This window comes from Brachybacterium nesterenkovii (genome assembly GCF_900163655.1).
GTDB classification, from domain to species: Bacteria; Actinomycetota; Actinomycetes; order Actinomycetales; family Dermabacteraceae; genus Brachybacterium; species Brachybacterium nesterenkovii.
In genome coordinates this window covers 57,672-105,358 of sequence record NZ_FWFG01000081.1, presented here as the reverse complement: position 1 = coordinate 105,358, position 47,687 = coordinate 57,672, and the positions used below count along the sequence as shown (strand labels likewise).

48 protein-coding genes, 1 tRNA gene and 1 pseudogene (1 of these 50 only partly in view) are annotated in these 47,687 nt (G+C 72.9%); 31 read left to right on the top strand and 19 right to left on the bottom strand.

Annotation, left to right across the window (positions count from 1 at the left end; all coding sequences use genetic code 11):
• The coding region (locus FM110_RS09560) for a transposase (protein WP_143276353.1) at nt 1-337 on the top strand (337 nt) is incomplete at its 5' end.
• A gap of 180 nt (nt 338-517) precedes the next feature.
• On the opposite strand, the gene FM110_RS09555 is transcribed toward FM110_RS09560, so the two are convergent.
• A complete protein-coding gene (locus tag FM110_RS09555; RefSeq protein WP_087104529.1) occupies nt 518-796 on the bottom strand; it encodes a putative quinol monooxygenase in 279 nt (92 codons plus the stop codon).
• A gap of 114 nt (nt 797-910) precedes the next feature.
• Between FM110_RS09555 and FM110_RS09550 the strand changes: the two genes are divergently transcribed.
• Nucleotides 911-1,975, top strand: a complete 1,065-nt coding sequence (locus FM110_RS09550; protein ID WP_087104528.1) for an NAD(P)-dependent alcohol dehydrogenase — start codon at nt 911-913, stop codon at nt 1,973-1,975.
• A 164-nt stretch (nt 1,976-2,139) separates the two neighbouring features.
• Here the strand turns inward: FM110_RS09550 and FM110_RS09545 are convergent, their stop codons facing one another.
• Together FM110_RS09545 and rpmB are read right to left on the bottom strand one after the other, a co-directional pair.
• Entirely contained in the window at nt 2,140-2,820 is a 681-nt protein-coding gene (locus FM110_RS09545; RefSeq protein ID WP_234992153.1) for a L,D-transpeptidase family protein, read from the bottom strand.
• A gap of 271 nt (nt 2,821-3,091) precedes the next feature.
• Nucleotides 3,092-3,286, bottom strand: a complete 195-nt coding sequence (gene rpmB / locus FM110_RS14135; protein WP_159458030.1) for a 50S ribosomal protein L28 — start codon at nt 3,284-3,286, stop codon at nt 3,092-3,094.
• Between the two features lie 403 nt (nt 3,287-3,689).
• Between rpmB and FM110_RS09535 the strand changes: the two genes are divergently transcribed.
• From FM110_RS09535 to mutM, 7 genes are read left to right on the top strand one after another with little or no spacing between them, the layout of a single operon-like run.
• Nucleotides 3,690-5,957 carry an ATP-dependent DNA helicase RecG gene (locus tag FM110_RS09535; RefSeq protein WP_087104525.1) on the top strand — a complete coding sequence of 756 codons (2,268 nt, stop codon included), beginning with the start codon at nt 3,690-3,692 and terminating at the stop codon, nt 5,955-5,957.
• A gap of 1 nt (nt 5,958) precedes the next feature.
• A complete protein-coding gene (locus FM110_RS09530) occupies nt 5,959-6,600 on the top strand; it encodes an RsmD family RNA methyltransferase (RefSeq protein WP_087104524.1) in 642 nt (213 codons plus the stop codon).
• Nucleotides 6,584-6,973 carry a GNAT family N-acetyltransferase gene (locus FM110_RS14580; RefSeq protein WP_087104523.1) on the top strand — a complete coding sequence of 130 codons (390 nt, stop codon included), beginning with the start codon at nt 6,584-6,586 and terminating at the stop codon, nt 6,971-6,973. The genes FM110_RS09530 and FM110_RS14580 overlap by 17 nt, the downstream gene beginning before the upstream one ends.
• Before the next feature lie 5 nt (nt 6,974-6,978).
• A complete protein-coding gene (gene coaD, locus FM110_RS09520) occupies nt 6,979-7,482 on the top strand; it encodes a pantetheine-phosphate adenylyltransferase (RefSeq protein WP_087104544.1) in 504 nt (167 codons plus the stop codon).
• Nucleotides 7,483-7,521: 39 nt separating this feature from the next.
• Nucleotides 7,522-8,178: a YceD family protein gene (locus FM110_RS09515; protein ID WP_087104522.1), complete on the top strand. Its 657-nt coding sequence runs from the start codon at nt 7,522-7,524 to the stop codon at nt 8,176-8,178.
• A complete protein-coding gene (rnc, locus tag FM110_RS09510; RefSeq protein ID WP_087104521.1) occupies nt 8,178-8,930 on the top strand; it encodes a ribonuclease III in 753 nt (250 codons plus the stop codon). The genes FM110_RS09515 and rnc overlap by 1 nt, the downstream gene beginning before the upstream one ends.
• Nucleotides 8,931-8,935: 5 nt before the next feature.
• Nucleotides 8,936-9,946, top strand: a complete 1,011-nt coding sequence (gene mutM / locus FM110_RS09505; RefSeq protein ID WP_087104520.1) for a bifunctional DNA-formamidopyrimidine glycosylase/DNA-(apurinic or apyrimidinic site) lyase — start codon at nt 8,936-8,938, stop codon at nt 9,944-9,946.
• 11 nt (nt 9,947-9,957) lie between these two features.
• On the opposite strand, the gene FM110_RS09500 is transcribed toward mutM, so the two are convergent.
• From FM110_RS09500 to FM110_RS09490, 3 genes are read right to left on the bottom strand one after another with little or no spacing between them, the layout of a single operon-like run.
• The gene (locus tag FM110_RS09500) at nt 9,958-10,197 is read right to left on the bottom strand and encodes a toxin (RefSeq protein ID WP_087104519.1); all 240 of its coding nucleotides are present in this window, start codon (nt 10,195-10,197) and stop codon (nt 9,958-9,960) included.
• Nucleotides 10,194-10,442: a ribbon-helix-helix domain-containing protein gene (locus tag FM110_RS09495; RefSeq protein ID WP_087104518.1), complete on the bottom strand. Its 249-nt coding sequence runs from the start codon at nt 10,440-10,442 to the stop codon at nt 10,194-10,196. The genes FM110_RS09500 and FM110_RS09495 overlap by 4 nt, the downstream gene beginning before the upstream one ends.
• Nucleotides 10,443-10,468: 26 nt before the next feature.
• Nucleotides 10,469-10,996 carry a hypothetical protein gene (locus FM110_RS09490; protein WP_087104517.1) on the bottom strand — a complete coding sequence of 176 codons (528 nt, stop codon included), beginning with the start codon at nt 10,994-10,996 and terminating at the stop codon, nt 10,469-10,471.
• A 122-nt stretch (nt 10,997-11,118) separates the two neighbouring features.
• On the opposite strand from FM110_RS09490, the gene FM110_RS09485 reads away from it, so the two are divergent.
• The gene (locus FM110_RS09485; protein WP_087104516.1) at nt 11,119-11,742 is read left to right on the top strand and encodes a response regulator transcription factor; all 624 of its coding nucleotides are present in this window, start codon (nt 11,119-11,121) and stop codon (nt 11,740-11,742) included.
• 107 nt (nt 11,743-11,849) lie between these two features.
• Here FM110_RS09485 and FM110_RS09480 read toward each other — a convergent pair whose 3' ends face one another.
• The 5 genes from FM110_RS09480 to FM110_RS09460 all read right to left on the bottom strand — a co-directional run bounded on the left by FM110_RS09480 (nt 11,850) and on the right by FM110_RS09460 (nt 19,486).
• Nucleotides 11,850-12,995: a sensor histidine kinase gene (locus FM110_RS09480; protein WP_087104515.1), complete on the bottom strand. Its 1,146-nt coding sequence runs from the start codon at nt 12,993-12,995 to the stop codon at nt 11,850-11,852.
• Nucleotides 12,996-13,054: 59 nt separating this feature from the next.
• Complete coding sequence (gene cydC, locus FM110_RS09475) at nt 13,055-14,923, bottom strand: thiol reductant ABC exporter subunit CydC (protein WP_234992152.1); 1,869 nt, start codon at nt 14,921-14,923, stop codon at nt 13,055-13,057.
• Nucleotides 14,920-16,656 carry a thiol reductant ABC exporter subunit CydD gene (cydD, locus tag FM110_RS09470; protein ID WP_327230682.1) on the bottom strand — a complete coding sequence of 579 codons (1,737 nt, stop codon included), beginning with the start codon at nt 16,654-16,656 and terminating at the stop codon, nt 14,920-14,922. The genes cydC and cydD overlap by 4 nt, the downstream gene beginning before the upstream one ends.
• A 206-nt stretch (nt 16,657-16,862) precedes the next feature.
• A complete protein-coding gene (gene cydB, locus FM110_RS09465; protein WP_087104514.1) occupies nt 16,863-17,933 on the bottom strand; it encodes a cytochrome d ubiquinol oxidase subunit II in 1,071 nt (356 codons plus the stop codon).
• Between the two features lie 17 nt (nt 17,934-17,950).
• Entirely contained in the window at nt 17,951-19,486 is a 1,536-nt protein-coding gene (locus FM110_RS09460; protein ID WP_087104513.1) for a cytochrome ubiquinol oxidase subunit I, read from the bottom strand.
• Between the two features lie 176 nt (nt 19,487-19,662).
• Between FM110_RS09460 and FM110_RS09455 the strand changes: the two genes are divergently transcribed.
• The 13 genes from FM110_RS09455 to FM110_RS09395 all read left to right on the top strand — a co-directional run bounded on the left by FM110_RS09455 (nt 19,663) and on the right by FM110_RS09395 (nt 32,293).
• Nucleotides 19,663-20,505, top strand: coding sequence for a PspA/IM30 family protein (locus FM110_RS09455; protein ID WP_087104512.1), 843 nt, complete (start codon nt 19,663-19,665; stop codon nt 20,503-20,505).
• Between the two features lie 310 nt (nt 20,506-20,815).
• A complete protein-coding gene (locus tag FM110_RS09450; RefSeq protein WP_087104511.1) occupies nt 20,816-23,782 on the top strand; it encodes an Rne/Rng family ribonuclease in 2,967 nt (988 codons plus the stop codon).
• A 260-nt stretch (nt 23,783-24,042) separates the two neighbouring features.
• Nucleotides 24,043-24,351 (top strand): 50S ribosomal protein L21, encoded by a 309-nt coding sequence (gene rplU / locus FM110_RS09445; RefSeq protein WP_087104510.1) that lies wholly within the window; start codon nt 24,043-24,045, stop codon nt 24,349-24,351.
• A gap of 39 nt (nt 24,352-24,390) precedes the next feature.
• Nucleotides 24,391-24,645 carry a 50S ribosomal protein L27 gene (gene rpmA, locus FM110_RS09440; protein WP_087104509.1) on the top strand — a complete coding sequence of 85 codons (255 nt, stop codon included), beginning with the start codon at nt 24,391-24,393 and terminating at the stop codon, nt 24,643-24,645.
• 149 nt (nt 24,646-24,794) lie between these two features.
• Nucleotides 24,795-26,360, top strand: a complete 1,566-nt coding sequence (obgE, locus tag FM110_RS09435; protein ID WP_087104508.1) for a GTPase ObgE — start codon at nt 24,795-24,797, stop codon at nt 26,358-26,360.
• Nucleotides 26,361-26,363: 3 nt separating this feature from the next.
• On the top strand, nt 26,364-27,524 hold the full coding sequence (gene proB, locus FM110_RS09430; protein ID WP_087104507.1) for a glutamate 5-kinase: 1,161 nt from the start codon (nt 26,364-26,366) through the stop codon (nt 27,522-27,524).
• Between the two features lie 86 nt (nt 27,525-27,610).
• Complete coding sequence (locus tag FM110_RS09425; RefSeq protein ID WP_087104506.1) at nt 27,611-28,963, top strand: glutamate-5-semialdehyde dehydrogenase; 1,353 nt, start codon at nt 27,611-27,613, stop codon at nt 28,961-28,963.
• A 78-nt stretch (nt 28,964-29,041) separates the two neighbouring features.
• Nucleotides 29,042-29,272 (top strand): hypothetical protein, encoded by a 231-nt coding sequence (locus tag FM110_RS13855; RefSeq protein ID WP_143276352.1) that lies wholly within the window; start codon nt 29,042-29,044, stop codon nt 29,270-29,272.
• A gap of 4 nt (nt 29,273-29,276) precedes the next feature.
• Nucleotides 29,277-29,900, top strand: coding sequence for a nicotinate-nucleotide adenylyltransferase (gene nadD, locus FM110_RS09415; protein WP_087104505.1), 624 nt, complete (start codon nt 29,277-29,279; stop codon nt 29,898-29,900).
• Nucleotides 29,878-31,041 carry a hypothetical protein gene (locus FM110_RS09410; RefSeq protein ID WP_087104504.1) on the top strand — a complete coding sequence of 388 codons (1,164 nt, stop codon included), beginning with the start codon at nt 29,878-29,880 and terminating at the stop codon, nt 31,039-31,041. Before nadD ends, FM110_RS09410 begins: the two co-directional genes overlap by 23 nt.
• Nucleotides 31,038-31,439, top strand: coding sequence for a ribosome silencing factor (rsfS, locus tag FM110_RS09405; RefSeq protein ID WP_087104503.1), 402 nt, complete (start codon nt 31,038-31,040; stop codon nt 31,437-31,439). Before FM110_RS09410 ends, rsfS begins: the two co-directional genes overlap by 4 nt.
• Nucleotides 31,436-32,125, top strand: a complete 690-nt coding sequence (locus FM110_RS09400) for a histidine phosphatase family protein (RefSeq protein WP_234992150.1) — start codon at nt 31,436-31,438, stop codon at nt 32,123-32,125. Before rsfS ends, FM110_RS09400 begins: the two co-directional genes overlap by 4 nt.
• A 95-nt stretch (nt 32,126-32,220) precedes the next feature.
• Nucleotides 32,221-32,293, top strand: a tRNA-Ala gene (locus FM110_RS09395).
• 525 nt (nt 32,294-32,818) lie between these two features.
• Here FM110_RS09395 and FM110_RS09390 read toward each other — a convergent pair.
• Nucleotides 32,819-33,256, bottom strand: a complete 438-nt coding sequence (locus FM110_RS09390; protein WP_143276351.1) for a hypothetical protein — start codon at nt 33,254-33,256, stop codon at nt 32,819-32,821.
• 809 nt (nt 33,257-34,065) lie between these two features.
• Nucleotides 34,066-34,830, bottom strand: a pseudogene (gene erm / locus FM110_RS09380) (23S ribosomal RNA methyltransferase Erm); the annotation flags it as partial.
• A gap of 171 nt (nt 34,831-35,001) precedes the next feature.
• On the opposite strand from erm, the gene FM110_RS09375 reads away from it, so the two are divergent.
• Nucleotides 35,002-35,661 (top strand): Crp/Fnr family transcriptional regulator, encoded by a 660-nt coding sequence (locus FM110_RS09375; RefSeq protein WP_087104499.1) that lies wholly within the window; start codon nt 35,002-35,004, stop codon nt 35,659-35,661.
• A 38-nt stretch (nt 35,662-35,699) separates the two neighbouring features.
• Here FM110_RS09375 and FM110_RS09370 read toward each other — a convergent pair whose 3' ends face one another.
• Nucleotides 35,700-35,921 carry a heavy-metal-associated domain-containing protein gene (locus FM110_RS09370; protein ID WP_087104498.1) on the bottom strand — a complete coding sequence of 74 codons (222 nt, stop codon included), beginning with the start codon at nt 35,919-35,921 and terminating at the stop codon, nt 35,700-35,702.
• A 57-nt stretch (nt 35,922-35,978) separates the two neighbouring features.
• A complete protein-coding gene (locus tag FM110_RS09365) occupies nt 35,979-37,943 on the bottom strand; it encodes a heavy metal translocating P-type ATPase (protein WP_087104497.1) in 1,965 nt (654 codons plus the stop codon).
• A 206-nt stretch (nt 37,944-38,149) separates the two neighbouring features.
• On the opposite strand from FM110_RS09365, the gene FM110_RS09360 reads away from it, so the two are divergent.
• Together FM110_RS09360 and FM110_RS09355 are read left to right on the top strand one after the other, a co-directional pair.
• Nucleotides 38,150-38,683 carry a MarR family winged helix-turn-helix transcriptional regulator gene (locus tag FM110_RS09360; RefSeq protein ID WP_087104496.1) on the top strand — a complete coding sequence of 178 codons (534 nt, stop codon included), beginning with the start codon at nt 38,150-38,152 and terminating at the stop codon, nt 38,681-38,683.
• On the top strand, nt 38,680-39,480 hold the full coding sequence (locus tag FM110_RS09355) for an SDR family oxidoreductase (protein ID WP_087104495.1): 801 nt from the start codon (nt 38,680-38,682) through the stop codon (nt 39,478-39,480). The genes FM110_RS09360 and FM110_RS09355 overlap by 4 nt, the downstream gene beginning before the upstream one ends.
• 51 nt (nt 39,481-39,531) lie before the next feature.
• Here the strand turns inward: FM110_RS09355 and FM110_RS09350 are convergent, their stop codons facing one another.
• Complete coding sequence (locus tag FM110_RS09350) at nt 39,532-40,374, bottom strand: isoaspartyl peptidase/L-asparaginase family protein (protein ID WP_087104540.1); 843 nt, start codon at nt 40,372-40,374, stop codon at nt 39,532-39,534.
• A complete protein-coding gene (locus FM110_RS09345; RefSeq protein WP_087104494.1) occupies nt 40,326-40,982 on the bottom strand; it encodes a GNAT family N-acetyltransferase in 657 nt (218 codons plus the stop codon). The genes FM110_RS09350 and FM110_RS09345 overlap by 49 nt, the downstream gene beginning before the upstream one ends.
• Nucleotides 40,983-41,040: 58 nt before the next feature.
• Between FM110_RS09345 and FM110_RS09340 the strand changes: the two genes are divergently transcribed.
• Together FM110_RS09340 and FM110_RS09335 are read left to right on the top strand one after the other, a co-directional pair.
• The gene (locus FM110_RS09340; RefSeq protein WP_234992146.1) at nt 41,041-41,988 is read left to right on the top strand and encodes an alpha/beta hydrolase; all 948 of its coding nucleotides are present in this window, start codon (nt 41,041-41,043) and stop codon (nt 41,986-41,988) included.
• 92 nt (nt 41,989-42,080) lie between these two features.
• Entirely contained in the window at nt 42,081-42,950 is an 870-nt protein-coding gene (locus tag FM110_RS09335) for a methylenetetrahydrofolate reductase (RefSeq protein WP_087104493.1), read from the top strand.
• Nucleotides 42,951-42,973: 23 nt separating this feature from the next.
• Here the strand turns inward: FM110_RS09335 and FM110_RS09330 are convergent, their stop codons facing one another.
• Entirely contained in the window at nt 42,974-44,467 is a 1,494-nt protein-coding gene (locus FM110_RS09330) for a phytoene desaturase family protein (protein WP_087104492.1), read from the bottom strand.
• 85 nt (nt 44,468-44,552) lie between these two features.
• On the opposite strand from FM110_RS09330, the gene FM110_RS09325 reads away from it, so the two are divergent.
• The 3 genes from FM110_RS09325 (at nt 44,553) to FM110_RS09315 (ending at nt 47,577) form a co-directional block, all read left to right on the top strand.
• The gene (locus tag FM110_RS09325) at nt 44,553-45,479 is read left to right on the top strand and encodes a siderophore-interacting protein (RefSeq protein WP_234992144.1); all 927 of its coding nucleotides are present in this window, start codon (nt 44,553-44,555) and stop codon (nt 45,477-45,479) included.
• Entirely contained in the window at nt 45,476-46,138 is a 663-nt protein-coding gene (locus FM110_RS09320) for a DNA-3-methyladenine glycosylase I (RefSeq protein ID WP_087104491.1), read from the top strand. Before FM110_RS09325 ends, FM110_RS09320 begins: the two co-directional genes overlap by 4 nt.
• Before the next feature lie 146 nt (nt 46,139-46,284).
• Nucleotides 46,285-47,577 carry an O-acetylhomoserine aminocarboxypropyltransferase/cysteine synthase family protein gene (locus tag FM110_RS09315; RefSeq protein WP_087104490.1) on the top strand — a complete coding sequence of 431 codons (1,293 nt, stop codon included), beginning with the start codon at nt 46,285-46,287 and terminating at the stop codon, nt 47,575-47,577.
• Here FM110_RS09315 and FM110_RS09310 read toward each other — a convergent pair.
• Nucleotides 47,558-47,687, bottom strand: the 3' portion of a protein-coding gene (locus tag FM110_RS09310) for a hypothetical protein (RefSeq protein ID WP_087104489.1). The gene runs 80 nt beyond the window's last position; only the last 130 of its 210 coding nucleotides appear in the window; its start codon lies beyond the right edge, outside the window — the gene reads right to left on this strand; it ends in the stop codon at nt 47,558-47,560. The two genes, FM110_RS09315 and FM110_RS09310, sit on opposite strands and share 20 nt — an antisense overlap.

Below are 47,687 nucleotides of genomic sequence, written 5' to 3'. Positions count from 1 at the left end.
CGAGGTCGCCTACCACTGCGTCCAGGACCTCCGAGACGTGTTCCACCAGCCCACGCCCGCCCAGGGACGCCGCCTCGCCGAGCAGCTGATCGAGCAGCTGCCGTCCTGCCCGATCCCCGAGATCGCGAGGCTGGGGAAGACCCTGAGCCGCTGGAAGACCGCGTTCCTGGCCTACTTCGACACCGACGGCGCGAGCAACGGCGGGACAGAGGCCGTCAACGGGATCATCGAACTCGGCCGCCGCATCGCCAGAGCGTTCCGCAACTTCGAGCACTACCGACTCCGCATGCTCCTCATCACCGGCGGTCTCGACGCCTCACCCCACACTCAACTCTGAAGAGCCACGAATCCCCTGTTCCGCAAGGTCCGAAGCCGCTTTCTGGCACACCTGTCGGATCGGCTCATGAGCCATACGTCGGGAGTCGCCCAGAGCGACATCGCACTGACCGTCGGCGACTCGCAGCCCGCGATCGCGCAGATTCCCAGGACGTCCGCGGTTCTCGGAGAGGCTCCGGGGTCACAGCCCGTCGATCGTGTACGCGCGCTCGATGCGCTCCGTCGCCCGTCCCCAGTCGCTGTCGCGAACACGCTCCTGGTGCGCGCGGAACGATGCGGCATCCTCGAACTCCTCGTCGACCGTCCACACCAGCGGGTCCTCGGTCGCGTCGACGGCGAAGGAGATGCATCCGGGTTCGGCGCGCGTCAGCTCGATCTGCTGGGGGAGATGCGCCGCGACGATGGCGGCCTCCTGCGAGTCCCGGCAGATGAGGCGGCCCTGCAGGCGGACGGTATCCATCGGGCGAGTCTCCCATGTCGCTGTGCCAGCCGTGCCGTCCGTCCATCGGACCCTCAGATTCCCTCGGCACCGCGTCTACCCTGGGGGCATCCCCGAACCAGCCAGGAGGCTCCCATGCCGATCACCGTCAAGGCCCTGCAGAAGACCGGGCCGGACCAGCCGTTCCGCGTCGTCGAGATCGAGCGCCGCGACCCCCGCGAGCACGATGTCGTCATCGACATCAAGGCCGCGGGCATCTGCCACAGCGACATCCACACCATCCGCAACGAGTGGGGTGAGGCGCACTTCCCGCTGACCGTCGGCCACGAGATCGCCGGCGTCGTCGAGGCCGTGGGCGACGGCGTCACCCGCTACCAGGTGGGGGACCGCGTGGGCGTCGGCTGTCTCGTGAACTCCTGCGGCGAGTGCTCCGAGTGCGAGGCCGGCTTCGAGAACAACTGCCTGAACGGCAACGTCGGCACCTACAACTCCAAGGACGTCGACGGCACGATCACCCAGGGCGGCTACGCCCAGAAGGTCGTCGTCGACGAGCGCTTCGTGTGCTCCGTCCCCGACGCCCTCGACTTCGATGTCGCCGCCCCGCTGCTGTGCGCGGGCATCACCACCTACTCGCCGCTGGCGACGTGGGACGTGAAGGAGGGCCAGAAGGTCGCGGTGCTGGGCCTGGGCGGCCTCGGCCACATGGGCGTCCAGATCGCCGCGGCCAAGGGCGCGGACGTCACCGTGCTGTCCCGCAGCCTCGCCAAGGAGGAGCTCGCCCGCGAGCTCGGCGCCTCCCGGATGCTGTCGACCACCGAGGACGGGTTCTTCGAGGAGCACCGGGGCGAGTTCGACCTGATCCTCAACACGATCAGCGCCGACATCCCCGTCGACTCCTACCTCGGGCTGTTGAAGCCCCGCGGAGTCATGGTGCTCGTCGGCCTGCCGCCCGAGGCGCAGTCCCTGCACGTCGGGGCCCTGATCGGCGGCCGCAAGGTGCTGACCGGATCGAACATCGGCGGCATCCCCGAAACCCAGGACATGCTCGACTTCTGCGCCGAGCACGGCATCGGCGCCCGCATCGAGACGGTCTCGGTCGACGAGGTCGACGCGGCCTACGACCGCGTGGTCGACGGGAAGGTCCACTTCCGCGCCGTCATCGACACCTCGACCTTCGAGGACGCCCCCCTGGCCGACTGAGCACGACCGGGTGCCGTACTGCGGTGCGGTCCCGCGGCCTGACGCGCGGCCCTCGCGGCCCGCGCATGACGACGCCGCCCCGTCCAGATGGACGGGGCGGCGTCGTGCATACCGGCGAGAACCGGAGAGCGCGGGGATCGCGGGGATCGCGGGGATCGCGGTGCTCAGTACACCTTGACGCGCGTGCCCTTGCGGGTGAAGCCCTCGTCCCACAGCATGTTCATCGCGCCGACGGACACGCGCGCGCAACCGTGCGACGCGGGGCGCGGCGGGATCGAGGTGGCCCCGTGCACGGCGTAGCCGCCCGTGAAGTACGCGGGACGGTACAGGCGACCCAGCGGCGCTGTGCGCCACCCGCGCGAGACCGTGCGGTAGACCTTGAAGCTGCCGCGCGGCGTCGTCGCGATCTTCCCGCCGTCATAGCGCTCGCCGCTGCCCGTGGAGGTGTTCAGGATCCACCGGATCGACCCGCCGCGGGAGGCGATCAGCAGCTGGCGGTCGAGGTCGATCTCGATGCCGTCGGACACGCGGTTGGAGGGCCGGACCCCGGCGTCGAGCGCCTGACGGGTCTTGGGGCCCACGCGACCGTCGCGGGAGAGCCCGGCGGCCTTCTGCAGGGCGTACACGGCCTGCTGGACGGACGCGCCGAAGCGGCCGTCGGCGCGGCCGCACCAGTAGCCCAGGGAGTTCAGGCGGTTCTGGAGATCGGTGACCTGCTGGCCGCGGGAGCCGCGGCGCAGGGTGCCGCCGCCGGCGAAGGCGGAGGGCATGCCGAGGACCGTGACGGTGCCGGCGGTGACCGTGCCCAGCAGGACGGAGCGTCGGGAGGGGATCGGTGTGTTCATGGCGGACATCCTCGGTGCGTGTGAAGCGGAGGGCCTCGTCGGGATGGCGGGGCCTGCGGGGGCGGGGAAGTGCCTCCCCCGGAACACGAGGATCGTGCACCGGGCTGCTTCGATCATAGGTTGCGATTCCGACGAACCGGCACGCAGGGTGCGGATCTCCGGGGAGACTCCGTGCTGCAGGGGACATCGGAGAGCGTCCGGACGACGCGAAGGCCCCCTCCCGAGCGGGAGGAGGCCTTCGAGGTCGATCCGCGGCGGCAGCCGCCGGGGATCAGGCGCTGATCTGCTGGACCTTGCCGGCCTTGAGGCAGGAGGTGCACACGTTCACGCGCGTGGGCGTGCCCTTGATCACGGTACGCACGGACTGGATGTTCGGGTTCCAGCGGCGCGAGGTGCGGCGGTGCGAGTGGGACACGCTCTTGCCGAAGCTCGGGCCCTTGGCGCAGATTTCACACGTGGAAGCCACGACTGTCTCCTGGGGTTTCGATTCGCTGTGGGGTGCTCCGCGTCCGTGGTCCGCCGACGGATCCGGGCGGATCGCAGGACGAGCACTGGCGCACGGCAACTGAAGAATCATAGCCCATGGCCGGTGCCCGCCCCAGGCCCGCAGGCGGCGGATGCTGTGGGAACGGACACAGGGAAGGGCATGTGCGGGCCGTTCGCCCCGTCGGCGGACTCTCCGCAGGTCCTGCCGCGTCCTCTCGGGCGCCATCCCCACCCGGACGGCGCGGGGCGTCGTCCGTCGGACCACGATGGCACGATGGTCCCACGCCGCGCGACACCGTGTCCGCGAACGCGATCCGGATGGAACCAGACCAGATTGAGCAAGGCCGGATCGAACAAGGCCGGACGGGAACAGGGAGGCAGAGATGAGCGAGGGCCGCATCGATCTCGTCCTCCCCTCCGACGCCGATCCGCTCGTCGTCCAGGACCGCCCCGCCGCCCCCGCCCCGCCGCCCCTCGACGTGATCCTCTCCGGCAAGGAGCTCACCGCCGTGCGCGCCCTCGGCGCCGTGGACCTCGACGGCCTGCTGCGCATCGCGCCGCGCCGCTACGTCGTCCCCGGCCCGCTCGCCCGGATCGCCGACATCACCGCCGGCGAGGAGATCTCCGCCGTCGTCACCGTGCGGGACGTGCGCGACCGGCCCATGCGCGCCCGGCGCGGCTCCCTCCTGCTCGTCACGGTGGAGGACTCGAGCGGCCCCCTCACGCTCACCTTCTTCCTCGCGCGAGGCCACCTCGTGGAGTACCACCGCCGCTTCCTGCGCCCGGGCGTGCGCATCCTCGTCTCCGGCACGGCGGGGGAGCACCGCGGCGAGCCGCAGATCGTCCACCCCGACTACGTGGTCCTCGACGACGGCCCCACCATCGACGAGGCCATGCGGCCCGTCCCCGTCTACCCGCTGCGGGGCAAGACGACCCAGAAGACGATGCGCGCCGCCTTCGCCACCGCCCTCGAGCACGCCGACGTCCTCACCCCCGTGGTCCCCGAGACCGTCCTGCGCTCCCAGGGCCTGCCCCCGCTCGCCGAGGCCCTGCGCCTCCTGCACGCCCCGCGCGAAGAGGCCGATGCCCAGCGGGGCCTGGCGCATCTGCGCTTCGAGGAGGCGTTCGTGCTGCAGGCGATCTTCGCCCAGCGCCGCGCCGCCGACGACCTCACGCCCGCCCCCGCCCTGACCGCCGCCGGGCCGCTGCAGATCCGCCTGCGCGAGCGGCTGCCCTTCACCCTCACCGCCGGGCAGGAGCAGGTCACCGAGCAGATCGCCGAGCGCATCGCCCGCGACCGCCCCACCTCCGTGCTCCTGGAGGGGGACGTCGGCTCCGGCAAGACGGTCCTCGCGCTGCTGGCCATGCTGCGGGCCGTCGACTCCGGTCACCAAGCCGCCCTGCTGGCCCCCACCGAGGTCCTCGCCGAGCAGCACCACCGCACCATCACCGAGCTGCTCGGGGAGCTCGGTCGCGCCGGCCGCCTCGACGGCGTGCCCGAGGCCACCTCGGTGCGCCTGCTCACCGGATCCCAGCGCACCGCGGACCGCCGCCGCACGCTCCTGGACGTCGTCAGCGGCGAAGCGGGCCTCGTCATCGGCACCCATGCGCTGCTGACCGAGGGCGTGGAGTTCTCCTCCCTCGGGCTCGTCGTCATCGACGAGCAGCACCGCTTCGGCGTCGACCACCGCCGCGCCCTGCGCCGCCGCGGCGCCGACGGCTCCAGCCCCCACGTCATCGTCATGACCGCGACCCCGATCCCGCGCTCGGCCGCCCTCGCGATCGTCGGAGACCTCGACGTGCTCACCCTCACCGAGATGCCCGCACGCCGCGCCGGGACCGAGAGCTTCCTCGTGCCCGAGCGCCTCCCCGCCTGGGAGGACCGCATGTGGCGGCGCGTCGCCGAGGAGGTCCGTACCGGACGGCAGGCCTTCGTCGTCTGCCCCCGCATCATCGACGGCGAAGCGGCCGACGGGGCAGGGCAGGGTGCCGGGGGAGCAGGCGGCGAGGGGGCCGGAGGCCAGACGGAGGGCGCCGATCCGCCCCGCGGCGTCGAGCAGACCCTCGAGCGCCTCGCGGCGGATCCCCGCCTGGCCGGCCTGCGCCTGGGCATGCTCCACGGGCGCATGAGCACCGAGGACAAGCAGGAGGCGATGCGGGCGATGAGCGGGGGCGAGCTCGACGTGCTCGTCGCGACCACCGTCATCGAGGTGGGCGTGGACGTCCCCAACGCGAGCGCGATGGTGATCTGCGACGCCGAGCGCTTCGGGATCTCCCAGCTCCACCAGCTGCGCGGACGCGTGGGCCGCGGGGAGCATCCCGGCATCGTCTTCCTCGCCACGACGGCGCCGCCCGAGTCCGAGGCCGCCGAGCATCTGCGGGCGATCGCCGCGACGCGCGACGGCTTCGAGCTGGCCCGCCTCGACCTCGAGCGCCGCGGCGTCGGCGACCTCGTCGGCACCCGCCAGTCCGGGCTGCACGCCACGCTGCGCCACCTCGACATGCTCGCAGACACCGACGTCGTCGACGCGGCGCGCCAGCAGGCCGCCCGCGTCGTCGAGCACGACCCGGATCTCGATGCCCATCCGGGCCTCGCCCGCGCGGTCGCCGACCGCCTGCGCGACGCCGACCCCGACGTGGAGAGGACCTGAGATGCCCCGCATCATCGCCGGCGAGCTCGGCGGGAGGACCGTCCCGGGGCCGCCCTCGAGCCGGACCCGCCCCACTTCCGACCGGGTACGCGAGGCCGTGTTCTCCCGCTTGCAGGGTTGGGACGCGATAGCCGGGCGCCGCGTGCTCGACCTCTACGCCGGGACCGGAGCGCTGGCCTTCGAGGCCCTCTCCCGGGGCGCGCTCGACGCCGTGCTGGTCGAGGCCCACGCCCGCACCGCCGCCCAGATCACGCGCACCGCGCACGACCTCGGACTGGCCGACCGCGCCCGCGTGCAGTCCGCCCGGGCCGAGGCGGCCGCTGCCGCCCTCGCCGCCGCCGTCGGACGCGGCGAGGCCCCCTTCGGCCTCGTGCTCATCGACCCTCCCTACGACGTCCCGACGTCCGCCCTCGAGCAGCTGCTGGTCGCACTCCTGCCCGCCCTCGAGCCCGACGCCGTCGTCGCCGTCGAGCGCTCCTCGCGCAGCGCGCCCCTCGTCTGGCCCGCCGAATACGCCGACGACGGCACCAAGGCCTACGGCGAGACCGTCGTCCAGTACGGCGGGCCGTCGACCGTCGACGAGGCGGAAGGCGCGCTCGGTGACGAGCACGACGAGCGGGGGATGCATGACAGCGGCCGATGACCTGACCTGGCCGGCGCGGACCCGGCGCCTGCAGCTGCGCCCGCTGACCGCCTCGGACGCGCCCGAGATCTGGTCCTGGTACTCGCGGCCCGAGGTCACCGAGTACACGCCGACGCGGTACGCGGATCTCGCGTCCTTCGCCGCCCGGATGGAGGCGACCGCGCCGAGCACTCTGAGCGTGCTGCACCAGGAGCGGATCGTCGCGCACTGCTTCAGCGACAACGAGCCGTCCTGGCGCATCATGGCTCGGATCGGGGTGCGGCGCGAGACGCTCTTCCGCGAGGAGTCCCTGCACCGCAGCGGCCGCTGGCTGGACTCGATGACTTGGGCGATGCTGGCCACCGATCTGTGCCCGGCCGCGGCACTACAGTGACGCGCATGAGCACCGTCGTCCTGCCCGGCTCCTTCGACCCGTTCACCCTCGGCCACCTGGACATCGCCCGCCGTGCCGCGGCGATCGCGGACCGCGTGGTGACCGCCGTGTCCCACAACCCGTCCAAGCGCTCGCTGCTGGACCAGGACACCCGCTGCGCTGCGATCCGCGAGACCCTCGAGGCCGAGGGCCTGGGGGACAGCGTCGAGGTGCGGCCCCTTCCCGCCGGGCTGCTGGTCGACTTCTGCCGCGAGATCGGTGCGGGCGCCGTGGTCCGCGGGATCCGCGGCCAGGCCGATCTCTCCTATGAGGAGCCGATGATCCGCATGAACGATCACCTCGCGGGGATCGACACGATGCTGCTCATCGCCCGCCCCGCCGTGGCCCACATCTCCTCCTCGCTCGTCCGCGAGGTCGCGATGCTCGGCGGCGACGTCGAGGCGATGCTGCCGCCCGCCTCCGCGCGCGCCCTGCGCGTGGCGCTCGCCGAGCGCGAACAGACCGCCTGAGCCGGGCCCGGCCCCGCCCGCGCCCCGTATCCTGAGGTCGTGACGACCACCGAGCCGAACTCCCCCCTCCCTGACCTGCGCTTCGACGCGGTCGACCTGATCGGCCGCCCCGGCGCCCACCGGGACATCTCCCGCACCATCGCGGTGCCCGAGTCCGCCGAGCCGCCCGCCGCGATGTGGATCTCCGCCGGCGGGAGCATCGACGTCATCGGCGCGCTCGAGTCCGTCGTCGAGGGCGTGTACGCCGGTGGCACCGCCGCGACGCACCTGGTGGGCGAGTGCTCGCGCTGCCTCGACCCGCTCGAGGACGACATCGAGATCCGCTTCGACGAGCTGTTCACCTACCCCGAGAAGATCCCCCACGAGATGTCGAAGGAGGAGCGCGCGGAGGTCGTGATCCTCGAGGGCGACACCGTGGATCTGGGCCCCCTCGTCTACGACGCGCTCGTGCTGGCCGTGCCCGCGGCCCCGCTGTGCCGCGAGGACTGCGAGGGCCTGTGCGGCCAGTGCGGCGCGCGCCTCGAGGACGACCCGGACCATCACCACGACGTGATCGACGACCGCTTCGCCGCGCTCCAGGGCCTGTTCGGCACCGCCCCCGCGGAGGGTGCCGAGGGCGAGGGTGCCGGAGACGACGGCACCGGGCGCGACCGCACCGAGGGCGACGCTGCCGACGAGACCGCGGGCGAGCGCTGATGGCGCGGTCTCGCCGCACCCGCTCCGCGCAGGACCCCGCCGCGCTCCTCGAGCGCCTGCCGCTGACCCCCGAGCAGGGCGAGGCACTGCGGGCCTCCGGCCTGCTGGACCTCGCGCTGACCCACCGCTCCTATGCCTATGAGCACGAGGGCACGCCCCACAACGAGCGCCTCGAGTTCCTCGGCGACGCCGTGCTGGGGCTGGCCGTGACCGAGGAGCTCTACCGCGCCCACCCGACCCTGCCGGAGGGCGACCTCGCCACCCGGCGCGCCGCGATCGTCAACACCCGCGCCCTCGCCCTCGTCGGCTCACGCCTGCACCTGGGCGACTTCGTGCACCTGGGCCGCGGCGAGGACCTCTCCGGCGGCCGCGAGAAGGCCTCGATCCTCGCCGACACGATGGAGGCCGTGATCGGCGCCGTGCACCTGGCGCTCGGGGAGGGGGCGAGCCGCGCCTACGTGCTCGCGCTGCTCGAACCGCTGCTCGCGAGCGACGAGATGCTCGAGGCCGGCTACGACTTCAAGACCCGTCTGCAGGAGATCGCCGCCGCGAAGTGCCTCGTGCCCGTCTACGCGATCACCGGCGAGGGCCCCGAGCACGCCCGGATCTACACCGCGGAGGTCTCGGTCGAGGGCACCGTCACCGCGACCGGGCAGGGCGCCTCGAAGAAGGACGCCGAGCTCGCCGCCGCCGCGAGCGCCGTCCGCGCCGTCCTCGCCGAGAGCGGGGAGCCGCTGCTCCCGCGGGGCTGACCGACGTGCCCGAGCTGCCCGAGGTCGAGGTGGTACGGCGGGGCCTGGGACCCCACGCCGTCGGCCGCACCATCATCGGTGTCGAGATCCGCGATCCCCGCAGCGCACGGCGCCAGGCCGGGGGAGCGAGCGGCCTCGAGCAGATGCTGGTGGGCACGACCGTCACGGCGATCGCGCGCCGCGGCAAGTTCCTGTGGTGGCGCCTGGCCGACCCCGATGGCGCCGACACCGGGCACGCGCTCATGACGCACCTGGGCATGAGCGGGCAGCTGCGGGTCCGCTCGAGAGCAGCGGTCCCCGCGCACGACGCCGCATCGCCCGGCGCTGCGGCACCCGACGCTGCACCGCCCGACGTCGACCTCCCAGCGGACCTCCGCGCCCCGGCCCCCAGCGAGGGGCCCGCCTCCGATCCCGTCCGCCACCTGCGCATCCGCCTCGCGCTCGACGACGGCTCGCACGTCGACTTCATCGACCAGCGCCTCTTCGGCGGGCTGTGGACCTCGCCGCTGGTCACGGCCGACGACGGCCGCACGAGCGCCTGGGGGAGCCCCGACGACCTTCTGCCCCGGGATGCGGCGCACATCGCGCGCGACGTCTTCGACGACGCGGCTGACCTCCCGGCGATCGCCCGCGCGATCCGGAGGCGCCGAGCACCGGTCAAGTCCCTGCTGCTGGCTCAGGACCTCGTCTCCGGGATCGGCAACATCTACGCCGACGAGGCCCTGTGGGCCGCGCGCGCCCACCACGCCACCCCCGGCCAGGCGCTCTCGCAGGTGCGGGCCCACCGCATCCTCCGCGCCTGCCGCGCGGTCATGGAGCGAGCGCTCGCCGTCGGCGGCACGAGCTTCGACGCGCTGTACGTCAACGTCGACGGGCGCTCCGGCTACTTCGCCCGCTCCCTCGAGGCGTACGGCAGGGAGGGCGAGCCGTGCTCGCGCTGCGGGACCGCCCTGCGGCGCCAGGTGCGCAGCGGGCGCTCCTGCTTCTTCTGCCCGCGGTGCCAGCGTCGGCGATGAGGGCCCATCCCTCAGTCGAGCAGCGTTAGCGACGACCGTCGAGCCTTCATGGTAGGGATGACCAGTCGGTGACCGCTATCGAAGGTCAGGATCGCCAGTTCGAGGAGACGTCCTCGCGCGTCCCAGCCGAGGACGAACTGCTTCGCGGGTACATCACCGTCGGGCTCGCTCTCGTAGGCGCGATGAGAATCGGCGTGCAGGATGTCCTCTTCGGTGATCCCGTGCTTGAGGGCGGACGGATTGATCCTCACGCGACGTACGCACGCAGTGCTGCGCGGATCACATCCGAGCGGTTCGTCTCCTCGATCTCAGCCTGGGCGTCGACAGCCGCGAGCAATGTCGCGTCGAGGCGAACGGGAACGACACGGGCAGCACCATCGCCGTTCGGCTTGCGGCCGCGTCGGCGTAGCTTCTCGATGTCGTACCCCTGCTCCGCTTCGTCGGCCCACGCCTGGATCATCTCGGGCGTGACCGGCTTGCCATCGATGGTCTCCATGCCGGAAGTGTAATACGAAATACCTGTCAGAGCCGCGTCCGTGCGCCCTCCAGAGCGAACACGAAGACGGCGTCGGGCGGAAGCCGATAGTCCGCATCGCACCGGTAGCCGCGCAGCCAGCGCTGCCCGGAGACGGTCCGCAGGTAGAAGCCCGTGGGGATGTCCGTCCCACCAGGCGGCAGGGGACTGGCCACGTGCAGCGCCCCGTCCGGCGGCCGGTGCCGCCGGAGCTCGGGATCGACGGACTCGTCCTCCCGGTGGACGAGGCGCAGGAAGGGCGCGGTGGCGAGGGGGCAGAGGGCGAGCCCCTGCTCGGACGCGGCGGCGAAGATCGCGGGCAGTGAACCGCCCCCGGCCAGCCCCAGATCGGCGGGGGTCGCCGAGGCCAGGTCGAGGACTCCGGCTCCCGCCTCGATCGCGTCGAGACCCAGCAGGATCTCCGCGCTCTCGTTCAAGGCGATGCCGACGCCGGCGAGGGCGGCGCGCAGCTCCGTCCGGTCCCGTCCGCCCACGTCGACGGCGCCCAGGTGCGTCCACGGCGGCTCGGTCGTCATCGGGCCAGTATCGCCCCGGCGGTCCCCGTGTCGGATGTGCGGGCATTCGGCCGCGTCGAGTGCACCTCGGAGCCTCGGCTCGGGTACCGTTCTGCCTGTTGAATGACCAGGAAGGTGGCCACATGACCGCGAAGCTCACGGACGCGCCCGTGCGCGTGATGATCGTCGACGACCATGAGGTGGTGCGTCGCGGCATCGTGACCGTGATCGATGCGAGCCCCAGCCTCTCGGTCGTGGGCGAGGCGTCCACGGTCGACGAGGCGCTGCGCCGCCTGCCCGCGGTCCGCCCCGAGGTGCTGATCGTGGACCTCCAGCTGCCCGATGGCACCGGCATCGACGTCATGCGCCGGGCCCGCGAGCTCGAACCGCTGCAGAAGATGCTCGTGCTCACGTCCTTCGACGACGACTCGGCGCTGCGCGAGTCCCGCGCGGTCGGCGCCAGTGGCATGCTTCTGAAGTCCTCCCGCTCGCGCGACATCGTCGTGGCCATCGAGCGCGTGGCCGAGGGCCTGACCGTGTGGCCCGCCCGGGCACCCGAGGAGGACGACGAGCTCTCCGCGACCGACCAGCGGATCGTCGAGCTCATCGGCGACGGCTGCACGAACAAGGAGATCGCCGACGAGCTCGGCATCGCCGAGAAGACCGTCAAGAACCGCATCACCGCGATCCTGCACGCCCTGGGCCTGCAGCGCCGCACGCAGGTCGCCGCGCGCGAGGCCGCGCGCCGCCGCGCCGGCTGGAAGTGACCGGCCCCAGCCCTGGAACCCTGCATCACCGCACGCTGCGTCACCGGACGGGGTGCCCCTGAGCGCCGCGTCCCCGAGCGCCGTGTCCACGATCGCTGCGTCGCCTATCAGCGCGGCGGGAGCGTGACCCGCCAGGAGATCATCGTGCCCGGCTCCAGCGGGATCGCATCGACCCAGCCCTGATGCCTGCGCGCGCGGGCCGACATGTTCGCCAGCCCGCTGCGTCGCGTGACCGTCGGGTCGATGCCGCGCCCGTTGTCGGAGACGGCCACCTGCGCCACCCGGTCCACGCCCTCGGAGAACACCGAGACCGTGACGGCCACGGCGCTCGCATGGGCGTGGCGCGCGGCATTGGCCAGGCACTCGCGGACCACGGCCACGATGTCCCCGCCGATCTCGTCGGGGACCTCCGTGTCTAGCACGGCGGGATCCGCCGGCAGACGCAGGCTCGGCACGAAGCCGAGCCCCGCGGTCGCGATCCCCGCCTCATGGCGCAGCCGCTCGGTGAGCGTCGCCTCCGGGCGGTCACGCCGCAGCGACTGGACGATCTGGCGGATCTGCGCGACGGCGCGCTCCACGCCCGTGACCGAGGACCGGATCGCCCGGGCGGCATCCGGGTGCAGCCCCGACGCGTCCGGCGCGGAGACCACGCGCTGCACGGTCTCGAGCTCCATGCCGACGGCGAAGAGCTCCTGGATCGCCAGGTCGTGGAGATCGCGGGCGATACGACTGCGCTCATCGTCCAGGCCCTCGACCTCGCGGTCCGTGGCATCCAGGGCGATCGCGACCAGCGCGGCGATCGCGTCGAGGCGCTCGCGGGCCGCGGCCTCGTCCGCGGGAGCCATGGCGTCAGGGCGCAGCACCGCCAGGAGCGCGCCCATCCCGTCGGTCCCCGCCGCCACGGGCACCGTCAGCAGGCGCTCCTCGCGCCGGGCCGCGGCCAGGGGATCGGGAAGCTCGCCGTCGTCCTCGGGCATCGTGGCCATGTCGACGGCACCGAGAGCCCGGCCCCACGCTGAGTCCGCCGAGATCGTCAGGCCCAGCACCTCATCGGAGTCCTCGCCCTCGACGACCTCCGCGATCCAGTCGCCCCCGCCGTCCGGCAGGATCAGGACGGCCAGATCGGCCCCGAGGTCCTGGCGCGTGCGCGAGACCAGCATCTCGAGCACCTCGCCCGCGTCCCCGATGGCGAGCACGGCCGCCGCGAGGTCCTGCATGCGGGCGGGTCGCGTCGCCTCGACGGTGTACGGCATGAGTGCTCCTTCGACGACGTCGGCGACGGGCGCCCCGGAATCCGTTCTGGGGACCATTCTCACGGTGCGATGACGGGGAGGGGGAGGACCGTGGTCCCTGCGGGCAGCGATGCGACGTCATGCGTGACCACCACGACGATCCCGTCGGGCTCCAGGAGGGCGTCATCGCCCGTGCTCAGCAGGGCATGGAGCAGGGCGCGGGCGCGCTCGGGATCCAGGTGCTCCGTCGGCTCGTCCAGCAGGGTGATCGGGGCACGGCGCACGAGCGCGCGGGCGAGCAGCAGGCGCCGTCGCTCCCCGCCGGAGACCGTCGTCCCATCGGGCCCCAGCAGATGGGAGAGACCGCCGGGCAGGTGCGCGACCCAGTCCGCGAGCCCCGTGGCCGTGAGCGCCGCCAGGATCTCCTCGTCGCTCGCATCCCCCCGGGCCACCCGGAGGTTCTCGCGGACCGTGGTCGCGAACACGTGGGCGTCCTCGGCGAACAGCACCATGGCCTCGCGCACGGCCGCCTCGGGCAGCTCCTGCAGATCGGCGCCGTCCAGGCGGATGCTGCCGGCGAGGGGCGCCAGCAGGCCCGCGAGCGTGGACACGAGAGTGGACTTGCCGGCCCCCGATGCGCCCGTGATCGCGACGCGAGCACCCGGCGCCAGATCGAGGTCGAGCGGCGCGGTGAGCGGACGCTCCGGCGACCAGCCGGCCACGAGCCCGCGCACCACGAGGGACGGGGACGAGGCGACGGGCTGCGCCGGGGCCGACGCGGAGGTGCCCGGTGCGCGGCGCTCGGCGTCGGGATGCTCAGCGCCGAGATGCTCGGGTCCGGGGCGCCGAGCGCCGGGGCGCTTGTGCCCGGGGCGCTCGTGCCCGGGGCGCTCAGGGCCGACGGTCTCCACGAGGCGACGGGCGGCGGCCTGGGAGCGGGCGAGCTGCGAGGCCGCCGCGGGCAGCGCCGATGCCGCCTCGAAGGCCGACAGCGGCAACAGCAGCAGGACGCCGATCTGCCCGGCGGACGCCTGACCGGCCACCCACAGCGGTCCGGCCGCGAGGACGGAGCCCGTCAGCGCCAGGATCATCGCCACCGGCACCACCGCGGCCGCGAGGGCCGAGGGCAGGGCCGCCCGGTCGAGCGCCGCGTCGTACGCGCGCTGGGCGCGCTCATGCTCCGCGAGCGCGCCGTCGAGCCGGCCGTCGAGACGCAGGGAGGTGGCGTCATCCAGCACCTGCAGGGCCGTTCTCGTCACGGCGCCGCGGCCCGCGACCACGGCCTCCTCGGTGAGCCGTGCGGCCCGGTAGGCGGCCAGGGGCCCCAGCGCCGACGAGATGACGAGCGCGGCGATCATCGCCAGCGCCGCGAGCGGGGAGATCGGCGCGATGAGTAGCACGGTGCTGATGCCCAGCACGACGGCCACTAGCGCCGGGACGGTCGCCCGGATCACGTGATCGGCGAGCTCCTGGGCGTCGTCGCCGAGGCGGGCCAGCAGATCGCCGCGCCGTAGGCGGGACAGCGCATCGCCGGGGCGATCGGCGAGCGCCGCGAACAGCCGCGTGCGCAGGGTGACGACACCGCGCAGGGCGGCGTCGTGCGTGGCCATCCGGTCCACCCAGCGGAACACGCCGCGGGAGATGCCCAGCGCCCGCACGCAGACCACGGCGACGGTCAGATCGAGCACGGGCGGCATCGTCCAGGCCGTGGTGATGAGCCAGGCGCTCACGGCAGCGAGGGCGAGGGCCGACAGGAGCGTAGCCGAGGCGGCGGCGACGGCGGCGATCAGGCGCGAGCGGGGGATGCCCAGCATGGCGGTGACGCGGCGCAGCGGCGTCGCGACGCGGTCCGTCCCCGCAGCCCCGCTCCCGGACGCGGGAGCGCTGGCCGATCCGGTCCCAGAGGCGTTCGCGGAGGTGTTCGCAGAGGCATGCACAGGGGCGGTCATGCGGGGAGCTCCTCATCGGAGGCGACATCATCGGAGGCGGACGCGCGATCGCGCTGGGGTGCGAGGACGACGACGTCATCAGCCGCATCGACGAGCGCGCTGCGGTGCGCGACGACCACCACGGCGCGCCCCTCGGCGCGGAAGCGGGCGAGGAGGTCGAGCACGATCCGCTCGCTCGCGCCGTCCAGGTGCGCGGTGGGCTCGTCGAGGATCACGAGCGGGGCGGGGGACAGGACGGCGCGAGCCAGGGCGAGGCGCTGGCGCTGGCCGAGCGACAGCCCCTGACCCCCGCGGCCGACCTCGGCGTCCCAGCCGCGCTCGGCGGCCACGGCGGCCAGTCCGGTCGCGGCCGCGGCCTCGTCGAGGGCGGCGTCGTCCGCATCGGGACGCGCCTCGGCGAGCAGGGCGCGCAGCGTCCCGGGCCCGACGACGGGGCGCTGGGGGAGATAGGCCACCTGATCCCACAGGGACGCGCGGCGCAGGTCGAGCACGTCCGTGGCGCCTGCCGCGTCGGTCTCATCGACCTCAGCGCTCCTCGTCCCGGAGCCCAGCACGACGGCGCGGCCGCTCGTCGGGGCGAGCAGCCCCAGCAGGCACTGGACGGCGGTGGTCTTGCCCGCCCCCGAGGTCCCGGTGATCGCGAGGATCCGTCCGGGCCGGGTGCGCAGGCTCGCGTGCGCGGGCGCGAGGCCGTCGCGCGAGCGCACGGAGACGTCCACGAGCGCGAGGGAGGCGCGGCGGAGGTCGGGCGCCTCGACATCGCCATCGGGCAGCAGGGGCTCGTCGAGGACCGCGAAGACGGCGTCGACGGCGGCGAGGCCGTCCGTGGAGGCGTGGAACTGGGTGCCGACCTGCCGCAGGGGCAGGTACACCTCCGCGGCCAGGACCAGCACCGCGAGCGCGGGGGCCAGCTGCATGTCCCCGGCCACCAGCCGCATGCCGATGCCCACGGCCACGAGCGCCACCCCGAGGGTCGCGAGCAGCTCGAGGACCATGGAGGACAGGAACGCGTAGCGCAGGGAGCCCATGGTCGAGCGGCGGTGGCGCTCGCCGAGGGCCTCGACCGTGGCCTCCGGCCCCTTCTGGCGTCCGAGGGCGCGCAGGGTGGGCAGACCCTCGACGAGGTCGAGCACCTGGGCCCACAGCACCCGCATGTCCGCCAGCAGCTGCTCGGAGCGGCCCTCGGTGAGCTGGCCGACGAGGATCATGAAGATCGGAATCAGCGGGATCGAGACGGCCGCCAGGATCGCGCTGGGCATGTCGAGCACGGCGACCGTCGCCAGGCACAGGGGAGTGACGGTCGCCGCCAGCAGCAGCTGGGGGACGTAGCCGACGAGGTACGGCCGCAGGGCCTCGATGCCGGTGCTCGCGAGGGCGGCGAGGTCGGCACCGCGACCCGCGGAGCCGCGGGGCCCCAGCAGAGCCGCGTGGCGCACGAGGCGGGAGCGGAGGTCGGCGATGGCGGCGGTCGCCGCACGGTGCGCGGTGCGCTGCTGGACGAGGACCGCGAGCGCGCGGACGGCCAGGGCGGCGATCGTCCCGCCGAGCAGCTCGGGCCGCTCCCAGGGGAGGACCCGGTCCACGAGCAGCGCGGCCCCCAGATGCCCGAGGAGGATCGCGGCGACGATGATGCACAGAGCCTGGAGGAGCCCGAGCGCGCCCTGCAGCAGGACGTGGCCGCGGGCCGCGCGGACGTGGCGGACCAGGCGCGGATCCAGCGGCGGGCGGCGCACGCGGCGGACCGTCGGGCGGCTGGCGGCCCCGCCCCCGGGATCGGTGATCCGGGCAGGGTCGAAGGGGGCGCGCAGCGACGAACGGCCCGGAGCCTCGTGGGCCCGGGCCGTCCGTGCGTCCGCGTCGGTGATTCCCGTCAGGGTTCTCGCCTCCGTGGGACAGGGCTCGGCGCCCCCGCTGGGCAGCAGGGGCGCCGAACCGGTGATCAGTTCTGCTCGAACGCGGCGCGGTAGCCGGCCTTCGCGCGCTCGCCGAGAGTCGCCGGCTGCGCCGACTCCTCGGGGGAGCCGACCCGGGCGCGGAACACCCAGTACGCCCAGATCTGGTACGCAAGCACGATCGGCAGGAACACGCAGACCGCGATGAGCATGACCATCAGGGTGTGCTCGGTCGACGACGCCTCGGCGACCGTGAGGCCGTTGGCGGCGACGTTGCGGGCGGGCATGACGTTGGGGAAGAGGCCCCCGAACATCTGCAGTCCGGCCATGACGATCGCGAGCGAGGTCGCGATGAAGGTCAGGCCCTCGCGGCGCATCCGGTTGAGCACCAGGGCCGCGACCAGCGCGACCGCGGCCAGCAGCAGGGGCACCCAGGTGATCGCCGTGTTGGCGTGGGCGAGCTGGTTCCAGATGAGGAACGCGGCGCCCGCGACGATCGTCGGGATGGCGAGCTTGCCCACCAGGGCGTTGGCGTCCTCGCGGATCGGGTCCACGGACTTCAGCGCCAGGTACGCGGTGCCGTGCAGCCAGAACAGCAGCACGAAGGTGATGCCGCCCAGCAGGCCGAAGGGGTTCAGCAGCCCGAACAGGGAGGTGGTCACGAACTTCGACTCGTCGATGTCGACGCCCCGGACGATGTTGGCGAACGCGACGCCCCACAGCAGGGCCGGCACGAAGCCGCTGATGATGTGGATCCGGTCCCAGGTCTTCACCCAGGTCGGGTCATCGGACTTGGAGCGGTACTTGAACGCGCAGACGCGGACGATCAGCACCAGCAGCAGGAGCAGCAGGGCCACGTAGAAGCCCGAGAACAGCGTGCCGTACCACTCGGGGAAGGCCGCGAAGATCGACGCGCCGCCGACGAGCACCCACACCTGGTTGCCGTCCCAGACGGGGCCGATCGTCGACAGGATCTTCCCGCGGCGCTCGGAGTCGCCCTTGCCGAGGGCGGCGACGTTCATCTCGACGCCGAAGTCGAAGCCCTCGAGCACGAAGTAGCCCGCGAAGAGGATCGCGACGAGGAAGAACCAGACGATCTGGAGGATGGTGAGTTCCATGACTGTGTCCGATCTCCTCAGTAGCCGAAGGACAGGGCCGGGGTGTCCAGCTCGTCCGTGGTCTCATCGCGGCGGGGCAGGGGGATCCCGGCGGCCGCGTTGCGGCGCATCAGCTTGAACCACACGACCATGAGCACGCCGTACAGAAGCGTGAAGGCGACCAGCGACAGGATCACCATCCACGCGGGGTTGTGCGAGACGCCCTGGACGGTCATGAGGCGGATCGTGGGATCGCCCGTCGGGTTCGGGGCGACGACCCACGGCTGGCGGCCCATCTCGGTGAACACCCAGCCGGCCGAGTTGGCCAGGAACGGCATGGGGATCGCGAGCAGCGCGAACCACTGGAAGGCCTTGGAGCCGGTGGTGCGTCCGCCGCGGGTGGCCCACAGGGCCCAGAACGCGAGGATCGCGCTGAAGGCGGCCAGACCGATCATGAGGCGGAAGGACCAGTAGGTCACGAACAGGTTCGGACGGTACTCAGCGGTCTGCGTGGAGCCGTCGACCGCGGTGACCTCGGTGCCGAACTCCTGCTGGTACTGCTTCTCGAGCTCCTCGACGCCCTGCAGGGTCGCGTTGGGGTCGTTCGTCGCCATGAAGGAGGTGACGTTGGGGATCTCGATCAGATGGGTCACGTCCGAGCAGTCCTGGCTGAAGGCGTCGGGACCGCCGATCGTGAGGATCGAGAAGGACGCGCCGGTCTCGGTCTCGCACAGGGCCTCGGCCGAGGCCATCTTCATCGGCTGCTGCTGGAACATGAGCTTGCCCTGGATGTCGCCGGAGACGACGAGCACGAGGGCGGAGATGAACATGGCCAGCACGCCGAAGCGGACGGCGGGGCGGAAGACGTCCTTGGCCTGCTTCGCGTGGGCGGCGCCCTCGACGGAGTCGGCGCCCAGGGCGATGGCCTTGTTGTGGTGGCGCACCATGTGCCAGGAGGCGATGCCGGCCACGAAGGAGGCTGCCACGAGCCACGCGCCCGAGACGACGTGCGGGAACGCGGCGAGCGTCGTCGGGTTGGTCAGCACGGTGATGATCGACTCGAGCTCGGCGCGGCCGGTCTCGGGGTTATAGGTCGCGCCGACCGGGTGCTGCATGAAGGAGTTGGCGGCGATGATGAAGTACGCGGACGCCGTCGTGCCGATCGCGACGCACCAGATCGTGAGCAGGTGCAGGCGCGGCGACAGGCGGTTCCAGCCGAAGATCCACAGGCCCAGGAACACGGACTCGAGGAAGAACGCCACGAGGCCCTCGAAGGCCAGCGGGGCGCCGAAGACGTCGCCGACGAAGCGCGAGTACTCCGACCAGTTCATGCCGAACTGGAACTCCTGGACGATGCCGGTGGCGATGCCGATGCCGAAGTTCACGATCAGCATCGAGCCGAAGAACTTGGTCAGGCGGGTCCAGGCGTCGACCTTGACGGGGTCCTTGGCGCGGGTGGCGACGGTCTGCATGATCGCGACGAGGAACGAGAGGCCGATGGTGAGCGGCACGAAGATGAAGTGGTACACCGTCGTGATGCCGAACTGCCATCGGGCCACATCGAGGGCTTCCATGGGACTCCTAGGGAAGGGCAGGGATGGGGCGGATCATGCTGACGCTATGTCAGCCGGGACCTCAGTCCCGGGACCATGGTCCCTCGTACGGCGCGGCGCGTGAACCCGATACCCTTTCGGTGATCCGGGCCACAGTCCGCTGCGGCGTGGCCCCATCGTCGACGAGAGGACCGTCCATGCCCGCCAAGCAGTCCATCCTGGGGCGCATCGCCCAGCTCACCCGTGCCAACATCAACGCGCTCCTCGACCAGGCCGAGGACCCCGAGAAGATGCTCGACCAGATGATCCGCGACTACACCGAGTCGATCCGCGAGGCGGAGACCGCGGTGTCGCAGACCATCGGCAACCTGCGCCTCATGGAGCGCGACCAGGAGGAGGACCGCAACGCGGCCGCGGACTGGGAGCGCAAGGCTCTCGCGGCCTCCCAGCGCGCCGATCAGCTGCGCGCCGAGGGCAACGCCGCCGAGGCTGACCGCTTCGACTCCCTGGCCCGCGTCGCCATCGAGCGCCAGATGAGCGCCGAGGAGGAGATCGCCTCGGTCCAGCCCACCATCGACGCGCAGAACCAGGTCGTCGGCCAGCTGCGGACCGGGCTCGACTCGATGAAGGGCAAGCTCAACGAGCTGCGCTCCAAGCGCGACTCCCTCGTCGCGCGCTCCCGCGCCGCCGAGGCCCAGAACCGCATGAGCGATGCCGTGGGCGCGATCGACGTGCTGGACCCGACGAGCGAGCTCTCGCGGTTCGAGGAGAAGGTGCGCCGCGAGGAGGCCCGGGTGATCGGGCGCCAGGAGCTGGCCGCGAACTCGATCGACCAGCAGTTCGAGTCGCTCGAGGTGCAGGCCCGCCGCCTGGACGTCGACGATCGCCTCGCCGCCCTCAAGAAGGGCGCCGGGGCGGGACAGATCTCCGGCGCGCCCGCGCGCGAGGGCATCGAAGCACCGCGAAGCGGTGCCGAGCCCGTGGACGCCGAGCTCGAGGAGAGCATCGAGAGCGCACCCGAGAGCGGGCGCGAGTCCTGACGCGACACGCCGCACGCGAGGGCGGCGACGCGGGTCCACGCGGCCCCGTCGCCGCCCTCTCGCGTGCACGGGCTGTGCCATACTTGGCCCAGCGCTCCTCGGCCCCGTACCGGGCGGAGGAACCTCCCGGCGTCGACCGCCCAGAACCGGCCCCGCGACCATTCGCGACCGAGACTGCATTCGGGCATCGACATCGCTGCGCTCCACGACCTGGAGCAGCGCGACGGCGAGGGCAGACGACTTCCGCCCGTCAGGGCGATGACCAGACCCGGCCCAGGGTGCGCTGGACCGGCTTGTAAGGAGCAGCCCCATGGCTGAGGATTCCCGCACACCCGCAGACGACCGCGACGAGACGTCGCACGGCGCCGCACCGGAGGAGGTCGCGGAGGTCAAGCCCGCGACCCGGCGCCGACGCCGCGCCGGTGCCCCCGTCGGCGCCCCCGCCGTCGCCGAGCCCGTCGCCGAGACCCCCGCGGACGCACCGCGCGCCCCGCTCACGAGCGTGCCCGCGCAGGAGAGCCCGGTCGAGGTCGCCGAGCCCGCCGAGCCGACGCGCCGCAGCCCCCGCCGCCGCGCGGCCTCCGCTCCCGCCGGCCCGCCCGTCATCCCGGTGTTCTCCGCCGCCGAGACGGCCGCAGTGCCGTCACCGGCCTCCGCCGAGACCGACGAGGCCGACGAGGACCAGGAGTCCGCGTCGGAGCAGGATGAGCAGACGGCGCAGGCCGATGCTCCGCAGGCGCAGCCCGCCCCCGCCGCGGCGACCTCGCTGGCCGACGACCTGGCCGCTCTCGCCGCGAGCGCCCCCGGCGCCTCCCGCGAGGGCGACGGGGAGCGCCGCGAGCGCGCCCAGCTCGACTTCGCCTCCCTGCTGTTCCAGGCGCCCTCGCCCCAGGCCACCCGTCCCGCCCGCGATGAGTCCGATGACGACGCGTCCGAGGACGACTCCGATGACGATCCGTCGCAGACCGCTGATGGCGAGGCCGAGGAGACGCAGGAGTCCTCCGAGGCGGACGATGAGCAGACAGGGTCCTCCTCCCGGCGCCGCCGGCGCCGCGGCGGCCGCGGACGCCGCGGTCGCGGACGCGGCGATGACGACGGCGCCCCCGGCACCGAGGACGACTCCGACGAGGACGAGGCGGAGAGCGCCGAGGACGAGGCCGAGGATTCGACGGACGCCGAGGGCGAGGACGCGGGGGGCACTCGCCGCTCCTCGCGCCGTTCGCGCTCCCGAGGCGGCCGCTCGCGCAAGCGCTCGGGCGACGCCGCCGACGACGGCGACAGCACCTCCGAGGACGCCTCCGAGGGCGAGGACTCCTCCGATCAGGACGGCTCCGGCGACGAGGGCGAGGAGCAGTCCGGCTCGTCCACCCGTCGCCGTCGCCGTCGCCGCCGCTCGGGCTCGAGCTCGGGCGATGACCGCCCCGCGCCCGACGACCCGCCGAACACGGTGGTCAAGGTGCGTGAGCGCCGCGACGAGGTCAAGGCCGTCAAGGGCTCGACCCGTCTGGAGGCCAAGAAGCAGCGCCGCCGCGAGGGCCGCGACGCCGGTCGCCGCCGCAGCGTGATCACCGAGGCCGAGTTCCTCGCGCGCCGCGAGAGCGTCAAGCGCTCGATGATCGTGCGCGAGCGCCCGGGCCGCACCCAGATCGCCGTCCTCGAGGACGACGTGCTGGTCGAGCACTACGTCGCGCAGAAGTCGCAGACCTCGATGGTGGGAAACGTGTACCTGGGCAAGGTCCAGAACGTGCTGCCGTCGATGGAGGCCGCCTTCGTCGACATCGGCAAGGGCCGCAACGCCGTCCTGTACGCCGGCGAGGTCAACTGGGACGCCGCGGGCCTCGAGGGCCAGCCCCGCCGCATCGAGCTGGCGCTGAAGTCCGGCGATCCCGTCCTCGTGCAGGTCACGAAGGACCCGATCGGGCACAAGGGCGCGCGCCTGACCAGCCAGATCTCCCTGCCGGGCCGCTACGTCGTGCTCGTGCCGGGCGGGTCGATGACCGGCATCTCGCGCAAGCTCCCGGACCCCGAGCGCGCGCGTCTGAAGAAGATCATGAAGCAGGTCATCCCCGAGGACGCGGGCGTGATCGTGCGCACCGCCGCCGAGGGCGCGAGCGAGGAGGAACTGACGCGCGACGTCGAGCGCCTGCGCGCCCAGTGGGAGAAGATCCTCAAGGCGCAGAAGTCGAAGTCGGCGCCCGCCGCGCTGTCGCAGGAGCCGGACATCGCCATCAAGGTGGTGCGCGACGTCTTCAACGAGGACTTCACCTCGCTGATCGTCGAGGGCGACAAGGTCTACGACGACGTCCACGAGTACGTCAGCTCGGTGGCCCCCGACCTGCTCGAGCGCGTCACCCGCCACATGGGCGACAAGGACGTGTTCGCCAAGCACCGCGTCGACGAGCAGCTGCTCAAGGCGATGGACCGCAAGGTGTACCTGCCCTCGGGCGGCTCCCTCGTGATCGACCGCACCGAGGCCATGACGGTCATCGACGTCAACACGGGCAAGTTCACCGGCAGCGGCGGCAGCCTCGAGGAGACCGTCACCCGCAACAACCTCGAGGCGGCCGAGGAGATCGTGCGCCAGCTGCGCCTGCGCGACACCGGCGGCATCATCGTCATCGACTTCATCGACATGGTCCTGGAGTCCAACCGCGACCTCGTGCTGCGGCGCCTGGTCGAGTGCCTCGGGCGCGATCGCACCAAGCACCAGGTGGCCGAGGTGACGTCGCTGGGCCTGGTCCAGATGACCCGCAAGCGCGTGGGCGCCGGACTGGTCGAGACGTTCTCGACGCCCTGCGAGGCCTGCAACGGCCGCGGCCACATGATCGACATGGACGGCAAGCACCACCACGCGGAGTCCGAGGCGAAGGAGGAGCCCAGCCGCCCCTCGCGCCGCCGCTCGGGCCGCAAGGGCGCATCGTCCAAGGAGGCCCCGGAGTCCGCAGAGACGCCGGGCGCGGGCGAGGAGAACGTGCACCGCCTCGAGGAGGACACGACCTCCCGGGAGCTCGCGCGCGCCACGATCGCGTCGATCGCCGCCGCCACCACGGGGCACTCGCATCCCGAGGTGACCGTCGACGGCCAGGTGATCAGCGTCGACCAGCCCGAGGTCACCAGCGGTGACGAGCGGGGGGCTGCGGCGGACGCATCGGGCGAGGTGACCGAGGTCCCGGCGCCCGCGGGGGAGGACTCGTCGGCCCAGGGCGCGGCGACCGCTCCCGAGGGCGACGTTGCGCCGGACGGGGCCGCGACCGGCTCCGATGCCCCGTCGGCGTGATGAGTTCCACACGGCGATGACTGCGTTCCCGCAGGTCAGGCCGGTCGCGATGGTTGACCGGCCTGCGGCGGGAACGTAGGCTGTCTCCTGGCGCATTTGCGCGCCCGAGTCGTCCCCGCCCTCCGGCGTCTGCGCGACCGCATCGTCCCCCGACGGCGCTCCTGATGAGGAGCGCGTCCGCTGGAGGTCGACGGTCGCAGGTCCGCAGAGGCCAGGCGGGTCCGCACAACCCCGGATTCCCGAACAGATGGAGCAGTGACGTGGTGTACGCAATCGTCCGCGCAGGCGGTCGTCAGGAGAAGGTGTCGGTCGGTGACACCATCGTGATCAACCGCGTCGCCGGCGAGGCGGGCGACAGCGTCGGGTTCGCTCCCGTCCTGCTCGTCGACGGCAGCACGGTCACCTCGGCCAAGGATGAGCTCGACAAGGTCAAGGTCACGGCCGAGATCGTCGAGTCGCTCCGCGGCCCGAAGATCCGCATCCTCAAGTACAAGAACAAGACCGGCTACAAGAAGCGCCAGGGCCATCGCCAGGAGCTCACGAAGCTCAAGGTCACCGGCATCGCCTGAGCGCGATCCCATCAGGCGAGAACGAGAGAAGGTTCCGACATGGCACATAAGAAGGGCGCAAGCTCCTCCAAGAACGGCCGCGACTCGAACGCTCAGCGCCTCGGCGTGAAGCGCTTCGGCGGCCAGGTCGTCGGCGCGGGCGAGATCCTCGTCCGTCAGCGCGGCACGCAATTCCACCCCGGTGACGGCGTGGGCCGCGGCAACGACGACACCCTGTTCGCCCTCACGGCGGGCACGGTCGAGTTCGGCCGCAAGCGCGACCGCAACGTCGTCAGCGTCGTCGCGGGCGCCTGACACCCCCGGGCTCCGGCCCGACGCGAACACCTCGACGAGGGGCGGAGCATTCTCCGCCCCTCGTCGTTTTTCCCTATCCTGGGCAGGCCTCTCGCATGAAGAGCGCCCCGCCCGCACTGCCGGCGTCCACGCGCCCGGAAGGAGCCCTCATGGCCGCGTTCGTCGACCGAGTGGTCCTGCACGTCCAGGGCGGGGACGGCGGCAACGGCTGCGCCTCCATCCGTCGCGAGAAGTTCAAGCCGCTCGCCGGCCCGGACGGCGCCAACGGCGGGCACGGCGGCGACGTGATCCTCGAGGTCGACGCCTCGACCACCACGCTGCTGGCCTACCACCACTCGCCGCATCAGCGCGCCCCCAAGGGCGGCTTCGGCAAGGGCGACATGCGCGCGGGCGCCGGCGGCGAGGACCTGGTGCTGCCCGTGCCCGAGGGCACCGTCGTCACGACGAGCGACGGCGAGGTGCTGGCCGATCTCGTGGGCGTGGGCACCCGCTTCGTCGCCGCTCGCGGCGGCACCGGCGGCCTCGGCAACGCCGCGCTGGCGTCCCGCACCCGCAAGGCCCCCGGCTTCGCGCTGCTCGGAGAGCCGGGAGAGGATCGCTCTCTCGTCCTCGAGCTCAAGACGGTCGCGGACGTCGCGCTCGTCGGCTTCCCCAGCGCCGGCAAGTCCTCGCTGATCGCGGCGATGAGCGCCGCGCGTCCGAAGATCGCCGACTACCCCTTCACCACCCTCACCCCGAACCTGGGCGTGGTCGAGGCCGGCGAGTTCCGCTACACCGTCGCGGACGTTCCCGGCCTGATCCCGGGCGCGAGCGAGGGCAAGGGACTGGGCCTGGACTTCCTGCGCCATATCGAGCGCTGCCATGTGATCGCCCACGTGCTCGACGCCGCGGCCCTGGAGTCGGATCGCGACCCCGTCACGGATCTCGAGATCATCGAGGGCGAGCTCGCCGCCTATGCGGACCGTCTGGACGCCGAGGCCTCCGACCGCACGCCGCTCATGGAGCGCCCGACGGTGATCGTGCTCAACAAGACCGATCTTCCCGACGGCCAGGACATGGCCGAGATGGTCCGCGAGCGCCTCGCCGAGCGCGATCTGCCGATCGTCGAGGTCAGCGCCGTCTCCCACAAGGGCCTACGCGAGCTCGAGTTCCTCCTGGGCCGTCTGGTCGACGAGGCCCGCGCGCAGGAGCCGGAGCCCGAGGCCGCCCCGATCGTCCTCACCCCGCAGGCCCGCGACGCCGCCCCGTTCACGGTGGTCAAGGACCAGTATGACGGGGACGTCGCCTACCGGGTGCTGGGCGACAAGCCGCAGCGCTGGGTGCGCCAGACCGACTTCTCCAACGACGAGGCCGTCGGGTATCTCGCCGATCGCCTGCACCGCCTGGGCGTCGAGGAGAAGCTGTACGCGGCGGGCGCCGTCGCCGGCTCGACCGTGGTGATCGGTCCCGGGGACGACGCGGTCGTCTTCGACTGGGAGCCCACCCACATGGGCGGCGCCGAGCACCTGGGCCGCCGAGGCACCGACGCGCGCCTCGAGGACCATTCGCGTCCCACCCGCGAGGCCAAGCGCGCCGAGCAGAAGGCCCGGACCGAGGCCCGCCTGGGCCGGCTCGCGGCGATGGAGGACGAGCGCCGCTCCGGGCACTGGGCGGATCCCTCCGTCGACGACGCCGCGACGGGCGAGACGGGCGACGCGCCCGCGCACGAGGACTGAGCCGTGCTGACCGCCCCGGACGCACCCCGTCAGCCCCGTCGCCTGCTCGCGCGCGACGAGGTGGGCACGGCGCGCCGGGCGGTCGTGAAGATCGGCTCCTCGAGCCTGACGGACGGATCCGGGCGCCTGGACCCCGACGCGGTCGCTGCCGTCGCGGACGAGACCGCGCGCCTGGTCGCCCGCGGCTGCGAGGTCGTGCTGGTGTCCTCCGGGGCGATAGCCGCCTCCCTCGGGCCGCTGGGCCTGCACGAGCGTCCCGCCGACGTCGCCGCGCAGCAGGCCGCGGCCGCGGTCGGGCAGACGCTCCTCGCCTCGGCGTGGAAGGCCGCGTTCTCCGGGCATGACCTCATCACCGGCCAGGTGCTGCTGACCGAGGCCGACGTGATCCGCTCCGAGACGTACCGCAATGTGCGCACCGCCCTCGAGGCGCTGCTGGCGATGGGCGCCGTCCCCGTGGTCAACGAGAACGACACGACGGCCACGAGCGAGATCCGCTTCGGCGACAACGACCGCCTCGCGGCGCTCGTGGCCCAGCTGATCGGGGCGGACCTGCTGGTGCTCCTCACCGACGTCGACGCCCTGTACACGGCCCCGCCCTCGGAGCCGGGGTCGCGGCGCATCGACGTCGTGCCCGACGCCTCGGCCCTGGAGGGCGTCTCCGTCGGGTCCGTCGGCTCGAGCATCGGCACCGGCGGGATGGTCACCAAGCTCGCCGCCGCCCAGCACGCCGCGAGCACCGGCACCGCGACGATCCTGACGGCCGCCGAGCGCTTCGGCGCCGCGGTCGCCGGGGAGGACGTGGGCACCTTCTTCCCCGGCCACCGCGGGCGGCGCCGCTCCCGCCTCGTCTGGCTGCGCTTCGCGACCCGCGGCGCGGGCTCGCTGCACGTGGACGCCGGGGCGGCCGCCGCCCTGACCGCGCGCCGGCGCTCCCTGCTCCCCGTCGGGGTGGTGTCCGTCGACGGGGCCTTCCCGGAGGGTGTGCCCGTCGACGTGCGCGGTCCCGACGGCCGTGTGCTCGCGCGCGGCCTCGCGGCCTTCGGCTCGGAGGAGATGCGGCGCATGGCCGGGCGCGGCACCGCCGAGCTGCGGCGCGAGCTGGGGGAGGGCTACGGGCGCCCGCTCATCCACCGCGACGAGATGGTGCTGCTGCCGGCCGACTGACCGGGCGGATCCCGCGCGCTCCTCCCGCTGCCCGCATCGCGGGCCCCTCTTCGCCCCCGCCCCGTCGCCTCCGTACCCTGGGCTCCATGAGCGACGACGCCTCGACCACTGCCACCGGATCGGACACCGCCACCGGCCCGGACACCGCCGCGACACCGGATGCCGCCTCCGGCGCCCAGGAGGTGCTCGCCGCCGCCCGCGCCGCCAAGGACGCGCAGCCCGCGCTCGTGCGCCTGACCCGCCAGGACAAGGACGCCCTGCTCACGGCCATGGCCGACGCCCTCGTGGCCGATGCCGCGACGATCGTCGCCGCCAACGCCGAGGACCTCGAGCGGGCCGACGCCGCCGGCATGGACCCGGCGCTGCGGGACCGTCTCGCGCTGGATGCCGACCGCGTGGCCGCGATCGCCCAGCAGCTGCGGGACGCGGCCGCCCTGCCCGACCCGGTCGGCGAGGTCGTGCGCGGGGGAGTGCTCGCCAACGGCCTCGAGCTGCGCCAGGTGCGGGTGCCCCTCGGCGTGGTCGGCATGATCTACGAGGCCCGCCCCAACGTGACCGTCGACGCCGCGGGGCTCGCCCTGAAGTCCGGCAACGCCGTGGTGCTGCGCGGCGGCTCCGCGGCCATCAGCTCCAACACCGCCCTCATCGCCTGCCTGCGCGGCGTGCTCGCGCAGCGGGGCCTGCCGGAGGACCTCGTCGTCGGCATCGACCGCTGGGGCCGTGAGGGCGCCGACGTGCTCATGCGCGCCCGCGGCCTGGTGGACGTGCTCATCCCGCGCGGCGGCGCCGGCCTCATCCGCCGCGTGGTCGAGAACTCGATCGTGCCGGTGATCGAGACGGGCACCGGCAACACGCACATCCTCATCGACGCCACCGCGGACCTGGACCAGGCCCTCGAGATCATCGCCAACGCCAAGACGCAGCGCATCGGCGTGTGCAACGCGCTGGAGACCCTGCTGGTGCACGAGGCCGCCGCCGTCGAGGCCCTGCCGCGGGTGGCCGCGCGCCTCGCGGAGTCCGGCGTCACCCTGCACGCCGATGAGCAGGCGCGCGAGATCCTCGCGCAGGCCGGGACGACGGCGAGCGTCGTGCCCGCGACCGAGGAGGACTGGGACACCGAGTACCTGTCCCTGGACCTGGCGGTGCGCGTGGTCCCCGACGTCGAGGCCGCGATCGCGCACATCCGCGCCCACTCCTCGGGGCACACCGAGTCCATCCTGACCCACGACATCGCCTCCCAGCGGGCCTTCCTCGCGGGCGTCGACTCGGCGGTGGTGATGGTCAACGCGTCCACGCGGTTCTCCGACGGCGGCGAGTTCGGCTTCGGCGCCGAGATCGGCATCTCCACCCAGAAGCTCCATGCCCGCGGGCCGATGGGCCTGCCCGAGATGACGACCACCACGTGGCATGTGATCGGGGACGGGCACGTCCGGCCGTGACGCGCCCGGCTGCGCCTGCGCCGCGCGGCCCTGTGGGATGATGGCCCCGTTCTCCGGCACGACGAAAGGCTCGTCCTCATGCTCGACCGTCTCCTGATCCTCGCCGAGGGCGGTGCCCACGCCAGCGAGGGCGTCTCGCCCTTCCTCATCGGCGGCGCGGCGTTCGCGATCCTCATGTGCCTGCTCGGCATCACCTACCTCTTCAAGGGCCTGAACCAGGTCGAGAACCGCCCGAGCCGCGACGTGGTGCGCGCGGGCGAGACCGATGCCGGGACGCACGGCGCGCACGGCTCGCAGCGTTCGCACTGACCGGATGGAGCAGACGCGGCGCCGTATCGGCGTGATGGGCGGGACGTTCGATCCCGTCCACCACGGCCACCTCGTGGCGGCGAGCGAGGCCCAGAGCGTGTTCGGCCTCGACGAGGTCGTCTTCGTGCCCACGGGACGCCCGTGGCAGAAGGAGGGGCGGGACATCTCCGACCCGGAGCACCGCTACCTCATGACGGTCATCGCCACGGCCGCGAACCCCGGCTTCTCCGTCTCGCGCGTGGACATCGACCGTCCCGGCAAGACCTACACGACCGACACCCTGCGGGACCTGCACGCGCAGCACCCGGATGCGGACCTCTTCTTCATCACCGGTGCCGACGCCCTGCAGTCGATCCTCACGTGGCTCGATTCCGACGTCCTGTTCGAGCTCGCGCACTTCATCGGCGTGACCCGTCCGGGCCATGAGCTGGACACCGAGGGCCTGCCGCCCGACGGCGTGACCCTCATCGAGGTGCCCGCGATGACCATCAGCTCCACCGACTGCCGCCGCCGCGTCGCCGAGGACAAGCCCGTCTGGTACCTCGTGCCCGACGGGGTGGTGCAGTACATCAACAAGTACGGCCTGTACACAGGAGGTGACGACGATGAAGACCAGCCCCGTACCTGAGGCGTCCGCGTCGCCCGCACCCCGTCGTCACGGACGACGGGCCCGCCAGCTGACCCCCGAGGAGGTCGCCGAGCTCGAGCGCCTGCGCGCCGAGTACGAGGCCGTCCACGGCCCGATCGACGACGCGAAGCCCGCGAGTGACGATGCGGCCGCGAGCGACGACGCGGCCCCGAGCGACGATGCAGCCGCGAGCGCTGCCGACGAGTCGCCCCAGGGCGACGGATCCGCGGAGGCCGAGGACGCAGCCGAGGACGCAGCCGAGGACGCGACGGACCCGACAGAGGACCCCGATACGGCGGCGGACCCCGCTTCGGCGGATGAGCCTGGTACCGCGGGCGAGCCCGTCACCGAGCAGATCGAGCCGGTCGAGGATTCCCCCGCTGACGGCGTCGAGGACCCTCTCGCCGATAGTGCGGAGGAGTCCGACGCGGAGGGGGCCGATGCACCCGTCGCCGACGCCTCCGACGAGCCCGCCGCGGACACAGATCCGTTTGCGGACGAGCAGTCCGAGAACGAGCAGTCCGAGACTCAGGCGGAGGAGCAGTCCGACGCCGACGACGCGCCGGAGACCGACTCGCCGAGGTCTGAGGACCCGTCCGGCGACGACGGTGCGGGGGATCCCGAGTCCGAGCCGTCGGACGAGGACCAGGTGCAGGCCGTCGACGCCGCGTCGGCGCCCGACGCCGAGGAGCCCCGCGAGCACAACCCGTGGGCCGTCCCCGCGGAGCCCGCCGTGCCGAGCCTGCGCCGCTTCGGCCGCCGCGCCCGGATCATCGAGATCGATGAGGCGCCGGCCGACGCCGCTGCGCCTGGTGCGGCTGCGACCGTGACCGCCACCGCGATCCCCACGGACTCCGACGGCGTCGAGCTCGGGGAGCTGTCCGTGGGAGATGCCCCGGCGCCCAAGCCCGCCCCGCGCTTCGAGGGCCGCGTGCTGAACCGCAGCGGCGGCTCGGGCTCCGGGAGTCCGGTCATGTGGATCGTGTGGGCGCTCGTCGCCCTCGCCGTCATCGCCCTCGTGGTCCTCCTGGCCACGGGCGTCCTCGGCGGAGGCGCCGCCTCCGCCCTCGATCTCTCCGGCGCGGGGATCTCCCTCGCCGGTCACCATCTCGTCCCGACCCTGGAGGTCCCCCTCTCGTGAGCGCCCCCGAAGAATCCATCGAGCTGGCCCGCGTCGCCGGTCAGGCCGCCGCCGACAAGCTCGCGGGCGATGTGATCGCCCTGGACGTGTCCGAGCAGCTGGTCATCACCGATATCTTCCTGGTGTGCTCCGGCACCAGTGAGCGCCAGGTCGCGGGCATCGTCGACGGCATCGAGAAGGACATGCTCGAGAAGCTGCGCCGCAAGCCGGTGCGCCGCGAGGGCGAGCGGGACGCCCGCTGGGTGCTTCTGGACTACTCCGACATCGTCATCCACGTCCAGCACGCCGAGGACCGCGCGTTCTACGCCCTCGAGCGCCTGTGGCGCGATGCACCGGTGATCGACCTGGGCCTCGACGACGGCCGCCCGGCAGAGGGCGACGCCGGCGCGTCCGCGTGAGCGCGCCCGCCGAGCCCGGGGCGTCGGCCTCCCTGCACCCGGCGGCCCGTCCGCAGGGCAGCGGTCGGCTGATCCTCGCCCGTCACGGGCAGACCGACTACAACGCGGCCGGGCGCATGCAGGGCCGCATCGACATCCCGCTGAACGCGGCGGGGCGCGAGCAGGCGCTCGCCCTGGCCCGCTCGATCGCCGCGAGCGCGGCGGTCCCCGACGTGATCGTCGCCTCCCCGCTGCAGCGCGCCGCCGAGACCGCGCGCGCCGTGGGGGAGGCCATCGGCCGGGAGGTGGCGCTCGACGAGGGTTTCGTCGAGCGGGGATTCGGCTCCTGGGAAGGGCTCACGGGCGAGGAGATCCGGGCGCAGTGGCCCGAGCAGTTCGAGGCCTGGCGGGCGCGGCACAACGTCGTCGGCATCGGCATGGAGTCCCGCGCCGAGGCATCGCTGCGCGTGGGCGCCGCCGCGCGCCGCGTGATGGCCGCGCACCCCGGTCAGACCGTCCTGATCGTCGCCCACGGGGCCGCGATCACGCTCGGGATCAGCGACCTGCTGGGCCTGGACCCCGATGCCTTCCGCGGCATCTCCGGGCTCGAGAACTGCCACCGCTCCGTGCTCGATCCGCTGCTCGCGGACCCCGAGGGGCGCCTGATGAGGTTGGTGTCACACAACCTCGCCCCGGATTTCGCATGACGGCGGGGTCGTTGTAGAGTTACCAGGTCGCCACGCGAGGAGACATCGGAAGAGCAGGTACACACCGGTCCGAGCCTCGCGCTGGAGACGCCCACGGGGCTATGGCGCAGTTGGTAGCGCGCTTCCATGGCATGGAAGAGGTCAGGGGTTCGAATCCCCTTAGCTCCACTCGAGAAACCGTGAGACAGTGACTCGTCAAGAGGCCCGCCGGAGAGATCCGGCGGGCCTCTTGCTGTCGCGGGCATGACCGGCTCCGGACGTTCGACGTCACTGGATGCGGAGGCTGGAGACGTCGTCCCCACACGCCGATGAACGACGACGGCGAGACGTCACCTGATCCACCAGGACTGAGTGGACCGCACCGAATTCTCAGCCGGCCCCCTGGGCACGGTCCCTGCTCGGAGTCGGCCTTCATCGGCGGATGACGTCCTGGACGACCTCTCCATCACGAGCCCGAGAACCTGCTGGTCGCCCGAATCGAGGCCCCGCGCTGGGTGCAGCGCTTCCCTTGCAGGCGAGGTGCTTCCCTTGCAGGCGAAGTTCTGAGCAGGGAGGATGATCGGACAGGGCCCTCGGGCGGGCCCAGGGGCCCAGCTGAGGGGACCGGAGCGGCGCGACGGGGTCGGGGGTCGGCATGCGGGCACGAGCGGTGAAGGGCGGACCGTCGGTGCTGACGCACAGCGTGGAGGTGGCTCAGCCATGACGGCGAGAAGGCGAACGGGCCGGACGCTGATCATCGTCGCCTGCCTGATGGGTCTGCTGGCCATGGTCGTGGTCGCCGGCGGCCTCCTCTATGCCCGTGGTGGCGTCAGCGGCCCGGCGGCTCGCGCTCGCGCCGATGACGAGGCTGGCTACGAGGCGCATATCGACGACGTCGAGACCGAGGAGACTGCTCGCAGAGATGCTCTCGAGCCCGTGCTCGGCGAACCGCTCGAACAGACCTGGTACGTGTCGTGCAGCGGCGTCGAACCCGGCCTCCTGATCCCGGCGATCCAGCACTGCGAGCTGTCCGTCACCACCACCTACGCCATGGCATGGGATCATCCGTCCGCCCGTCTCGATGAGGTCCTCACCGTTCTCGAGGGGACCGACATCCTGATCGAGGCAGATGACGGTCCAGACCACTGGCATCGCACGGAGGGCGCAGGCGACGTTGAGCCGCGGGCAAGGTCGCCGAGGTGGGCACGGGCGACGGCACCGTGTATGTCCGAGGGCCCGGCACGGAGGTCATCGTGGGGGATACCCCAGTCGCAGGGCCCTTCCCCGATCGGGACATGCGGCGAGAATCGATCCCCGCACGTGAACCGGGCCCCGCGGACGGTGTCGTCGAGATCCGCCGAGGCGTGCAGATCTCACGCAGCAACATCGGGTGCGTGCCGGACCTCACCCTGCACTGCCGCACCCCGTTGAAGGAGCCGTCCATGCCGGTCATCGAGGGGTTCCAGGGGTGAGCGCGAATCATTGATCTGAGGGGCTTCGGCGGTCCCCGCGAAGGAGGGGCATATCCCGCACCTCCTTTCCTGCGGCTTTCTGGAGCACATCGCCTCAGGAGGGCATGACGGGGTGAGTCTCGACCAAGAGCCCGCAGGCATCTGCTCGAGAGGCTGAGCGCCAGGGAGACGTCGACGCATCACGGAGCCGGTGGCGCTGATTCTCGGCGCCGTCGGGATTCCGAGGGCGTCATGCCCATCACCGCGGTGAAGCGTCGTGCGGCGCGGCGCGGCGTGCGGCGTCGTCGCCCGAGCGCCCGACCGTGACCCTACGACGGTGACCCGCCCGCGGCGAGGGTGCCGCGCTCATCGCGAGCGCCGGGGCGAAGGGCCCTGAGCGCGTGTATGGCCCTGAGGGTGCGTACTGCCCTGAGCGCCTGATCGACCGCGACCGAGCGATCGACCTTGGCTGCCCGAGGCACCTCGGCCCTGCCGACGGGGCGGGGAGGACCCCGTCGTCTTGAACAGATCCACCCAGGCGCCGGTCGACAGGCTCCTGGGAAGGGCCGACGGCGTGATGCCGTGGCGACGCAGCCAGGTGCGGGCCGCCTCGGGCGTGCCCAGAGAGGTGCTGCGGGCGAGGACCTGCCCGAGCCCGCGCCCCGGCCCCGTGTAGACGCGATGGACCAGCGCCTGGAACCGGGCGCGCTGCACCTCCGGCAGGAGCGGGTCCGTGCAGCGGCGGATCGTGAGGATCCCGCCGTCGACACCGGGGCTCGGGGCGAAGGCGCGCGTGGGGACGCGGCGGTCCAGCGCGAACTCGAACCAGGGCGCCCACTGGGCGGTCATCATCGTCGTCCCGCCCACGCCGGCCCGGCGCCGCGCGACCTCCCACTGCACCAGCAGCGTCGCCTCCGTCCACCCCGGCGAGTGCAGGATCTTCCGCAGCATCGCCGTGGTCCGGTGGAAGGGGAGATTGCCGACCAGCACGTGCGGCGAGTCCGGCAGACGGTGGGAGAGGAAGTCCCCGGTGAGGACGTGCACGTGCGGTGGGAGTCGCCGGGCCAGGCCTTCTGCGAGGCGCGGATCGATCTCCACGGCCGTGAGCGGTCTGCCCAGTCGGCTCAGCGGGACGGTGAGGGCGCCGTCGCCGGGGCCGATCTCGAGGATGGGGCCGGTCGACGCGGCCACGAGGCGGGTGATCGCGGCGATGGGTGCAGGATCGGTCAGGAAGTTCTGGCCGTGCTCATGACGGCCGTGACGGTAGGTGGGCACTGCTTGCTCCGTGGTCGATGCGGAGCCGGGCATGCAGGAGGAGCCGCCCGGCGGGGGACGCCAGGGGCGGGAGCAGGGACGCGGAGGTGTCGCTCGCCGCCGTCAGCGGCTGCGCAGGCGCAGCGAAGCAGTGCCGTGGAACGTGCTGCCGAGCCGGGTAGTGTCAGTCGCATGGCCCCCAGCTGCGTCGCCTCCGTCCCGATCTTCAGCGGGCTGGAACCGTCTGCTCAGGAGGCGATCGCAGAGCGCCTCGTGCATCGGGCCTTCGCGGCGGGGGAGGTCATCGCCCTGCCGGGGGATGCCCCGGCGCTGCGCGTCGTGCACAGCGGGCGGATGCGGCAGTCTCGTGCGTCCGACACCGGGGTGGAGCAGCTGCTGCGCATCCTCGCCCCGGGCGATTTCACGGGGCAGGGAGCGGTCCTCACCGGCCGCCGGGAGGCTCACACGACGACGGCGATGTCGGCGGTGACCGTCTGCCAGCTGACCGCCGCGGATCTCGCCGCCGTGCTCCGCGAGCAGCCCGGCGTCGCCCTGGGCATGCTCGTCGAGGTGTCGGAGCGTCTCACCGCGGCCGAGGAGCAGCTCGCCGCGATCACCGGGCAGTCGGTGATGTCGCGGCTGGGCCAGTACCTGGCCGCGCTCGCGGCCAGCGCCGGCTCCGACACGATCGTCCTCCCGATGACCAAGAGGGACCTCGCCTCGTTCCTGGGCACCACGCCGGAGACCCTGTCGCGGCGACTTCGCCGCCTCGAGGACGAGCGGCTCATAGAGCAGCGGCCCGGAGGCGTGATCCGGGTGCGCGCCGCCGACGCACTCGCCGCTGTGCAATGACGGGCGCCCCGGTCTCCCGGGGCGCCCGTCCACGCCGCTCAGGCGAAGGACCTGACCGCGTAGCCCAGATCCGTGATGGTGCGGGCGAGGGTGTCGGCCGCGACGGTCTCCGTGTCGTGGGCGACCTTCACGCGTGATGAGTTGAAGCCGACATCGACGCTGTGCACCCCCTCCATGCGGCCGACGGCCGACTCGATCTTGGAGATGCAGGACGGGCAGGAGAAGGGCTCGGTGCGGAAGGTGGTGGTCGTGATGGTCATGGTGCGTTCCTCTCGATTCTCGGATCGGTGGCGGCCGGTTGCGCGCGGGGTCGTGGATCAGGTCGTCATCGCGCCCTCCTTCACGGGGAGCTCCGCGGGCTCCCCGCCGTGCTCCGCGGCATCCGGTCCCCGGCGGCTCGTGGACATGTCCGCCGACTCGGTGCGGAAGCGGATGAGGCGCATCGCGTTGAGGACGACGAGCAGCACGGATCCCTCGTGGATGAGCATGCCCAGCGACATGAAGACCGCCCCGCCGAGGACCCCGAGGAGCAGTCCGATCACCGTGACCAGGGCGATCGCGGTGTTCTGCCGGACGTTCGCCACCGTCGCACGGGCCAGTCGGCGCGCATGCAGCAGTTGGTCGAAGCGGCTGCCCACGAGGACGACGTCCGCCGCGTCGATCGACGCATCGGAGCCGGTGCCCATCGCGATGCCGACGTGGGCCGAGGCGATGGCCGGCGCATCGTTGATGCCGTCGCCGATCATCGCGACCCTGCGTCCGGTCGCAGTCAGCTCCCGCACCGCGTCGACCTTCTGCTCCGGGAGGAGCTCGGCGCGGACCTCATCGATCCCGAGGGCCTCCCCGACCGCGCCGGCGGTGCGGGCGTTGTCCCCGGTGAGCATGACGACACGGTCGATCCCGAGGTGATGCACCGTGCGCAGGGACGCGGCCTCCGGGCGGACCGTGTCCGCCACCGCGATCATCCCGAGGACCGCGGCGGAGCCCCGTGGCCCGCGTGCGACGAAGAAGACCGTGGCGCCGCCGCGCTCAAGCTCAGCGGCCTGCTCGGCGAGCGCCGGCTCCAGCCCGGCCCCGAGGTCGGCGAGCAGGCGCGGGGAGCCGACGGCCACGCGCTCGCCGTCCACGAGACCGGAGATCCCCGAGCCCGCGTGCACCGTCACGTCAGCGGGCTCGGCGAGCACGAGCCCGCGAGCGGTCGCCGCCTCGACGACGGCCCGCCCCAGCGGATGCTCGGACGCCTGCTCGAGCCCGGCGGCGAGGGCGAGCATCCCGGTGTCGTCGCCGTCGACCGCACGGACGACGGTCAGCTCGGGCCTGCCGTGCGTGAGCGTTCCGGTCTTGTCGACGACCAGGGTGTCCACGGCGGCGAGCCGCTCGACCGCATCGCCGCCCTTGAGCAGGACCCCGTGCCGTGCGCCGTTGCCGATGCCCGCGACCATCGAGACGGGTGTGGAGATCACCAGGGCGCCCGGGCAGGCGATGACGAGGAACGTCAGGGCGAAGTGCAGATCGCGCGTGAGGAGGAGGACGATGACCGCGCTCACGATGATCGCCGGGGTGTACCAGGCCGCGAACCGGTCCAGGAAGCGCTGGGTGCTCGATGCGGAGTCCTGGGCGTCCTCGACGAGCTCGATGATCCGCGAGAACGTCGTATCGGCGCCGACCCGCTGCGCCCGGACCGTCAGGAAGCCGTCCGTGAGGGATGTGCCGGAGAACGCGGAGTCGCCGAGGTCCTTGCGGGCGGGGACGGGCTCGCCGGTGATCGCCGACTCGTCGACGTGCCCGCTGCCTGAGACGACATCGCCGTCGACCGGGATCTGCGAGCCTGTGCGCACGACGACATGCTCGCCCACGCCCACCTGGTCGACCGGCACCGTGACCGTGGCCCCGTCGCGCAGCACCTCGGCCGTGCGCGGCTCCATATCGATCATGTCGCGGATCGCACCGCGGGTGCGCTCGAGCGTGCGGGCCTCGAGCCACGATCCGAACACGAACAGGAAGGCGACCACGCCCGCCTCGACGAACTCCCCGATGATGAGCGCACCCGAGACGGCGATCGTCACGAGCAGATCGATCGAGAAGGCCCGATGGCGCAGCGCCGCGAGAGCCGAGCGGGCGATCGGGGCGCCGGCGATGATCGCGGCGATGACGAGCGCCCCGTCCTGGAGCGCCGACCAGGTCGGTGAGCCCGTCGTGCGCGCTGCAGCCCAGGCGCCCAGCGCGATGATGAGGAGCGTGCCGCTGACGGCGGAGATGCGGGCTCTGGTGCGCGCATGCATGAGGGTCCCCCTTCCAGGGCCGATCGGATCGAGTGCGTTCAGTGCACCAGGGGGTGGGGTCGGGCGGCCTTGTCCTGGGTCAAGTCGCGATCGGCGATGATGGCAGTGCGTCTCCGGCCGCGCATGCACGGTGCCAATCCCGCGCAGGCGGCGGTCAGTCCGCAACAGTGATTGCCTGAGGCAACCGAAACCCGTATGCTCGTCCCATGGGCGATGCACCGGCGGATGGCCTCGAAGAGCGGGTCCTGCGGGACCTGGTGCGCCTGCTCGCGCACTGGTCCGCGCCCCATGCGCAGCGCGAGATCGTCCGCGAGGTCGGCCTCGACCTGGACGACACCGCGATCCGCGCGGTGTACGCGCTCGGCCTGCGGGGCGGCGCCGCCCGCCCCAGCGAGCTCGCCGACGTGCTCCGCCTGACGCGGCCCACAGCCTCCAAGCTCCTCGGCCGCCTCGTCTCGGAGAACCTGGTCGACGTGCACGATCACCCAGAGGACGGTCGCGCCAAGCGCGTGCAGCTGACCGGGCGCGGACTGGAGGCCTACCGGCTGCTGCGCGGCGCCGGGGTCGAGCGCGTCGGGGGAGCGCTGCGGCAGTGGGATCCGGACGAGCGCGAACGGTTCGCGCAGCTGCTGGCGCGCTTCGTCCCGCAGGTGCTGGGGCAGGACGGCGAGGGGGCTGCATCCGCGCAGCGACAGGCTTCGGTCGCACCGGGCGACCGATTCGAACGGAGGACATCATGACTCGCACCTACGTCATCACCGGATCCGCATCCGGCATCGGAGCGGCCACCGCGCGCATCCTGCGCGAGCGCGGGCACCAGGTCATCGGGATCGACCTGCACGATGCCGAGATCGACGCGGACCTCTCGGTCGCCGAGGGCCGTCGCGACGCGGCTCAGAAGGCGATCGAGCTGGCCGGCGGCACGATCGACGCCGTCATCGCCTGCGCCGGGATCTCCGCGCCGATCGCGAAGACGGTGTCGATCAACTACTTCGGCGTTACCGAGCTCCTCGAGCACCTCCTGCCCGCCCTGCGCGGGAGCGCGGCGCCGCGGGCGGCTGTCGTCTCGTCGATGGCCTCGCTGCAGCCGGTCTCGGCCGAGCTGGTGCAGGCGATGCTCGACGGCGACGAGGCTGCCGCGCTGGCGATCGGCGAGACGCTCGAGCAGCAGGGGCCGCGGGTCGGCTTCCTCACCTACTCCTCCTCCAAGCGCGCGCTTTCCCGCTGGGTGCGGCGGCAGTCCATCTCCGAGGACTGGGCGGGCAGCGGGATCCCCCTGAACGCGGTCGCGCCCGGCACCGTCGTCACCCCCATGACGAAGGGCCTGCTGTCCACGCCGCAGGGCAGGAAGATGGTCGACGACGCCGTGCCGATGCCGCTGAACGGCCACCAGGACCCGGAGTCGATCGCCACGCTGCTGATCTGGCTCACGAGCGAGGAGAACACCCACGTGGCCGGGCAGACCATCTATGACGACGGCGGCGCCGACGCCTCGCTGCGCGGCGACGACATCTGGTCCTGGAACGACCGGGTCTGAGTCGCGGTCGACGGCGCGCCCTGCCTACGCTCCCGGCCCGCAGGGCGCGCCTCACACCCAGGTGACGGTCTCGCCGTCCTGGGAGAAGGCGGCGAGCATCATCGCCGAGTTGTGGCACAGCAGCACGCTCCCGTCGCCGGTCGCGGCGATGAGGCCGCCCGTGGAGCCGCGCGTGTCGCACTCGGCGGCGAACGTCGAGCTCGCCGCCTCCGCGACGCTCTGGCCCCCGTAGGCCATGCGCGCGAAGACGTCGTGCGCCACCGCGCCCTGGATGAACGCCTCGCCGTCTCCTGTGCAGGAGATGCCGACGACCCCGTCGCGGGCCCAGGTCCCGGCGCCGATGATCGGGGTGTCCCCGATGCGGCCGCGCAGCTGCTTCGAGATCCCGCCGGTCGACATGCCCGCGACGATCCGTCCCGCGCTGTCCCGGGCCACGGCGCCGACGGTGCCGTGCGTCAGTGGAGCCTCCTCGTCGGCGAGGATCCGCTCGAGCTGGCGGCGCCGCGCCTCGGTCACGAAGTAATCGGGGTCCATCAGCTCGACGCCTGCGGCCTCGACCAGCGCGTCATCCGGGCTCGCGAGCAGGACGTGCGGCGTCGCCTCCATGACGTGCCGCGCCACGCGGATCGGGCTGCGGGCCCGGTCCACGACGGCGACCGCGCCCGCCTGCCCATCGCCCGTCATGATCGAGGCGTCGAGCTCGACCGTCCCCTGCAGCGTGAGCGCGGCGCCGCGCCCGGCGTTGAACAGCGGATCGTCCTCGAGCGCTCCGACTGCGGCGCACACGGCATCGACCGCGCTGCCGCCAGCGGACAGGACATCTGCACCGGCACCGTGCGCGGCGGTCAGTCCGGCGCGGAACGCGGATGTGCGCTGCGCGGAGAGCTCGGCGATGCGACCGCCGGCACCGCCGTGGACGACGAGGGACCAGCCGGCGGCAGCCGCCGTTCCTCCGCGAGCGTCGCGTACACGAGCGTGTCCGTCCACTCGCCCTTGGACCACCAGTCCCGGCGGAAATGCGCCTCGCGCCGCATCCCGACGCGCTCTGCCAGGGCCGCCGATGCCGTGTTGCGGGCGTCCATCCGGGCGTTGATCCGGTGGAGGTCCCAGCGGGCGACGGCGAGGTCGAGCACTGCGTTCACGGCCTCCGTCGCCAGGCCCTGTCCGCCGCGGGCCGGATCGAGCACCCAGCCGATCTCCGCGGTCTGCTGCTCCCGGTCGCCGAACCACAGTGCGACATCGCCGATGACGGTGCCGTCGTGCTCGATCACCAGTGTGAGCGCACCGGCGGGGGAGTCCAGACCCGTTCGCGGGATCCTCTCGGCGACCCGGCGCTGCGCATCCGCGACGTTCCACGGCTCCTCGAGGAGGAAGCGGGCGACGTCCGCCTGCCCGTAGATCCTCTGCAGCGGGTCCGCGTCATCGCTGCGGTGGGGCCTCAGCGCCAGGCGCGCGGTGTGCAGGGGCCAGGCACCCTCGGACGGGGCGGGAGACGTGGGCATGCCGCCACGCTAGCAATGCCTGCCTCGTGCCCGGACGCCGCAGCGATAGCGTGAGGACGTGATCAGCACGGAGCAGCGGACGTCCAGGTCATGGGCACAGACCATCCTCCGGTCCCTCCACGCCCTGCTCGGCCTCGCCCTCCTCCTGGCCGCGGGTTGGACTCTGGCCACGCGCTGGGACGTGCTGTCCGCGGCGCACCCCGCCCACCTCGCGCTGATCGCCGTCGTCATCGTGATCGGCATGCTCCACCTGATCGTCAGCGGGAGTCGTCGCCCTCGGGATCGGCCGACGCGGATCGGCGCCCACCTCGCCCGGCTGCTCGGGGTGCTCCTGAGCATCGCACTGCTCGCGGCCACGATCTGGCTGCGGCCCTTCCCCGCTGACCCGGCCCCGGCGCCGGTCGCGGGCGTCGCGGTGGACGAGGGCGACGGGACCATCACCCTCGCGCCGGCGGACGGTTCCACGACCACCGGTCTCGTGTTCTGGCCCGGTGCCCGCGTGGACCTGAGCGCGTACATCCCCCTGCTCGAGCGGGTGGCCGCCGAGGGCCGCACCGTGGTGATCGTCGAGGAGCCCCTGCAGCTCCCGATGCTCGCCCCTGAGGCGCACCGGCGGATCATGGCAGACCACCCCGAGGTCACGAGCTGGGCGGTCGGCGGGCACAGCCTCGGCGGCGTCGTCGCCTCCGCGGCCGCCGAAGACGCGGACGTCGACGCCCTCGTCCTGTGGGCCTCGTACCCGGCGGGCTCGCTGGCCGACCGCGACGGACTGAGCGTCACCTCGATCAGCGGCACGCGCGACGGGCTCTCCACGCCCGAGGACATCGCCGCGAGCCGCGCCGAGCTCCCGGCGTCCGCACGGTTCATCGTCATCGACGGCGCCGTGCACGCCCATTTCGGCGACTACGGCGCCCAGCCCGGGGACGGCACCGCGTCGATCACCCGAGACGAGGCGCAGGAGCAGATCGTGCGCGCGACCGATGAGGCGCTCGACGCGGTGGGGTGACTCGCCTCCGGACCTTGGACCATCGCCGTGAACTGCGTCACACTGGAGCTGTCGCGTTGCAGGACAGGTGACCAGCGGAAACGGTGAAGGATATGACGGAGCGGCACGATGACCTCGACCTGGCGGGATCGATGCTCCTGCGGGCTCCCTCCCTCGAGATGACAGGCAAGGACGTCGCGGCGCTCCGCGAGGCCGCACCGCTGATCGCCCCCGGCACACGCATCAACGTGACCTTCCTCGGCAATGAGGACCGCCCGATGCGCGTCGGCGCCGCGAAAGCCGTCGCCGACGCAGGGTTCACGCCCGTGCCCCACGTCGCCGCTCGACGGATGGCCTCGACGGCGGAGTTCGCCGAGTTCCTCGATGCGCTGCGCAGTGAGGTCGGCTCCACGCTCCTGTTCGCGGTCGCCGGGGACCCCGCCGAGCCGATGGGGCCCTATGCGTCCTCGCTGGATCTGATCCGCTCGGGGCTGCCCGCCGAGCACGGCTTCACCGAGGTCTCGATCGCCGGATACCCGTCGGGCCATCGCCACCTGTCCGAGGCGCAGCTCTGGGAGTTCCTCGAGGCCAAGGTCGCCGCCCTGCGAGAGCAGGGACTGACCGGATCGATCCTCACGCAATTCGGCTTCGACTCCGTGCCCGTCCTCGACTGGATCCGCGAGGTCCGCGCCCGCGGGATCGACCTGCCCATCCGCATCGGGGTCCCAGGACCGGCGGGCGTCAAGCGCCTGCTTACGTACGCCTCACGGTTCGGGGTCGCGTCGTCGGCGAGCATCGCCCGCACCTACGGCTTCTCCCTCACCAACCTGCTGGGCACCGCCGGGCCCGAGAGGATGATCCGTGACCTCGACGCAGGCCTCGGCGCCGACACCGGGGATGTGGCGCTGCACTTCTACACGTTCGGCGGAGTCCTCGCGACCGCCCGCTGGATCGCCCAGCACCGTCCGGCCGAGCCCGCCTGAGCGCCCTCACCCCCTGAGCGCCCTCACCGCCGCGGCCCGACCCCTGGCATCTGGAGGATCCCGAACTCGCGGCGCAGCAGCGAGCGCGCCGCGAACCACCCGCCCATCCCGTGCACGCCCGGGCCGGGGATCGCCGCGCCCGAGCACAGGTACGCCCCGTCGGCCAGGTGCCACGGATCCCGTGCGGCGCGGGGCCGGGCGAGCATCCGGGCCATCGTCACCGTGCCCTGGGCGATGTCCCCGCCGATCAGCGAGGCATTGTGCTCGTGCATCCCGGCGGCCGGGATGCCGCGGGCCGCGACGACGAGATCCCGGGTCCCGGGAGCGGCCTCCTCGATCCGCTCGAGCACCAGCTCCACGGGGTCGAGCGGGCAGTCGAGCGGGACGTGCGCATAGGCCCAGATCGGGCGCAGGCCGTCGACCTTCCGCGAGGGATCGGCGACGACGGGGTCGCTGAGAAGGATCATCGGGCGATCGGGCAGACGCCCGCGCAGCACCGCGCGCTCGGCCGCCGCCATCTCGGTGCGCGTTCCGCCCAGATGCACCGTCCCCGCGTGAGCGACAGCGGGGTCGGCCCAGGGGATCGGCCCGGACAGGACGAGGTCGACCTTGGCGGCCGCCCCGCCGTGGCCCAGGCGCCGCAGGCCGCGCGCGGCATGCGAGGGCAGGCGGTCGGCGAGCAGGCGCAGCGCCTCGTCGGCGCTCGTGTCCAGCACCGCGGCCCGCGGGGAACCGGGCGCACCGGGGCGGGGGAGCGAGTCCACCGGATCGGACGTCGTGACGACGCCGCCGTGGGCGTGCAGGTCGGCCAGGAGCGCATCGGTGATCGCGCGGCTCCCGCCGACGGGGATCGGCCAGCCCTCCGCATGCGCCAGCGTCGCCAGCAGCAGGGCCGTCCCGCCCGCGGCGAGGGAGGGCAGCGGCGTGATCGCGTGAGCGGCGACGCCCGCCAGCAGCGCCCGTGCGGCCTCCGTCCGGAACGGGGCATCCCACGCGCGGGTGCCCTGCATCCCGATCGCGGTGCCGAGGCGCACAGCAGTGCCCAGGCCCCGCGGCGCGAGAGCCTCCGCGGGCAGCGAGCGTTTGTCCCCGAGCGCGAGGGCGGCGACGGTCCCGGCGTCCTCGGCCAGCGGGCCGAGCATCCGGCTCCACGCCCGCCCGTCGGAGCCGAGACCAGCGGCGGTGCGCTCGATGTCCCGCCAGGCGATCGCCGTCCGCCGCGCATCGACCACATGCGCATACGACGCCTCGGGCGCCCTCAGCTCCACTCCGCGCGCGGGCAGATCGACGGCGCGCAGGAACGGGCTCGCGAGCGCGAGCGGATGCACCGCGGAGCACACGTCGTGCACGATCCCGGGGACCGGGCCCGGTTCTGTTCGGGCGCCTCCGCCGGGCGTCAGCTGCGCCTCGCGGACCTGCACCGACAGGCCCGCCCGGGCGCAGACCACTGCGGCCGCAAGACCGTTCGGTCCCGAGCCGACGACGAGGACGTCAGGAGCGTCGGATGATGACTGCATTCCACGAGCGTAGGTGCACGATCCCGGGACGTCCTCCGACCTGCGTCGGATCTCCGCGCCGCGCATCCCCTCTAGGGTGGTGGGCATGATGAGCCCGAACGATCGCGCCGCCGACGCCGCCTCGACCCGCCCCGCACCCGCTGTGCCTCCGGGAGAGCACGGCCGCGGCGGACCCGGCCGATCGGGCGAATCCGCCCCCCGCGCCAAGCGCCCCGAGCGCCCCCAGGCGGTGCTCGAGGTCATCGATCGCACCCGCCTGTCGCCGTCGCTGCTGCGCATCTCCCTTGGCGGCCCCGGCATCGCCGACCTCTCGTGCAACGACGCGACCGACCGCTACGTCAAGCTGCTGCTGCCGGACCCGGCCTCCGGCCTGACCCCGCCCTACGACATGGAGGCCCTGCGGCGCGAGCGCCCCGAGGACCTCCCGCGGATCCGCACCTACACCGTGCGCCACTGGGACACCGCAGCGCAGCGCCTCGACATCGACGTGGTCCTCCACGGCGACGGCGAGCTCGAGGGCGTCGCCGCGACCTGGGCCGACAGCGCGCTCCCCGGCGACCGCGTCGCCCTTCGCGGGGCCGGCGGCGCCTACAGCCCCGACCCCGCCGCCGCGCAGCACCTGTTCATCGGCGACCACTCGGCGCTCCCGGCGATCGCGGCGGCGCTCGAGGCCCTGCCCGAGGACGCCCGGGGCCGCGCCGTCATCCAGCTCGAGCACGAGGGCGACCGCCTGCACCTCACCGCCCCCGACGGCGTGCGCATCCAGTACCTCATCGGGGCGCGCGAGCTGCTCCTCGAGACCGCCGCCTCCCTCGAGATCGAGGACCCGAGCGCGCTCGACGCCTTCGTGCACGGCGAGCGCGGGATCATCAAGCAGCTGCGCCGCATCCTCGTGGTCGACAAGGGCATCCCCCGCGACCGCCTGTCCATCTCCGCCTACTGGGCCCTCGGGCGCGTCGAGGACCGCTTCCAGGCCGAGAAGCGCGAGCCGATCGGGCGGATCGACGAGTGACGGCCGACGCCTCCGCCGACCTGGTCACCGGCGCCGACGGCCTCGTCCGCCCGGTCTGGGCCAGCCGCCACGACGATCTGCGCGAGTACTACGACACCGAATGGGGCATGCCCATCCGCGATCAGCGGGGCGTGTTCGAGCGCCTGAGCCTCGAGGCCTTCCAATCGGGCCTGTCCTGGGCCACGATCCTGCGACGCCGCGAGGGCTTCCGCCGCGCCTTCGCCCGCTTCGAGCCCGATGCGGTCGCCGCGTTCGACGAGACCGACATCGAGCGCCTGCTCCAGGACACCGGGATCATCCGCCACCGCGGGAAGATCGAGGCCACGATCGCCAACGCCCGCGCCGCCGTCGCCCTGCGCGATGCCGAGGGGCTCGGTCCGCGCGGAGACCTCGGCCCCGGTGCCACGCTCGCCGACCTCGTCTGGTCCCACCGACCACCGACCACGCCGCGCCCGGCCTCCTTCGCGGAGGTCCCCTCCTCGAGCCCCGCATCGATCGCGCTCGCGAAGGAGCTCAAGCGCCACGGCTTCCGCTTCGTCGGCCCCACCACGATGTTCGCTCTCATGGAGGCGCTCGGCATCGTCGACACCCACCTGCTGGGCTCCCACCGCCGCGGCAGCTCCGGCATCTGGAACGAGGACGGCACGCCCCGCCAGTGATGAGCGCGTGCGCTGGAGCGCGCCGTGCCCTCTGGCGCGGTGCCGGAGCGCGTCACAGTCCGTCACACCGGTTCCGCTCGCCCCGCGGCGCCGCGCACCCTGGAGGCGCTGGTCCACGCGGCACCGGCAGCGGATGAGGAGGAGCGATGGGAACCCAGCACGTGCACGCCGGATGGGACGCACAGGACCCGCACGGCTCGATCGTCCCGCCGATCCACGCCTCCACCGCCTACGCCCACGCCACCCACGCCGACCTGCGCGACCTGTTCGCCCGGCGCCGCGAGGGCTTCGCCTACGCCCGGTCCGGCAATCCCACCACCCGGGTGCTCGAGGAGCGCGTCGCCGCGCTCGAGGGCGGTGCGGCCGCGCTCGCCGTCGCGAGCGGGCAGGCTGCGACCACGATCGCCCTGTGCGCTCTGCTCGCACCGGGCACCCACCTGGTCGCCTCCGAGCGCCTGTACGGCGGGACCACCGAGTTCCTCACCGACACCCTGGCCGACCTCGGCGTCGAGATCACGACCGTCGACCCCTGGGACCTGACCGCCTGGGAGCGCGCGATCCGGCCCGAGACCCGGGCCGTCCTCGTCGAATCGCTCGCCAACCCCGGCTGCGAGGCGGTGGACCTCGACGCGATCAGCGCGATCGCCCACGCCCGCGACGTCGCCGTCGTCGTCGACTCGACGCTCGCGACCCCCGCCCTCTACCGCCCCGGCGACCACGGCGCCGACGTCGTGGTGCACTCCGCGACCAAGTACCTCTCCGGCCACGGCGCCGCGATGGCCGGGGTCATCGTGGACACCGGGCGCTTCGACCCGCGCCGATGTCCCGAGCGCTGGCCCCGCCTCACCGAGGCCAGCGCGCGCTTCGGCGTCGTGTTCGCCGATGAGCGCGGCCCCGGCTGCACGCCGCTGCTGGCCTACGCCCGCGCGAAGTACGTGACCGACTTCGGCGCCACCCTCCCGGCCGCAAGCGCCCATGCCGTGCTGCAGGGGATCGAGACCCTCGACCTGCGGATGGCGCGCATCAGCGCCACGGCGGCCGATCTCGCCGACTGGCTCGGATCGCAGGCGCAGGTCGCGCGCGTGAACCACCCGAGCGCCCCGGGCAGGCCCGACGCCCGGATCATCGCCCGGGACTTCCCCCGCGGCACCGCGGGCGTGTTCAGCATCGACCTGAGCGGGGGAGAGGCCGCCGCCGAGGCCTTCTGCGACGCGCTCGAGCTGTGCACGATCGCCGTGAACATCGGCGACGTCCGCACCCTCGCGTGCCATCCGGCGACGACGACGCACAGCCACCTGCCGCCCGCACGGCGCGCGGTCTGCGGTGCCGGGGACGGGACGGTGCGCCTGTCCATCGGTCTCGAGGACGTCGAGGATCTCCGCGCGGACCTCGCCCGCGGGCTCGCCGCCGCGTCGGGAATCAGCGCTCTCGCCGCGTGAGCTTGCGGATCCGCTGGTACCAGCCTGCCGTGGCGATGCCGGTCTCGACGTCGCCGCCGGCGATCAGACCGGCCGCGGCGCCCATGTACGCGTCGTTGCACGAGGCGCAC

Coding starts and splice junctions, on each gene's coding strand:
- rpmA (WP_087104509.1), top strand. CDS start 24,391: ATGGCACATAAGAAGGGCGCAAGCTCCTCCAAGAACGGCCGCGACTCG.
- FM110_RS09355 (WP_087104495.1), top strand. CDS start 38,680: ATGACTCGCACCTACGTCATCACCGGATCCGCATCCGGCATCGGAGCG.
- FM110_RS14580 (WP_087104523.1), top strand. CDS start 6,584: ATGACAGCGGCCGATGACCTGACCTGGCCGGCGCGGACCCGGCGCCTG.
- FM110_RS09490 (WP_087104517.1), bottom strand. CDS start 10,996: ATGACGACCGAGCCGCCGTGGACGCACCTGGGCGCCGTCGACGTGGGC.
- FM110_RS09550 (WP_087104528.1), top strand. CDS start 911: ATGCCGATCACCGTCAAGGCCCTGCAGAAGACCGGGCCGGACCAGCCG.
- FM110_RS09495 (WP_087104518.1), bottom strand. CDS start 10,442: ATGGAGACCATCGATGGCAAGCCGGTCACGCCCGAGATGATCCAGGCG.
- FM110_RS09545 (WP_234992153.1), bottom strand. CDS start 2,820: ATGAACACACCGATCCCCTCCCGACGCTCCGTCCTGCTGGGCACGGTC.
- nadD (WP_087104505.1), top strand. CDS start 29,277: ATGGAGCAGACGCGGCGCCGTATCGGCGTGATGGGCGGGACGTTCGAT.
- coaD (WP_087104544.1), top strand. CDS start 6,979: ATGAGCACCGTCGTCCTGCCCGGCTCCTTCGACCCGTTCACCCTCGGC.
- FM110_RS09335 (WP_087104493.1), top strand. CDS start 42,081: ATGACGGAGCGGCACGATGACCTCGACCTGGCGGGATCGATGCTCCTG.
- FM110_RS09450 (WP_087104511.1), top strand. CDS start 20,816: ATGGCTGAGGATTCCCGCACACCCGCAGACGACCGCGACGAGACGTCG.
- cydC (WP_234992152.1), bottom strand. CDS start 14,923: ATGACCGCCCCTGTGCATGCCTCTGCGAACACCTCCGCGAACGCCTCT.
- FM110_RS09480 (WP_087104515.1), bottom strand. CDS start 12,995: ATGCCGTACACCGTCGAGGCGACGCGACCCGCCCGCATGCAGGACCTC.
- FM110_RS09410 (WP_087104504.1), top strand. CDS start 29,878: ATGAAGACCAGCCCCGTACCTGAGGCGTCCGCGTCGCCCGCACCCCGT.
- FM110_RS09455 (WP_087104512.1), top strand. CDS start 19,663: ATGCCCGCCAAGCAGTCCATCCTGGGGCGCATCGCCCAGCTCACCCGT.
- FM110_RS09535 (WP_087104525.1), top strand. CDS start 3,690: ATGAGCGAGGGCCGCATCGATCTCGTCCTCCCCTCCGACGCCGATCCG.
- FM110_RS09460 (WP_087104513.1), bottom strand. CDS start 19,486: ATGGAAGCCCTCGATGTGGCCCGATGGCAGTTCGGCATCACGACGGTG.
- FM110_RS09485 (WP_087104516.1), top strand. CDS start 11,119: ATGACCGCGAAGCTCACGGACGCGCCCGTGCGCGTGATGATCGTCGAC.
- FM110_RS09530 (WP_087104524.1), top strand. CDS start 5,959: ATGCCCCGCATCATCGCCGGCGAGCTCGGCGGGAGGACCGTCCCGGGG.
- FM110_RS09315 (WP_087104490.1), top strand. CDS start 46,285: ATGGGAACCCAGCACGTGCACGCCGGATGGGACGCACAGGACCCGCAC.
- FM110_RS09370 (WP_087104498.1), bottom strand. CDS start 35,921: ATGACCATCACGACCACCACCTTCCGCACCGAGCCCTTCTCCTGCCCG.
- cydB (WP_087104514.1), bottom strand. CDS start 17,933: ATGGAACTCACCATCCTCCAGATCGTCTGGTTCTTCCTCGTCGCGATC.
- obgE (WP_087104508.1), top strand. CDS start 24,795: ATGGCCGCGTTCGTCGACCGAGTGGTCCTGCACGTCCAGGGCGGGGAC.
- FM110_RS09390 (WP_143276351.1), bottom strand. CDS start 33,256: ATGCCAGTGGTCTGGACCGTCATCTGCCTCGATCAGGATGTCGGTCCC.
- FM110_RS09345 (WP_087104494.1), bottom strand. CDS start 40,982: ATGCCCACGTCTCCCGCCCCGTCCGAGGGTGCCTGGCCCCTGCACACC.
- rnc (WP_087104521.1), top strand. CDS start 8,178: ATGGCGCGGTCTCGCCGCACCCGCTCCGCGCAGGACCCCGCCGCGCTC.
- FM110_RS09375 (WP_087104499.1), top strand. CDS start 35,002: ATGGCCCCCAGCTGCGTCGCCTCCGTCCCGATCTTCAGCGGGCTGGAA.
- FM110_RS09555 (WP_087104529.1), bottom strand. CDS start 796: ATGGATACCGTCCGCCTGCAGGGCCGCCTCATCTGCCGGGACTCGCAG.
- FM110_RS09325 (WP_234992144.1), top strand. CDS start 44,553: ATGATGAGCCCGAACGATCGCGCCGCCGACGCCGCCTCGACCCGCCCC.
- FM110_RS09330 (WP_087104492.1), bottom strand. CDS start 44,467: ATGCAGTCATCATCCGACGCTCCTGACGTCCTCGTCGTCGGCTCGGGA.
- FM110_RS09425 (WP_087104506.1), top strand. CDS start 27,611: ATGAGCGACGACGCCTCGACCACTGCCACCGGATCGGACACCGCCACC.
- FM110_RS09360 (WP_087104496.1), top strand. CDS start 38,150: ATGGGCGATGCACCGGCGGATGGCCTCGAAGAGCGGGTCCTGCGGGAC.
- FM110_RS13855 (WP_143276352.1), top strand. CDS start 29,042: ATGCTCGACCGTCTCCTGATCCTCGCCGAGGGCGGTGCCCACGCCAGC.
- FM110_RS09365 (WP_087104497.1), bottom strand. CDS start 37,943: ATGCATGCGCGCACCAGAGCCCGCATCTCCGCCGTCAGCGGCACGCTC.